The organism is Filifactor villosus (assembly GCF_042652965.1).
Lineage (GTDB): Bacteria > Bacillota > Clostridia > Peptostreptococcales > Filifactoraceae > Filifactor > Filifactor villosus.
Map to the genome: position 1 here is coordinate 57,672 of NZ_JBHSHL010000051.1, position 55,776 is coordinate 113,447.

Sequence of the window (55,776 nt, forward strand, 5' to 3'; positions counted from 1 at the left end):
CCGTAACAGAGTCGGTAAGGCGGCAAAAGTAAAAGAAAAATCTATGAGATAGGTTTTTTTTAAAGGGACTGTATGGAGGTACAGTCCCTTTTGTGTTATTCAAAAGGAAAACCTTTACTTGGATGAAAGGGCGGTTTTTTCGACCGAGGCTGTGAGCCTTTGTGAAACACAAGGCGTATTTTCGCCCGTCTCGAGGGAAAGACATCGAGCATTTCGTAGTTGCAGATGTCCCGAGGATGAAAAGACGGTCTTTCAGATATAGCATTTATAAAATATATTTAAAGTAGGAGGCGATTTATTTGAACGGAATTTTAAAGATGTGGAATTCTCTGAGTTTGGTTAAGAGAATATTGGTAGGTCTGGTAATAGGAACCATCTTGGCGTTGACAGCTCCTGAACAGTTGAAGGGGATCTCTATTTTCGGAGACCTTTTTGTAGGCGCCTTGAGAGCGGTAGCACCTGTTTTGGTCTTTGTCCTTGTCATGTCCGCAATTTCGCAACACAAGGAAGGGCATCAAACCAATATGAAGTCCATCATTATACTATACTTATTCGGGACCTTGATGGCGGCGGTTGTTGCGGTGGTAGCCAGCTTTGTGTTTCCCATCGAGTTGGAGTTGGTAACGGGTAATACCGAGATCGCACCTCCCTCGGGAGTTACCGAAGTACTGAAAAACCTGTTGATGAACATTGTCGATAACCCAGTCAAAGCTCTGTTCAATGCAAATTATATCGGTATTTTGACCTGGGCGGTTCTTCTCGGTTTTGCACTCAGAAAGGCTGCAGACAGCACTAAGACGATGATCAACAACTTTTCGGATGCGGTTTCTCAGGTGGTTCGTTGGGTCATTGCTTTTGCACCTCTTGGAATTATGGGTCTGGTATTTTCGGCGGTATCCACGAGCGGTGTGGAGATTTTTACGACTTACGGCAAGCTTGTTCTTCTATTGGTGGGTTGTATGTTCTTCGTTGCCTTCGTAATGAACCCCATCATCGTATTTGCAAAGATCAAGCAAAATCCCTATCCTCTTGTATTCAAGTGCGTAAGAGAGAGTGGAGTAACGGCCTTCTTTACGAGAAGTTCGGCGGCGAACATTCCGGTAAATATGACCTTGTGTGAGAATTTGGGTTTGGATAAGGATACCTACTCCGTATCGATTCCTTTGGGGGCGACGATCAACATGGCAGGAGCGGCAATTACCATTTCCGTTTTGGCCTTGGCTGCCGCACATACGGTCGATGCATCCGTAGATATCGGAACGGCCTTCATCCTCAGTGTACTCTCCGCCGTTTGTGCCTGTGGAGCATCGGGAGTTGCGGGAGGCTCTCTGTTGCTGATCCCTCTGGCTTGCAGCTTGTTCGGGATCCCCAATGAAGTTGCGATGCAGGTCGTTGCGGTAGGTTTTATCATCGGAGTGATCCAAGACTCCTGCGAGACGGCGTTGAACTCTTCTACAGACGCACTTTTTACTGCGACAGCGGAGTTTGCGGAGTGGAAGAAGCAGGGAAAACCCATCGTGATAAAAAAATAAGCGGAATCTTTGATGTCGATAAAGATAAACAAAACAAATTACTACTTGCAGGATACTCTCATTGGGGGTATCCTGTATTTTGTATAGGAAGAAATTTGAAAGAGGCGAAGGTATTATATTCTTTTGAAGAGTTGTTTTTGAAACATCTTTTTTTATCGATGTGTTCGGACAGAAAGATAATAGGACAAAGTTTCTGTATTATATTAAATTAAAATAAACGTTTGTAACATTTGGGAGGAGGAAATAGGCATGAAGAAAACTGCGATTTTTATTTATGAACAGTTTTGTAATTTTGAGATTGCACCTTTGTTGGAAGTTTTAAAAATCAAAAATAAGCCGTTTACCGTGTTTTCAAAGGATCTGTCTCCTGTAACAAGTGAGGAGGGTTTGATCGTCCTTCCTCAGAAAAGTATAGAGGATTTCGATGTCGATGAATATGACAGTCTGGTTTTGCCGGGGGCCATGGATATCAGAGGGGTCGTAGACGATGAGGATAGCATCAATTTCATAAAGAAGTTTTCAAATCTGAAAATAGCGGCCATATCCATCGCTCCTATACTACTGCTAAAAAGTTCTATGTTATATTCAAAGAGATTTATGGCGGGGGTCAATAAGGAAGAGTTGATGGAAGAGGGATTTTCTAAGGAAGATCTCCATCTTATGAGGGATTGGGAGGAAAATGCGAAAGAACCGCTTAAAGATGGATATATTATAGACGGAAATATCATTACATCGGTATCTTATGAATTCTTAAGATGGACTTTGGGCTTTGCAAGTATGTTGGAACTTGAAGTTTCTCCTGAGATGTTCGGTATAAGAGAGCAGTTGTAAAACAAAAATCGATAGTTTGATTGGATAATAGCGTGAAAATGGAGGAAGATATTATGGAAAACTTACACATAAACTGGTATCCCGGTCATATGAAAAAGACACGGGAGCTGATCCGAAAAAATATGTCCATTGTGGATGTGATTGTCGAAGTTATCGACAGCCGAATCCCAAAGAGTAGCAAAAATCCTGATATCGCCGAACTTTCGGGGCACAAACCTACCATCCTCCTGCTCAACAAGGAAGATCTCTCCGATAAGGAGGAGACGAAGAAGTGGATCGAATACTATAAAAATGGGGGGATGACGGTTCTTCCTTTTAACGGAACGACCGGAGAAGGGATGAAGGAGTTGGTGAAGGCGGTGGAAGAGGCCTTTCGTCCGAAGTTGGAGAGGTTGCAGGAAAGGGGTCTGAAAAACCGCTCTATCCGTCTGATGATAGCAGGCATACCCAACTCGGGCAAATCCACCCTGATCAATCGACTGGCGGGCAGAAAGAGCACTCAGACGGGAGACCGTCCCGGAGTGACCAAGGGTAAACAGTGGGTAAAGCTCAAGGGAGATCTCGAGATGCTCGATACTCCCGGTATTCTTTGGCCAAGGTTTGACGATCAGGAGGTCGCTCTGATGCTTGCCTTTACGGGTGCGATTAAAGATGAGGTCCTCGATGTGGAGGAGATTGCCTTTGCACTCTTGGACAGATTGAAAAAGAGGTATCCGATCAATCTTCAGGAGCGTTACGGCGTTGAGGTCGATCCCGATATGGAAACGATTGTACTTATGGAGGAGATTGCGGAAAAGAGGGGTTTCATCCTCAAGGGAAGGGAGATTGACTATAAGAGGACGGCGGATGCAATTCTCAATGACTTCCGCGAGGGAAAGACGGGCAGAATCACCTTGGAAGAGTGCAGGTGTGAAGAGGAGTAGAAGGGACATAACGATGTGTACGGACACGGACAATGTCTTTGAACAATGAGAAGAACAGGCGCTCATACTGTTATATAGGGCGTTGCGTTCTTGTATGATTTGGATTGGTTTATCATTCGATTTTTTCGGCGATGCTACCCTGATGTTTCCCGATGAATCACGTTGTACAAGGAAAGGAGAGAGCTATGTTCAGCGGACAGAGCATAGATGGAATAAAAAAGAAATTGAAACTTCTGACTCAGGATGAACTTAGAGTCGCAGAAGATATACTGAAGTCGGATGTGAGGATTGGAGTGCGTAAACTTGGTTCTTCGCTTGAAAGACAGCGCTTGAAGAGGGAGGAGGCGGAAGAAAGGATCTTACGCATGAAGCGAAAGGAAGAAGGACTCAAGGCTCAAGGTCATCTTTTTGTCGCCGGTATCGATGAGGCGGGAAGAGGTCCTCTTGCAGGTCCTGTTGTTGCGGCCTGTGTTGTGATGAAGGAAGGTTCCCTTATCGTCGAGGTCGACGATTCCAAAAAAATCAAAGAGGAGCTCAGAGAGAAACTCTTTGATAGGGTGATCGCAGACAGTATCTCCTTCGGGATAGGAGTAGCTACCAATGAAGAGATTGACAGGATCAATATTTTGCAAGCGACCTTTCTGGCGATGAGAAGGGCAATGCAATACCTCAATCCTTCCGCGGATTACATCCTGATTGACGGAAATCAACTTTTGCCTGAAACACAAAAACAACAGGAAGCAGTGATCCGAGGGGATTCCTCCTGTTACTGTATTGCTTGTGCAAGTATATTGGCAAAGGTCTACCGTGACAGATTGATGAGGGAGTACGACAAGATCTATCCCGAGTTTCAGTTTTCAAAGAACAAGGGTTACGGTACGGCGGAGCATTATGAGGCACTCAAGAGGTGGGGAATTACTCCCGTTCACCGGCGCAGTTTCCTCTGAGGTTGATGAGGAGGAATGAGTTTGATATCCATGCTGTCAGTCATTGTATTATTGACAGTGTCGCTTTATCCTCCATAGGAGATGAAGAGGACTTTTGCATTCAAGGAACAGATAGGACAAACTTTCTGTTGCAGAATAGGATGACATCTCCCATCATAGCAAAGAGCCTTCTTTTCCACAAAAATAACGTGAAAAAAAAGAAGTTTTAAGGGTATGTTTATACTAACGCTTACTGTTAAGTGATAAGAGCCTTCCGGGGCCGAGATCAAGAGGAAGAACGACGATGGTACAGGCATCGACGGAAAGAATGAAGGAGATAAAGATGATGAAGCATATACTTGTAGTAGATGATGAAAAAAGAATACGAGACCTTATTGTGATGTATCTAAAGAAGGAAGGTTACGAAGTGACCGACTTCGATAATGCGGACAAGGCCTATGAATTTCTCTCGGACAACAGTGTCGATCTGATTGTGCTGGATATTATGATGAGAGGGACCAATGGATTGGATTTGTGCAAGAAGATTAGGACCAACAGCGATGTACCCATCATCTTCGTATCTGCGCGAAGTGAGGAATTGGATAGAATCTTGGGGCTTGAACTCGGTGCGGATGACTATCTGGCCAAGCCGTTCAGCGTAAGAGAACTGATCGTGCGTATTCGCAACATCCTTAAGCGTACGACCAACTATGCACAGAAGAAGGAAGACAATGTCGTATCGGTGGAAGATCTCAAGATCTTTGTAGAGCAACGAAGCGTAAAGGCGGGAGACGAGGATGTGCCTCTTACGACAAAGGAGTACGAGGTTTTGAAGTTTCTTGTCGAGAATAAAGGCTATCCCTTATCGAGGGATAAGATTATCCAAAGCATCTGGGGATATGAGTACGATGGGTATGACAGAAACGTGGACGATACGATCAAACGTCTCAGAAAAAAACTCCGGGATGCAAACTCTCAGGTCAAAATCCAGACGGTTTGGGGCTATGGATACAAAATCCAGGAAGATGAGTAAACCATGAGTAAAATAGGAAAAAAAATTGTAGTTAGTTATTTGATTATCGTCTTGTTTACCGTCGGGATCTCGATGGGTATTACCAAGATGAACTTTTCCAACAAACTCAACGCCAAGATCATCCAAGACCTAAATATGGCTGCCAACGACATGAAGACTGAAATCGAAAATGAACTTCTCAATGTATCCTTGGCTTTGAATAAGGAAGCGACACTGTATGATGTCTTTCCCAATAACAGGTTGTTTTTTTCGTCCTATCAGTTTTCCACGACTAACTTTGTGATTCAGGATAAGGAGAAGAAGACGATCTTTGAATCTTGGAAGATCAAGGAAGGAGAAGAGTTCTATAACACCAGTGATAAGACGAAGAAGTTTTTTGAGATGGAACGGACAATAAAGACGCCCAATAAAAAGGCGGTAGCGGGATATCTGCTTGTAATCGGAGAGAAGGAGGAACTTGGGGTCATCAATTCCCTGATCAATGCGGCTTCCTTTATTGGGCTGGCGATCTCACTGTTCTGTGCGGTGCTTTTGGCGCTCTTCTTTGAGAGGACGTTTATCCGCCCAATCAATAAACTTAAGAGAAACATCCAGGCATTTTCGCTTGAAGGCAACAACACGTGGGAAGAGATTCGTACTCAAGATGAGATCAGTGATCTGAATGACGAATTTAAGAAGATGGCGGAAAATATGATCCATTACGATCAAAATCAAAAAGTTTTTTTCCAGAATACATCTCATGAGCTGAAGACGCCGCTGATGTCCATTCAAGGGTATGCGGAGGCGATCCGTGATAACGTTATACCTCAGGAGGATGTGCAGGAATCGTTGGACATCATCATTGATGAGACCAACAAGCTTACCCATACCGTCGACACCATCGTCTATATGACGAAGTTGGAGAATCCTACGGAGAAGGTGGACAAAAACAGGGTGCAGAGTTTGGATATGAGGGACTTTGTCAATGAGGTTCTCTACAAGTTCAAGTTTTCCGCAGATGAAAAATCCGTTGTCTTGCACAACAATGTGGAAGATAATATCTTCCATCGTGTCGATGAAGAGTATATGTTTCGCATCATCAACAATCTGATCTCCAACTCGCTTCGTTATGCAAAGTCCTTAATCAGTATAGAGGGTTACCATCAAGGCAATGAGTTGGTTCTCAAGGTTGTCGATGACGGACAGGGGTTTGACAAGGCGGAGATAGATAGGGTCTTTGATCGTTTCTTCAAAGGAGAAGGAGGAAATACGGGATTGGGTCTGTCGATTGTCAAATCTACGGTCAAGCAACTGAAGGGAAGTGTGCGGGCATACAATCCGGAATCCGGAGGTGCCTGTGTGGAAGTACGTCTGCCAAGACAGCCACACCGGAGGGCGGTAGTAAAAAAGAATGATTTGTATAAGGAAGCGGTAAAACATGTTTCCGCTCAGGAAAGCAGATGGAGTTTCGGACGTAAGGATGAGGGAGTTAGTGTGCAGAAAGATAAGACTTTGAAAAGGAAGGGTAAAAAACATGAGTGAGTTTAAGGATCTTAACAAGGTAGTAGGGTTTTCAACCAAGGCGATCCACGACGGTTTTGTCGCAGAGAATCCGTGGAAGGCGTTAAACCCTCCGATTTTTATGACATCATCCTTCGAGTTCTCCTCAATCGAAGAGGCGGATGCCGTCTTCAGAGGAGAGAGTGAAGGCTTCGTCTATACAAGAGGGCGAAACCCCACAACCGAGATATTGGAGAAGAAGATTGCTTCCCTTGAAGGGGGGGTCGACTCAGTTGCCTTTGCTTCGGGAATGGGGGCGATTGCAGCAACCATCCTCTCGTTTGTGGAGGCGGGGGATCATATCGTTGCAGGGAAGTCTCTCTACGGTTCCGCCTACGGTTTTTTGAACAAGTTTGTCAAACGTTATGGAGTACAAGTGTCCTTTGTTGATACCGGAGATCTCAAACAGGTCGAGGAGGCACTTTGCGACAAGACAAAACTGATCTATCTGGAGACACCGTCCAACCCCGTCCTCAAGATCACCGATATCAAGGCGGTCTGTACCTTGGCTAAGGAGAGGGGGATCGATGTGGTCGTTGACAATACCTTTGCGACTCCCTATTGGCAGAAACCTCTTCTGCTTGGAGCAACGGCGGTCGTCCATTCCGCGACAAAGTTTTTCAGCGGTCATGGAGATGTGATAGCGGGAGTGACGACTTCGAAAAGTCAGGACTATATCGATCGATTGAGGTACGGCTTTATGTGCGAATTGGGTAGTCCGATCTCTCCGTTTAACGCATGGCTTCTGATTCGGGGTCTGAAAACCTTGGAGATGAGAATGGAGCGTCATGGCGAAAACGCTATGCTCTTGGCGGAGTATCTGCAGGATCACGACAAGGTCGAGAAGGTATGGTACCCCGGATTAAAGTCGGATGAAGGGTACGATGTTGCCCGTTCTCAGATGATGGGCTACGGAGCTGTGGTCAGTTTTACTCTCAAAGGCGGCCCGGAGAAGGCGAAGGAACTTCTGACAAAGTTCAAAATGTGCAAGCTCGCTGTGAGTTTGGGAGATGCGGAAACCTTGGTGGAATCGCCCGCCTTTATGACGCATAGGGACTACGATGCGGCAAGCCTTGAAGAGTTCGGTCTTTCATCTTCGATGATTCGGGTTGCAGTCGGTCTGGAGAACAGCAAGGACATCATCATCGACTTCTATGAGGCCTTGAACGAGATTTAGGAATAAAGGTTGTGTTAAAAAGACACGGCAATATCGCATAATTTGGAAGAACGGTATTATCGAAGGATGAAATTTTTGAAAGTATGGATATGAAAAACTTTCGTGTTTTATAAACTCATACTGTTATTCAGTTATGGATATAAACGATCTGTGACCCATAGAAGATAAAATGATTTTTGGCGGTCGCAAAATAAATATATCCATACTTCCATTGTAAAATAGGATCAGAGGGAGATCGGGAGTTTGTACTTTTGTGACATTTCATAAACTTTTACCTTGTATAGTACGAGGCTTTATTTGAAGCATTGCAATCCGTCTTACAGATTATAAAAAATCGTCCCATCGCTTATGAACACAGAATATATAGGGATGGCTTGAACGGGCGATGGAATAACGGAGAAATAGAAGGGACTGAATATCAATTATTTAGTCTCTTTTTCTTGTTTTGAGAGATATAGAGGGCAGATTAACGACAGACGGAGTTTGAAGATCGGGTCAAAGGACTCGATGTGAAAGAAGAAATACCGATTATGCCGTTGCAGTACAAGTTCGATTGTCGAATCATATCCATACTAATACTACTATTCTTTTGAATAGTGGATATAAACAATCTGTGACCCATAGAAGACAACATAGTTTTTCGTCATCGAAAAATAGATATATCCACACTTCTATTGAAAAATAGTATGACCAATTAATACTATTCTTCCTTTGAGTTGTGGATATAAACAATCTGTGACCATAGAAGATAAACCGATTTTTCGTAAGTTGAAAAAAGGATATATCCATGCTTCTATTGGGGAATAGTATAAAATGTCAGGTGTATGGGAGGTATAGAGATAAATCGGAATTGATAGCAAATGAAAATAAAAAACGAAATGAATACTACTGTAGCGGCACGTCGAAATTCACGGTAATTCCAACTTTGATATGAATTCTTTCGGTTTATAACCGAGATAAGAAATAAAGCCAAATATCAATATGTCAATAGACCGGGCAATTTAAACAGGCAATAGTATCAAATAAGAACAGGGCGGTTTTCTTCCCGGATAAAAATTTTTGTAACAAGAGTTGACAAACGAAGGGAAAAAATGTAATATAGAAACAGAGTTAGCACTCGATAAAGATGAGTGCTAATAAAACGATAAAAGATCGTAAATAAGGATGAAAGGTGCAGGTGGGTTATGAGGAATGATTTGACGGAGAGAAAACTCCGAATCTTGGAGTTTATTATCCGGGAATATATTCAAACCGCGGAACCGGTCGGCTCGAGAACGGTTTCCAAAAATAAGAGCCTCAATGTCAGCGCCGCTACAATCCGAAACGATATGTCCGATCTCGAAGAGCTGGGCCTCTTGTTACAGCCCCATACTTCGGCAGGACGTATCCCATCCGAAAAAGCATATGAGATCTATGTGGAGAGCATGATGAATCAGGGAGAACTTCGGGAGGCGGATCGGGAGTTTATTCGAGCACAGTTGTCCCAAAACATCGATAAGATTGGAAATCTTCTGCAACGATCCCTCGATCTGATCAGCAGCTTGACCGACTATATCTCAGTGGGGGTGCTTCAGGAAGTCTGCAAAAAAAGACTGATCAAGAACATCTCCCTCGTTCCGATAGATAACCGAAGAGTCGTCGTTGTAACCGTACTTGACAGTGGAGAAGTTCTCTCGGAGAACCTTCTTCTGCCTCAGAATCTCGATAACAACACGCTTCACCTGATTTCTCAGACCATCAACGAAACGATGTCGGGACGTTGTTACGAAGAAGTCGGGGAAGATCTTCTGCGCTATATCAAGGCAAAGATAAGCGAGTACTCGACTTCGCTGGAGGGGATCTTCGATTTTTTGGAGCAGCAGCTCCTGCAGGAACAGCCCTTCCATCTGCTCTTTAACGGGATGACGAATATTTTCAATCATCCGGAGTTCTATGACATCGATAAGGCGAAGTCGTTTTTGACCATGATCGATGAGGAGACGCCGATTCGTAACCTGATGAATGAGAAAGGTATTCGAAAAGGCGATATCAATATCATCATAGGAGATGAATCCATGGGCAGTATTATGAAGGACTGTTCAATCATCACCGCAGATTATATCAAAGACGGCCTGACGATAGGAAAGGTCGGAATCATAGGGCCTAAGCGGATGGATTATCAAAGAGCCTACAATATTATGAGCTATCTTCAGAGCGAGATCAACAGGTTGTTGAACGACTCGTAAGAAGTTCATTATGTATAGAAGAAACATCTTTAACATAGAGAAGGGAGCTGACGAGTTGGCAAAAAACAGAAAAGAAGAGGACAAGGATGTGAAGGAGACCTTAGAGGTTCAGGAGGAGCAGGAGGTCGAAACTCCTGAGATATCTGAAGAACAGGAAGGAGATCTCAAGAGGTTCGAGAACAAGATCCTCGCCGACAAGGAGAAGGAGATCGAAGAACTGACGGATCGCTTAAAGAGGACTCAAGCGGAGTTTTTGAACTTTAAACGCAGGACCGAAAAGGAAAAGTTGGAACTTGCGACCTTTGCAAATGAGAAGATCATGTTGGAACTGCTTGCGGTCATCGACAACTTCGAAAGGGGACTTGAGGCGGTGGAAGACAAAGACAGCAGTTTGTTCCAAGGAATGGAACTCATCTGCAAGCAGCTGTATGCGACCATGGAGAAGAACGGAATATCTCTGATCGACACGAGCATAGACTTTGATCCGAATTTTCATCATGCGGTCATGCAGGAGGAAGGAGAAGAAAAGGGTAAGATTTTGGAAGTGTTCCAGAAGGGATACTTGTTGAAGGATAGAGTGATCAGACCTGCTATGGTCAAGGTTTCAAACTAAAAAAATTCAGGAGGAGAACATTATGTCAAAAACAATAGGAATAGATTTGGGAACAACAAATTCATGTGTATCGGTACTCGAGGGCGGCGAGCCTGTGGTTATCTCGAATAGAGAAGGGATGAGGACCACACCTTCGGTTGTTGCTTTTTCGAAAGAGGGAGAGAGGATTGTAGGAGAACCTGCAAAGCGTCAGGCAGTCACTAACCCGGAGAGGACCATCAGTTCGATTAAGAGAGAGATGGGAAGCAACTATCGGGTAAACATTGACGGTAAGGACTATACCCCTCAGGACATCTCCGCCATCATCCTACAAAAGCTCAAGTCCGATGCGGAGAGCTATTTGGGCGAGAAGGTAACAAGTGCCGTCATTACTGTACCTGCATATTTTACCGATGCACAGAGACAGGCTACCAAGGATGCAGGTAAAATTGCAGGCTTGGATGTGAAGCGTATCATCAATGAGCCGACAGCGGCATCGATCGCTTACGGGTTTGAGAAGGACAATATCGATGAGAAAATTCTCGTCTTCGACCTCGGCGGGGGAACCTTTGACGTATCCGTGCTTGAAATTGCGGACGGAACTTTTGAAGTTCTTGCTACCAGCGGAAACAACCATTTGGGAGGAGATGACTTCGACAACGTATTGGTAGACTATATCGCCAAAGACTTTTTGGCAATAGAAGGGGTAGACCTCAAGGCGGACAAGATGAGCCTTCAACGTTTGAAAGATGCTGCTGAGAAGGCGAAGCAGGAGTTGTCCTCCACCCTTACGACTAATATCAACCTTCCCTTCATTACAGCGACAGCATCCGGACCGAAGCACTTGAATATGGATCTGACGAGAGCGAAGTTCGACGAACTCACCAGACACTTGGTCGATAAGACCATAGAGCCGACCAAGAAGGCAATGGCGGATGCAAAACTTTCTCCAAGTGATATTGATAAGGTTATTTTGGTAGGAGGTTCGACTCGTATTCCTGCTGTACAGGAAGAGATTAAAAAGTTTATCGGCAAGGAGCCTCACAAGGGAATCAACCCCGATGAGTGCGTTGCTCTCGGAGCAGCGGTTCAAGGAGGAGTTCTAAGTGGCGAGGTACACGACATCCTTCTGTTGGATGTGACCCCTCTTTCCTTGGGAATTGAAACTTTAGGTGGAGTATTTACCAAGATCATCGAAAGAAACACGACCATTCCCGCGAAGAAATCTCAGGTGTTCTCAACGGCGGCGGACAACCAACCCGCAGTAGACATCCATGTGCTTCAGGGAGAGAGATCTATGGTTGCCGACAATGTTACCTTGGGACGCTTCCAGTTGGGAGACATTCCTCCGGCACCGCGAGGAGTTCCTCAAATCGAAGTGACCTTCGATATCGATGCCAACGGTATCGTAAACGTAAGAGCGAAGGATTTGGGAACAGGTAAGGAGCAACAGATTACGATTACTGCATCTTCCAACCTTTCCAGCGACGAGATCGAAAGGAAGGTCAAAGAAGCGGAATTGCACGCGGAAGAAGATAAGAAGAAGAAAGATAAGATGGAGGCGTTGAATCAGGCGGAAACCACGATCTACCAGACCGAAAAAACCTTGGATGAGGTCGGAGATAAGGTGAGCGAGCAGGAGAAAAACGATGTTAGAGCAGCGTTGGAAGAGTTGAAAAAAGTAAAAGACAACGAATCGTCCACCGGAGAAGAGATTCGAAAGGCCATTGATGAGGTGATGAATAAGTTCCACTCCATCTCTCAAAAAATGTATGAAGAGGCTGCGAAGGCTCAACAGGCTCAACAGGAGCAGGGGCAACCGCAGGAAGAAAGCGCTCAGGACGATAATGTAGTCGATGCGGACTACACCGAGGTTGACGAAAACAAATAATATCGTTACAATATAACGGCGATCAGGTAGCTTGTGCATAAGGCTACCTGTTGTCTGTTATAGTTCAGGAGGAGAATGGATGGAAAAACGAGATTATTATGAGGTCTTAGGCGTTGAGCGGGGCGCAACCGAGCAGGAGATCAAAAAAGCTTATCGAAAACAGGCGATGAAGTACCATCCCGACAAAAACCAAGGAGATAAAGAGGCGGAAGAAAAATTTAAGGAAATCAATGAGGCCTATGAAGTGCTTTCCGATGCTCAGAAAAGAAAAACCTATGACCAGTTCGGGCATGCAGGCCTCGGAGGCAATGGCGGTTTCGGAGGAGCAGGAGGTTTTCAGGGTGCGGACTTCGGAGATTTCGGCGATATCTTCGGCAGTATGTTCGGGGACATCTTCGGGGGCGGAGGTATGCGTCAGAGGAGAAACGGCCCGAGAAAGGGTGCCGACCTGCGTTATTCAATGGATCTTACCTTTGAAGAGGCGGCGTTCGGGACGGAGAAGGACATTACCTTCAACCGTCAGGAAGAGTGCGATGCTTGTCATGGAACGGGGGCAAAGCAGGGAACAAAGCCCAAGCAGTGTCCGACCTGTCATGGAGTCGGTCAAGTCAATCAGCAGGTGAGAACCCCCTTTGGAACCATGGTGCAGTCAACCACCTGCCCTACCTGTCACGGAGAGGGTGAGATTATAGAACAGAAGTGTCCCAAGTGTGGAGGCAGAAAGACCGTGCCGGGCAAGAAGACGGTTTCCGTCAAGGTGCCGGAAGGGATTGAAGATTCCATGATGCTTCGTATGAGTGGTCAGGGACAACCGGGAGAAAAGGGCGGACCTAGGGGAGACCTTCTGATCCATATTCGAATCAAGCCTCACGAAATCTTTGTCAGAGACGGAAATACCGTATGGATGGATATGCCCATCTCCTTTGCACAGGCGGCGTTAGGAGATGAGATCCAAGTGCCGACCTTGGATGGAACAGTCAAGTATAAGATTCCCGAAGGAACGCAGACCGGAACGATATTCAGACTTAAGGACAAGGGTATTCCCTATCGCAACGGAAGAGGACGCGGAGATCAGAGGATTCGCGTCAAGGTAGAGGTGCCTAAGAAGTTGACCGACAAACAAAGAGAGCTTCTCAGAGCCTTTGCCGTTGAGATGGGACAGACCCCGACAGGAGAGAGCAAGGGCTTTTGGAGTAAGCTCAAGGATGAGATCAAAGAAGCTCTCGATTAAAAAAAATCTTCAAGTACACTGTAATAACAGTTGCTTGAAGATTTTTTTATCGGGAGATAATACTATCCTTTGATATTTCGGATATACAGAATATAACTACCGAAAAACAATTTGGATGATGACTCACTTCAAGACCTTCAACCGGTCAAGGAATAGTATAAGAAGTGGCAAAGACAGCCTATACTATTTTTCGATAGAAGAGTAGTTATATTTGTGCTCTAACCATGAACAGCGTTGCATCCTGTATAAAGTACAGACTGCGAACAGTAAAGATAATGAGTATAACTAAATATCCAATATGGAAATACGCCTTGGAAACACGGATCTCTCTTAATACCTTGCAAAAGCGTCAGCAAAGAAAAGAATTTCAAATCTTCCTTGAAGTTACGCTTCGATTCATGATTTCTTAGTTTCCATCTGTATGACAGTATTACAAATATCAGTTTGAAGGATGTGGAAAAGAGGTTTCTGAAACTTCTACGAGAACTCTACCTTTGGGATTCCCATCCGAGGTTTGAAAATCAAGGGAATATCTTCCTTTTTTTGCATTGTTTTGCACATATTCTTCGACTTTCTTTGGAGGAACGATGATGCGAGTGTCCTCTCTTCCGGGTTCACTGACAGTAACGATCATCTCGATTTCTCGGTCATTTTGAAGGTGAAGCTTATAGGCTTTTTCCGATTTTTTTTGTATCCACTCTCTTCCGCCCGTATCTGCAGGAGAACTGTTTAAAACTAAGGTGTTTCCACTCGTTGTTTCAGGGAGTTGGAAGGGCTGGCGTCCGATTTGGATTGAAAAAGTGCCTCTCGGATCTCCTTCGTCATTTTGAAAGTCAAGTTCATATCTTCCTGATTTTACACGGTTATCAAGATATTCTTGAGTTGAATTTGCAGGAACTGTAATACGGATGTCTTTTTGATCCGGGGTCATAATCGTAACTGTCATATCGAGAGGTTTCTCATTATGAAAGGTAAGCCTATGAGCGATGTGAGTGTCGGGTTGGTTCCAAAATCTTCCGCCGGTATCAATGAAGGCATCTTTTATAGCAAAATAGTTGTCATCGGAATATTCAGAAACAAAGACATCTTCTTGAGCAAGTTGATAACGGAACACCAAAAAAGCAAGAAGAGGTAGGGTAAAGAGTATAAAGGCAAAGAAATACCTTCTGATTTTGAGGGATTTTGGGTTTTTCATAAGTAACGTCCTCCTTTAAAAGTTTGAGTTTTGATGTAGAGTCTGATCTGTTCGTTGTGTGAAGAATATTTCATATTATTTTTCAATAGAAGTATGGATATATCTATTTTTCAAACCATGAAACATTGTTTTGTCTTCTATGGATCACAAGATTGGTTATATCCATCATTCAAAGGAATAGTAATATCAGCTTTTCAATTTCAAGCACCGGATGTTTTTATTATAGGAGAAAAGAAACGTTTAAATAATATAAAAAATGTAAAAATAAACAGAAGATGAAGATAAAGATACGAAGTATCAATATCTTTGAAAAAATAAAAAACAAGTATTGCTCAAATTGTTACTTCTTTGTAAAGCAAAAAAACTTAAAAAACTATTTACATTTGAAGAGAAAGGATATATAATATCATTAAAGGTCAAAGAAAGTCAAAGACAAATAAAAAGGAGAGGGCTTATGTGGCACGATTAACAGATGTAATAGAACGGTTTATCAAGGAAATGTTGGATGAACAGACGGAAGTGGAATTGAAACGAAACGAATTGGCGACTTTTTTTGACTGTGCTCCCTCTCAGATCAACTATGTATTGACCTCGCGTTTTACTTTCGAGAATGGTTATCTCACACAGAGCAAGCGTGGGGGTGGCGGCTACATTCGCATAGTGAGGTTGCAGGATGACAAAAACTATGAGTTTTTGCTTTACCTCGCGGAAGAAAAACTTGCGGAGCCGGTATCTGAGAAGTATGCGCTAAAGATAGTGGAATCCCTTGTCCAACGAGGTCTTGTATCGGAGCATGAGTCAGCCTTGTTATCGCTGCTCTTGCAGGACGACACCCTCGGCATCCCTTCGGAGGAAGTGAGGGACTTGTTGAGGCAGAGGATGTTGAAGAAGATCATCACACAATTGTTAAATATCAAGTAAGAGGAGGGATGTTTTATGTTATGTCAACATTGCCATGAGAGAGAGGCTACAATCCATATGACTCAAAATATAAACGGAAAGGTCACGGAGCTTGCGATCTGTTCCCAATGTGCAAAGGAGAAGAAGATCCAACTTCCCTTTATGGACGATTTCGGATTTTCGGGACTGTTCTCCAACTTCTTCACGGGAGGAAGAGAGATAAACGGAGTACAAACCATTTTGTGTCCTACCTGCAACAGCAGTTTGGAGAGATTCCGTCAGATGGGTCTTCTCGGTTGTGAAGACTGCTATGACACCTTCTCCAAGGAGATCGAGCCCCTCATCATCGAGGTTCAGGGAACGGATACCAATGAGGGAAAGACTCCGCTTCAGGAAGTGGGGGAAACCGATGAGGAGCCCGCTCTCAAAGCTCTCAAACAGCAACTCGAGGAAGCGGTCCGCAGTGAGAATTATGAGCTTGCAGCAAAGCTTAGAGATGAGATCAGAGAGAAGGAAGGGCGAGGGGAGAAATGAATCCGGAAACCTATGTATTGAGTTCAAGGGTGAGACTGGCTAGAAATATCAAGGGGATCGTTTTTCCCAACCATATGACGCACCGGGATGCCGACAAGGTCATTGACGAGGTAGTTCGAGCAGTGTCACAGGGCAACAAAGGTATGAAAGATCAGTTTGAACTTAGAAGGATGTCGCAGACGGATGAGTTTGAGAAGAGAAGACTTTTGGAACAACACTTGATCAGTAAGGAGCTCCTGCGTTCTCCGTTGGGGGCTCTTTACAGTCAAAAAAACGGACCCGTTTCCATTATGATAAACGAAGAGGATCATCTGCGGATCCAAGGCATCCGAAGAGGATATCACTTGGACGAGGCCTATGAGGACTGTAGTTTGATAGATGCTCTACTGGAAGAGAAGATAAGATTTTCCTTCTCGAAAAAATACGGTTATTTGACGGCCTGCCCCACAAATCTCGGAACGGGGATGAGGTGTTCTCTCCTGCTTCATTTGCCCGCACTTTCGGAGCTCTCCTACATGCCCAAACTGATTGAGGCTTTGTCCAAGCAGGGTTTCACCGTGAGAGGACTGTATGGAGAAGGAAGTCATGCTCAGGGGAACCTGTTCCAGCTGTCGAACCAGGTGACCATGGGTCATTCGGAGAAGGAATTGATAAGGAGGCTCAAGCTCATAGTGCGGGATGTGCTGGAGAAGGAGGAGAACGTAGAGCAGTATCTGAAACATACGGGAGGATCTTCCTTCATTGATCGCATAGGTAGGAGCTCAGGAGCCTTGAAGTATTCCTACACGATGAGCCAAAAAGAAGCGATGGGTCTGCTCTCGGACATAAAGCTGGGATATAACCTCGGTTGGTTTCAAGGAGTATCGGGGGAGGATATCAAAACGGCCCTGTTGGAGGTCGGTGACAGCTCTTTGATGAGAAAGGATGGAAGGATTACGATAGATGAGATGAGGAGCAGGTACTTGAGAGACTTGTTCAAAAACATGGAATTGGAAGTAAGGGAGATGAAAAAATGATGAAGAATTTTACGGAAAAAGCAAATAGAGCCCTGGAACTTGCTTCCCAAAAGGCGGCGGAGATGGGACACAATTTCTTGGGGAGCGAGCACCTCCTGTACGGTCTGTTGGCAGAGAACACAGGTATAGCCTCCAAGGTCCTGAAGGAGTTCAATGTGTCTAAGGAGGCCCTGTCCAAGATGATTGAGCTGATGGACGGTCGCAACGACGAAAAGATTACGAGGGTGGAGGTGACTGCCAGGGTCAAAAATATCTTTGAATTGAGCAATGCCATCTCCAATCAGCTCGGTACAAACTATGTAGGAACCGAACACCTCCTGTTGTCCCTGATACATCAGAAGGATAATCTTGCGAATCGGATTCTTAGAGATATGGGTGTCAATACGAGCTATTTGAGAGAAGAAACGATGAGACAGATGCAGGGCATGGCTCCCTTAGGAACTTCGGAGCGACAAGAGGATGTTTCTCGTTCCAAGGACGAAACTCCCGTCATCGACGAGTACGGAGACGATCTGACCAAAAAGGCTTCGGAAAACCGTCTCGATCCTGTCATCGGAAGGGATAACGAGGTGGAGAGGATTATTCAGATCCTATCGAGAAGGACCAAGAATAATCCGGTCCTGATTGGAGATCCGGGGGTTGGAAAAACTGCAATTATAGAAGGGTTGGCGCAGAGAGTCATCAACAAGGAAGTTCCAGAGACCCTTCTCGGAAAGAGGATCGTGACTTTGGAGATGGGATCCCTTGTCGCCGGTTCAAAGTACAGGGGAGAATTTGAGGAGAGGATCCAAAAGGTGGTGGAGGAGCTTAAAGAAAGCAACAATGTCATCCTCTTTATTGACGAGATCCATACCTTGGTAGGAGCAGGAGCGACAGAGGGTTCTCTCGATGCAGCCAATATTATGAAGCCGGCATTGGCTAGAGGTGAGGTTCAGGTAATCGGAGCGACAACAATTGATGAGTATCGCAAAAATATTGAGAAGGACAGTGCCTTGGAGAGACGTTTTCAAACAGTTATGGTCGAGGAGCCTACGGTCGAAGATACGCTGGCGATCCTTAAGGGTCTCAGAGACAAGTACGAGGCCCATCATAAGGTCAAGATTACGGACGAAGCACTTGCGGCAGCTGTAAAGCTCTCCTCCAGGTATATTACGGACAGATTTTTGCCCGACAAGGCGATCGATCTGATCGATGAAGCGGCTTCCAAAGTGCGGTTGAGAAAAAGCACCCACCCCGATGATGTGCGTGATAAAGAGAAGGAGTTGGAAAAACTCAAGAACGAAAAAGAAGAGGCGGTGGCCAACCAGGAGTTTGAGAAGGCTGCAAGATTGAGAGATACAGAAAAGCAGATCTACGAAGAACTTCAAGCTGAAAAAAGAGAATGGGAAAACAAGACGAAGATCAAAGAGGGCTTCGTTGTCGAAAATGACATTGCTTCCATCGTTTCCGCCTGGACAAAGATCCCTGTGGACAAAATGCAGGAAACCGAGAGTGAGCGGCTCTTGAAACTTGAGAGCATCCTACACGAGAGGGTCATTGGGCAGGATGAAGCGGTAGTTGCCGTATCCAAGGCGATTCGACGTGCGAGAACGGGCATCAAGGATGCGAAAAAACCGATAGGTTCCTTTATCTTCCTGGGACCGACGGGAGTCGGAAAGACGGAACTCTCAAAGGCGTTGGCAGAGGCGATGTTCTCCAGTGAAGACGATATCATCCGTCTGGACATGAGCGAGTATATGGAAAAACACAGCGTTTCCAAACTGATAGGTTCTCCTCCGGGGTATGTGGGCTATGAAGAAGGAGGACAATTGACCGAAAAAATCAGAAGAAAGCCGTATTCGGTCATTCTCCTGGATGAGATCGAAAAAGCTCACCCCGATGTATTTAATATGCTGCTTCAGATTCTTGATGATGGAAGGTTGACCGACTCTCAGGGCAGGACCGTAGACTTTAAGAACACCGTCATTATTATGACTTCAAACCTTGGAGCTTCGGTCTCTACAAATACAAGGACCATGGGCTTCGATACGGGAGCAGCGGAGGAAGAGAAGGAGAAGAGCGAGTTCCAAAAAATGAAGGAAAAGGTGATGAAGGAGGTCAAACGTCACTTTAGACCCGAATTCATCAATCGTGTGGACGATATCATCGTCTTCCATGCACTGAGAGAAAAGGATATGGAGGCCATTGTCGGATTGCTGGTCAAAGATCTTCAATCCAGGCTCAGCGACAGAGACATCAAGATCAAAATTACTGCTCCTGCAATGAAACTCATTCAAGAAGAAGGCTTTGACAGGGAATACGGAGCAAGACCTTTGAAAAGGGCTTTGCAAAAACTGGTGGAAGATGAAATCTCCGACAGGATTTTAAGAGGGGAGATCACGGATCACAACACCGTAGACATTGTTAAAAAAGACGGAGGTCTTGACTTTAAGGTAATCTGTGATAAAGAACCGAGGGAGGAAAGAGAAGGAACTGAAAAATAGAGTTGACTTTTTCGACAACCTTTTCTATAATGAAAAGAACAGTTCGTGGAAAAGAGTAAGTATTTTTGTCCGGAGGTAGTTCAGAGAGGAAGCGGTCGGTGGGAGCTTTCACCGAGGGCAAGGAGAAGCTGTCTTGGAGAACTTCTCGTAATGGAGAACGCGTGGAATGCGTTACACTTCCCCAAAGATATCTGCTTTTGATATAAAGTAAGGTGGTACCGCGATCAATATCGCCCTTATAACATTTTGTTATAGGGGCGTTTTTTATACGCATATCCTTCGGTCCGCCTTGTTTTTATCTTGGAACGAAAAAATGATTGATAAAGAAAGGATGGAATACAAATGGTAGAATTGAAGTTCAAAACGGTAAATGAAATTCGAAAGAGTTACTTGGATTTTTTTGAGAGCAAACAACACTATATTCATCCGAGCTTTCCGCTCGTACCGATCAACGACAACAGTCTATTGCTTATCAATGCGGGCATGGCACCGCTCAAAAACTATTTTATGGGAGTGGAGAAGCCTCCCAAAAACAGAATGTCCACCTGTCAAAAGTGTATTCGTACCGGAGACATTGAAAATGTAGGGATGACGGCAAGACATGCAACCTTCTTTGAGATGCTCGGGAACTTCTCCTTCGGAGATTACTTTAAGAACGAGGCCATCGAGTGGGCTTGGGAGTACGTGACCAAGGTCTTGGAGATTTCTCCCGAACATCTCTGGGTCACGATCTATGAAGAGGACGACGAGGCATTTGACATCTGGAAGGATAAGATTGGAGTAAGTCCCGAAAGGATTGTACGTCTGGGCAAGGCGGACAATTTCTGGGAGATAGGAAACGGAACCGGTCCCTGCGGACCCTGTTCGGAGATTTATATTGACCGTGGTCCGGAGTTCGGCTGTGATTGTGAAGACTGTAAGCCGGGCTGTGATTGTGACCGTTTTTTGGAGTTTTGGAATCTTGTATTCACACAGTTCAATCGTGAGCAGGACGGCAGCTTGACGCCTCTTCCAAAACCCAACATTGATACAGGAATGGGTTTGGAACGGGTTGCTTGTATGTTGCAAGGGGTCGACAGTATCTTTGAGATCGATACCATGCAGGACATCATCCATAGGATTGAAGGGATTTTGGGAGTAAAGTACAATGAAGACGAAAAGAATGATATAAGCATCCGTATCATCTGCGATCACATTCGTGCGGTAACTTTTTTGATTGCGGACGGGGTCATTCCTTCCAATGAAGGAAGAGGTTATGTGCTTCGAAGACTTCTTCGAAGGGGAGCAAGGCACGGGAAGCTCCTGGGTTATAAAAATCCCTTCTTATTTGAACTGATGAGCACCGTTGTCGACATCAACAGGGATTCCTATCCCGACTTGGAGGAGAAGAAAGACTATATCCGCAAGGTGATCAAGATCGAAGAAGAAAAGTTTGAAGAGACTATCTACCAAGGTCTGGAACTGTTAAAGACCGATATGGAAGAGATGAAGGAGAAAGGTCTTACGGTGATGGAGCCTCACAAAGCCTTCCGTCTATATGATACCTTCGGTTTCCCCTTCGATCTTACAAAGGAGATTCTTGCAGAAGAAGGATATACGGTTGAAGAAGAAGGTTTCTTCAAGGAAATGCAGGAACAGAGAGAACGTGCGAGGAGTGCTCGTAAGGAGAGCGACAACGAAGGATGGAAGAGCGACGAGATCAATCTGGACATCAAGGAGACGGAGTTTGACGGCTATGCCAGCTACAATGTCGAAGCACAGATCCTGAGCATCCTCAAGGACGATACGGTTGTAAAGACGGCGAGCAACGGAGACGAGGTCATTTTCATCTTGAACAGAACTCCTTTCTATGCGGAGAGCGGAGGTCAGGTAGGAGACGAGGGGGAACTTAAGGGAAACCACGGAAAGGTTCTTGTCACCCAGACGAAAAAAGGGCATAACGGTCTTATCATGCACTTTGGAAAAGTGGTGGAGGGCAGTGTGAGCGAAGGCGAGAGCCTTGTCGCTGAGATTAATGTTTCAAGACGTGAAGAGACCATGAGAAACCACTCGGCGACCCATCTTTTGCACAAAGCGCTCCGAACCGTTCTCGGCAATCACGTTACACAGGCGGGCTCTCTGGTAACTCCGGACAGGCTGAGATTCGACTTTACCCATTTTGAGGCGATGACGCCACAGGAGCTGGAACAGACCGAGAAGATGGTTAACAAGGCGATCTACTCTTACCTGGATGTAACCTGTAGAGAAATGAGCATTGACGAAGCGAAACAAAAAGGAGCTATGGCTTTGTTCGGAGAGAAGTACGGAGATTGGGTTCGTGTCGTATCCATGGGAGATTTTTCCATAGAACTCTGTGGAGGAACACATGTCCAGAACACCTCGGAGATCGGTATCTTCAAAATCGTTTCGGAATCGGGGGTTGCATCCGGAGTAAGAAGGATCGAGGCGATCACGGGTCTTAAAGTCTATGAGCTTCTGAAGACGAAGGAAGCTCTGATTGCTCAGGTATCCTCTCAGCTGAAGACGAAGGAAGAAAATCTTGCCGAAAGACTGGAAAGTCAGTTGAATGAGTTTAAGGAAGCCAAGAGAGAGATCAACCAACTCAAGTCCAAGATTATGAAAGACAATATGGGAGAGATCCTCTCAAACAAAGAGGCGGTGGGAGAACTTCAATTGTTGACCTATGCGTTTGAAGATATGGAGTCTGAGGATATGCGAAACATAGCGGAGTCCCTGACCGATAAGGAGGCTGATCTGGTCGCGGTCTTTGCGGCACCCAAAGATGATAAGGTGAACTTTGTTGCGATGGCAGGCAAGAAGGCGGTGGAGACGGGAGCTCACTGCGGAAACCTTCTTCGTGAAGTCGCCAAGATAGCAAAAGGCGGCGGAGGCGGAAAGGCCAATATGGCTCAAGCCGGAGGAAAGGACGTATCCAAGGTTCAAGAGGCACTTGCGGTTGCAAAAGAAACCTTGCTGAAACAGTTGTAGACGATAGAAGAGAGCAAATAAGGGGAGGGCGATCAGCCTTCCTCTTTTTTGTGGAATATCGAGAGGGATACAGACTATCGGTATTGTGATTTGAAGTAGGTGTCAATATCCCTTATTCTAAAAGCGATGAAACAAACTTTTATACTATTCTTGTTTTGAATTGTGGATATAACTAATCTTGTGATCCATAGAAGATAGAACGATGTTTCGTGGTTTGAAAAATAGATATATCCATACTTCTATTGAAAAATAGTATTATACGAAGGATGAAACTTTTGGAAATATTGATATGACAGACTTTTGTATTTTATAAAACCGGAGGAAAATCAGAAACCTGCCTTGGTACGATGTTTCCTTAGCTGAAAAATAGATATAACCACACTTTGATCGGGCATAGTATAAGCAAAAAAATACCCTGTCCGCCATTTTGCGAACAAGGCTATAATAAGAGTTCCAGAAATACTTGATTGCTGATCTCGATCCCCTTTTGGGTCAGAGCGATGATCTCCCGATCGTTTCGGATGATGAGATTTCTCTTTTCCAGAGAATCTAAAGTTGAGTAGAAGCTGTCCGTAATAAATTCGTGGAACTTCTCTCTCAAAAAATCGAGGGAAAGGCCTTCATTCAACCTCATACCCAAAAAGATCGTCTCTTCAAAGACTTCTTCCTTGGAGAGAGGCTCAATCTTGTGCAGGGCTTCGGGCGTCCAACGAAGAGAGGTCAAAAATTCGTCGAGAACATCGGTGCTTGTATATCTCCTGTTCTCCAAAAAGGAGGCGGAGGAGATCCCCAGACCGAGGTATTCGCTCCTGTCCCAGTACCTTTTATTGTGAATACACTCGTAACCGGGTTTGGAGAAGTTTGAGATCTCGTACTGGACAAAACCGTTTCTCTTCAAATAATGGATGGTCCTGCGGTACATATCGACATACTCATCTTCCGAGGGAAGAACGAGTTTCTTCTCGTCGATCCACCTCTTCATCAAGGTGTTCTCCTCTACGATCAGGCTGTAGAGAGAGAGGTGGGAGGGAGAGAGAGCGACGACCTTCTCCAGGGAGGATAGGTGGTGCTCGATGGATTGTTTTGGCAGAGCAAACATCAGATCGACGTTGATATTCGAGAATCCCGCCTTCCCTGCGGCCTCATAGGAACGTAGGAAGGTTTCGTAATCGTGTGTGCGTCGAAGTAAGGTGAGTTCTTCCTCACGGGTACTTTGAAGGCCGAAGCTGATCCGATTTACGCCGTAAGATCTCATAATATTCAGTTTTTCAATATCGGTAGAGTCGGGATTACATTCGACGGAAAATTCAAGCTCATCGGAGAGCCTTAATTTCGAGATCCGTTCGAGCAGGCGTTTCAGATCCTGTGTTTCCAAAATGCTCGGAGTTCCCCCTCCGATGAAGACCGTCGATACACCCTTGTCGGAGATATACTCATCCCAAAGGTCGATCTCTTTTATAAGGGAATCGATGTAAGCCCTCTGCACCTCGACCGGTTTTGCAAACGATGTGAAGTCGCAGTAGGAACATTTCCTCCTGCAAAAGGGGATGTGTATATACAAAGAAATCGGTTTATTCATATCAAACCCTCTGTCATCATCTAAACAGTGTGTCCATCCACCTTGCCCTGATACTTCAGGGTTCTTTGTCAAACAAATGTGGAAAAAGATAAAAAATACTTTTATACTTTAGCTTTTTTGATACAAAAAATCAAGGTATTTCTTTCAAAAAATTTACAAAAAAGAAGAAGGGTATGTTTTAACAGCTTTGAAAAACTCTAAACGTGCATATTTTGAGCTTCTTGAAGAAAGTCCCTTCAAATGTTAAGATTTTATTACAGGGCAAAAGCTTCCTCAGCCGGCTGCAATCAAGCTCAAAAATCATTCTAAAATCACTGTATGTGAATACTGAATTTCTCGAAAGCATTGATCTGAAAAGACATTATTTCTTGTAACTTCATAGGAAAATCAAGATTTCATATGTACAGGGTATCGTCTTATACTACTATTCTTTTGAATAGTGGATATAAACAATCTGTGAGCCATAGAAGACAACATAGTTTTTCGTCATCGAAAAATAGATATATCCACATTTCTATTGAAAAATAGTATTACAGGTAAGAAAATGACAGGTTCGTAATATGGCCTCCGGAGGACTCACGAAGATCGTCGATCAAAGCCCTGTGTCCAGTATGGTTTATAGAAGAGATACCCTGTGTAAACAATGTAATACAGGGTATAGGATACATAGATAAGAAATTTTACAAGGAGGTAAAGCGGATGTTTTTGTTTGGCAAAAAATTTTCTATGAAGGACTTGCAACAGATTATGGAAGAAAAAAAGGTAAAGGTCATAGACGTTAGAACGAAGCAGGAGTATGAGGAAGGACATATCGAAGGGGCGGTTAATATTCCTATGGATAAGATCGAGGATACTTTTGAAGAACTCTTTCCCAAAAAGGAGGAGGACTACTACTTCTATTGTCATTCGGGGGCGAGAAGCGCGATGGTATCAAATTACTTGAAGAGCATGGGGTATAGCAATTGTCACAACGTGGGCAGCTTTCTTCGATGGAAGGGAAGGATCGAAAAATAAAAGGAGCTCGATCAAGTTCTTTGAGATCCAAAAAGAGAAAGGAATACCGGAATGTGTCTGAAAAGGAAGCACACCCATCCTTTGCCTTTGACTTTGACTATGTTTAATACTACTACCCGTTTAAATTTGAACAATTCGAAATTCAGTAAAGGAGGAGGCATCGTTGTATCTGAAAGCGTTAAGGATCGCGTACAGGGCCCACAGGGGTCAAAAAGATAAGGCGGGCAAACCCTATATTTTTCATCCTATCCGAGTTTCTCTGGGAGTAAAGAATAGAGAAGCCAAGATCGTTGCACTGTTGCACGATGTGATTGAAGACAGCGAGATTACAATGGAGGAACTCTATTTTTTGAACGATAGGCAGAAACAGGCCCTTCTACTTTTGACACATAAAGAGGAAGAAGACTATTTTGACTATATTCAGAGAATAAAGAACGATGAAATCGCAAGGCAGGTTAAGGTAAGTGACTTGAGACACAATGCCGACTTGACCAGATTGCATACTGTCACGGAAAGAGACAGAAAAAGAAGGCGGAAGTATCTTAAAGCGCTATCAATGCTGGAGCAATAAGAAAGTGCTTTTCAATATGTGAATATGGAATGAGACCCGCAATCAAGCCGTCATTTCAATGTTAAGATCAAAGTCGGTTGCCGGAGCTCATAAATTTTTCCCACAGAAACGTTGTTTTAGTTGAAATGTGTTTGGATATCAATATAGTAGGCGTAAGGCGGGAGCGTGAAACAAAGAGAAGTCCTTTTTCGTTAAGAAGGGGACTTACACGCGGGAAGAAACCATATCCTCTATGTTGAAGGGAGAGCTTATCCGGCTGATGCCGACAGTCCTAGGTGTAACATTATGTTTTGCAATGAAGGGAGAGACGGGAGAATGAAAGGACTTTTTTCAAGAGTGGTTATTTATGCGATTATCTTGTTTATTATTTCGGAACTTATGTCCGGAGTCGAGGTTGGAGGAATCGGATCGGCCTTGTTCGGAGGATTGATTTTAGCTGTTTTGAACACTTTGGTGAAACCGTTACTGCAAATTATTTCGCTACCGATAACGGTTTTGACCCTGGGGTTATTTTCTTTGGTTGTGAATGGGATTGTGTTTGCACTTGCGGCTGTATTGACACCGAATTTCACAGTGGCAGGTTTAGGTTCGGCAATTTTGGCATCCATTTTGTTTACGATTTTAAACGTTATGTTCAGTACAACCATGATGGACAGATAGGTTGTTGCTACAAAGCAAGAGCGGAGAGGATCATCGGAAAAAGAGAAAGCCTCCAACAGGGATATAAATACAAACCGATCTTGTGAGGACGTTTTGGCAGAGGATGAACTGCACTCCTATAGGATTCTCCAATAGAAATGTAGTTATATCCGTTTTGCAACCGCAAAGATTCGTTTGATCTTTGACGGCATACGAATCCGAGGTATCCATACTTCAAAGGATAAAGAGTATTAAGCGAGGTTTGTACGAAGGGGAATGTTTGTTTTTTGTAGGTACTCATAAAATATGGAGGTTCGTCGGTTGTTAGATGGGAGAAGTATGTATTTGCCTTCCATCTTTTTGTTTTGAAAAATAGAAGATGTTTTTCAAAAAACACAGTAGCGGTTCCATGTTTTCCTTTTATTATATCAAAAAAAACAGGTTCACAAAGATACATCTATTTTTTTATTAATTCCGGTAGTATACTGTGATCTATTAAAATGACAAATACAGACAGGCAAGTACGTTGAAGCATATCATTTTCCAACCTGTCTTTCGGTCAAGGATATATCTTGTATATTCGGACTTCCGAATGAACAGCCGTACCATACTACTACCTATCTGAAAAGTCGATATCGATGTGTTTGACTTTTTCAGAACTAAAAAATGTTGTTTTGATAACCAAGCGGATAGAATCATCCTTTTAATTGAAGAAGAGTATAAAAACGCTTATAGAGGCAATCGGCAAGTTCAAATATAAAGAAACGGATATGCTCTCTATTGAAAGGTGTTTTTTTGGAAGAAACTCATGAGCAAAACGAACAGGAGGGGCAGGTGAAAGGAACGCTGAACACCGTAAGTTCGATAGAGTTTCGATATTGATAAGACAGAAATATGTAGTGAAATGTTAAGAAAGGATTGGCGTATGAATGAGAACCTGATATATTCAATTGTAGTAATTTTGTTGGGGAGCTACTTATGTATAGTACCCTTTAAGTTTCCGCGCTTTTTTGAGTATGGAAGACGGATGAACGAGCACACAAAGACTTTCGGTGTAAAGGGTGTTAAGAAGATTACCTTCTGTTTGGGAGTGATTCTTTTGATTTCGGGGGTGTATTGTCTGTTGACGAGTTGTTCCTAAGGATAACACCGTGTAATTTGAACAATCAGCATAAAATCCATCCGATATCGAGGATAAAAGCCTTGAATATCTTGATCAGGCAACCTTTTGAGAGCTTTGAATACAAGGGAAAATCAACGGCTTGCTCGGGTGCGGGATTTCCTAAGAGATAGGAAGTTGTTCAAAGGGGAGAGAGTTGGATATTTTTGTGAAAATATGGCATAATTGCATTGCAAAAGGTATAATAGAGGAGAACGAAAAGGAGAAGAAGGGGGTTTCGCCTTGCAGATAGAAGCAGCAAAACAGTATATATGGAACCGTCCGAAAATAAGCAGAACCGTAGGTCTTCATCGAATGGAGTATCTGATGAGTTTGTTTGACGATGTCCATAAGGAACTCAAGGGGATTCATGTTGCAGGAACCAATGGAAAGGGCTCCGTTTGTACCTATATAAACTACATCCTTCGCAGCGGAGACTATAAAGTGGGCCTATATACATCTCCTCATCTGATCCGAGTCAACGAACGTTTTAAGGTCAATGACAGGATGATGGAAGATGAGGAATTGGCTTATTTTACCTCCATGGTGGCGGAGAAAGAACCTCTCGTCATTGAAAAAACGGGAGAAGGTCTTTCCGAATTCGAGGTTTTGACAGCGATCGCCTTTTTGTATTTCCACCGTCAGGAATGTGACTTTGTAATTTTGGAGGTGGGTTTGGGAGGAAGGTTCGATGCGACGAATATCTGTAATCCGATTGTTTCGGTCATCACTTCCATCGGCTTGGATCATGAGTTCATTCTTGGAGACACGGTCACGAAGATCGCTTTCGAAAAAAGCGGAATCATCAAGGATGAGGTTCCTGTTATCGTTGCACCGCAGAGAACGTCGGATATCGAAGAGGTGATATTTGAAAGTGCATTTAATCATCGAGCTACAGCCTATATGATAACAGTGGATTCGATTAACATTACAGGTCTCGAACTTGGCAAACTCACAATGGACTTTAAATCGCCGTTTCGCAGACAGTATTACGGAATCGAAACAAAGATGTTCGGTATCTATCAGGCCGAAAATGTGGCGACCGCCATCAGTGTGGTCAACTGTTTGGAGGATAAGGCCTATGTTAAGATATCGGAGTCAACTATGATGTCGGCGATCGCAGAAGCACGAATTTTTGCCAGGATGGAAATTGTCGGACAAGATCCTCTTGCCATCATTGACGGAGCGCATAACAGCGTAGGTCTGGAACTTCTCTACGACACCCTGTATTATTTCAAACAAAGTGCTAAAATCAAGGGTTTTATCCTGGTCTTTGCTATGATGAAAGACAAAACGGCACAGGAGATACTCGATCGGCTTGTAGATCTGTCAGAGTACACCATATTCACTCATCTCGATTCACAAAGAGCGATGGAGCTTGGAGAGTTTGAGAACAGATATCGTCATAGAGTAGAGAAGGTGGAATTTGTGGAAGGGCTTGATCTTGTCATTGAGAGGGCACAAGAGATTGCGGAATCGGAGAAGCTTTGTATCCTGTATACAGGCTCTCTCTACCTTGCAGGAGAGATCAAAGAAAGGTATCAAGGCCGTATCTCACAAAAGTAAGACGATTTTTTATGCTGTCATCCGACCGAATTGTCGATCGGGGAGCGTAAGATACTGAAGGGTAGTCCAACTGATTCGAAAATTATAAAAAGCTGCTTTATCTTATGTGGAATACAGATTGTCGATATCGATCACTGAGTAACGATATGCAAAGAAATACGGTCATACAATATAAAAATTGAAGATATAAGTTAAAAATATTTAAAAGTAAACGAGTATAAGGAGGAAATCACTATGTCAAACCCTGTAGTAACAATGAAAATAAAAGATAGGGGAGCAATAAAAATCGAGCTTTATCCCCAGATCGCTCCCAACACGGTCAACAATTTTATCAGTTTGGTCAACAAAGGGTTCTACAATGGACTTATCTTCCATAGGATTATTCAAGGGTTTATGATCCAGGGAGGAGATCCGGACGGAAGAGGAACGGGAGGACCGGGCTATCAGATTAAGGGAGAGTTTTCCGCCAACGGTTTTGCCAATGACCTGAAGCACACACCGGGAGTTATTTCTATGGCACGTTCGGCAAGCCCCGACTCCGCGGGATCACAATTTTTTCTGATGACTTCGGTCAGTCCTCACTTGGACGGACAGTATGCAGCCTTCGGACAGATCATTGAGGGTTTGGAGTTGGCGATGGACTTGGAGAAGGTCAAGACGAATTTTTCCGATAAGCCTTTGGAAGATGTCGTAATGGAAGAAGTCAGTGTAGAGACCTTCGGAGAGGAATACCCGGAACCCGAGAAAAACTAAGCTAATACCGTATAATTTGAAAAAATAACATGCATCAATGCTATATGAAGGATAAAGCTCTTGAAGTTATTGATATGACAAATTTTCTAATCTTATAGTCAGGGGTTTAGCTTCGTGCGGTGTTAGCCTGAGGCGAGAGAATATAATTTGAGAGGTATTCCAAGGTCGCTTGTTCTTGGACAAACATATTTTTAGAGATTCCGGATTGACAAGGTCTCTATATGCACTGACACAACAGAAAAAGAACTTTGGATTCGTGCATGGCTTTTTAGAGTATGGGAAGTGGGAGAAAACAGCATTGAAAGATAAAAAATAATGCTATAGATATGCAGAGCGGAGGCTATCTCTGCTCTGTTTTTCATAGTAAGAGCAGTTGTGAAAAGAGGGATGGTTATGAAGTGGATAGAGTTGAAGATACAGACGCATCGCATGGCGGTAGATGCGATATCCGAGATGTTGTATCCTATCGGCGCCAAGGGATTTTCGATCGAAGATCCCTTGGATTTGGAGCATTTTAAGGAAGAGTTTCCTTATTGGGATTACATCGATGAAGGAATAGAAAACAGAGAGATTGATATCGTGGTCATCAAAGCGTATTTTCCTCAAGAAGATACGAAGATCGAAGAGGTGATCCCCCGGCTGAGAAGGAAGATTGGAGAGTTGAAAAACTTCGGTTTGGAGATAGGAGAACTTGCCATCTCCAAATCCGAGATGGAGCAGGAGGATTGGGAGGATGGATGGAAGCAGTACTTTAAGACCTTCCATGCGACCGATAGGATCGTGATCCAACCGATATGGGAAGAGTATGGGCCAAAGGAAGATGAGATCATCGTCAAGATGGATCCGGGAATGGCCTTCGGCACAGGGGAGCATGAGACGACGGCAATGTGTCTTTCCTTGATTGAGAAATATTTAAAAGAAGGAGACGATGTCTTGGACGTTGGCTGTGGAAGCGCCATCCTGTCGATCGCTGCAAAAAAACTGGGAGCGGACAAGGTGGCTGCGATCGACCTGGATCCCGTGGCGGTCCGAGTTGCGAAGGAAAATATCTCATACAATGAACTTGAGGGGCAGATCAAAGTCATGGAAGGAAATTTGGTGGATGAGGTTGATGAACGCTACGACATTGTCGTTGCCAACATTATGGCCGATGTTATCATCCTTCTGACCTCATCGGTCAAAGACTTCCTCAAAGAGGGAGGATTATTCATCGCTTCGGGGATCATCAACGAAAAAAGAGAGGAAGTTATCCGAGCCTTGGAAGAGAACGGTTTTGTTTTATCGGATTCTCTGCAACGAGGGGAATGGAATGCTTTGGTAGCGAGGCAAGGAGAATAGATATGAACAGATTTTATGTGGATGCGAACTTTGAATTTTGTCCGGTACTGAGGGACAGGGATGAGATCGATCATATCAGAAAGGTTCTTCGATATCGGAAGGGGGATAAGGTTGAGATCTTCGATGCAAAGAAAAAGGAGTACCTTGCTGTCATCAAAGAGATAAACAGGGATGAGATCCTCTTTGAGATTGAGACGGTGAAGCAAAAAAGGAAGGAGAATTCTTTGCGAAGCACGCTGTATCAGGGGATCGCCAAGGGGACGAGGATGGAGTTTGTAATGCAGAAGTCTACCGAACTGGGAATGGATGAGATTGTTCCGGTCCGATTTGAACGCTGTGTTGCAAAACTGGATGCCAACGATAAGAAGATAGATCGGTGGAACAAGATCTGTCTGGAAGCGGCAAAACAATCCAAGAGAAATAGCCTCTGCATCGTTCGAGAAGCAATAGATTTTGTGGAGATGGTGGAGGAACTCAAGAAATACAGTCTGGTACTCTTTCTCTATGAAGAAGAGACGACCTTGAGCTTAAAGAAGTTTCTTCAGGAGTGGAGAGCAAGAGAAGAAAAAAGTGTTCAAAGACCTCTTGACATTGCCCTGATCGTAGGTCCTGAAGGGGGGATCGGTGAAGATGAGGCGAGGATCTTGAGCCGGGAAGGTTTTCGATCCGTTACGTTGGGAGATAACATCCTTCGGACGGAGACTGTAGGAGCTACAGCGATGGCGATGCTTCAATATGAGTTTTCACTCTAGTGTACTGACATATTGTTCTTTACCCTTGTTTGATATCCTCGTTGTAATACGGACGGGTTCATAGCACGGTTGGAATCGATATGAATATTAACACTATTCTCTGCTTGAAATACCGGGTGTAAAACATATATCATTACTGAAAAATAATCCGGATGATGCGCTTCAAAGCGTTCTACCTGTCAATTTTAGATAGATATAATATGTCGGAACACCTCCGGCGTGCTGCGACTATCCATATGAACTGTGCTCTTGAGTCATGTGTATATTCGATAAGAGGATGCCTCACGGTTTGAAAAATCATTACAAGATCAACATAATACGAAGGGTGAAGTTTCTGAGAACATCGATATGAGAAATTTTCGAATTTTATAAACTCGAATAAAAATCAGAAGTTTATCTTTATGAGTTATTTTTTGAGATATAACTTGAAATCACTTATGTTCAGATAAATGTTGACTGGCAAGAACGAACGTTTTATACCACTTTAGGAGTATATAAATATAAACTTTAGCAGTATATCAAGTTCACTTTAGAGAAGGGTTCAGTGGGTCAAATAGAGAAAAATAGGGGACCAAAAAAGAAGAAAAAATAAGACTTAAGAGGGTTTTGAAATATTGGGATAAAAGCTATACTTTATTCATAGCAAAACAGGGTCCTTAAAAAGAACCCGATTTATTTAATATCTATCAAGGAGGAAAAACCATGAAAAGAATGGGTGGAAAATCATTAGTAGGAAGTATCTTGGCACTATCTTTGGTGCTTGCAGGAACAGGTTATGCATATTGGACAGATACGTTGAGCATCAGCACAAAGGCTACAACAGGAGATTTCGGAGTAACCTTTGCGGATCTCGGACTCTATGCACAATATGACAACGAAACCTTGCAAAACGGCTGGAGTATCGTAGACGGAATTAAGCACGGGGATAACGACGGATTTGTAGCAGACGAGTTCTTTATGAGAGGAAATACCGACTACAACATCATCGCAAGAGAAGGAAGCATCGGCGAATACTACGAAGAAGCAAAAGGATACAACAACGTAACATTCGATGCAAAACTGAAGAATGCTGAGACCATTAAAAAAGGACCTCAAACTTATGTACACGCAAAAGGAAGCGACGAGATCGAAATGTCGATTAAGAAAATGTATCCGGGATATGCACAAGCATTCCGTACGGATATCGTCAACGTAGGAGATATCGCTGCAAAATTGAGCAACCTGAAGTTTGAACTCAAAGGAGACAACATTGGAAACCTGAAGAACATGATCGGGGTAGCACTTTTGATTGAAACAGAGCAGTATAGACCGGAGTACAAACCTAGTCAGAACATATTCAAGCTTGCAGAAGCGATTGGCGACAACACTAAAGTCTTTACAGTAGGCGGAGTTCAGTTTGTAAGATTGTCGGCATTGGAAAATGCGGATTTTGTAGAAAAACTGAAAGATAAGGAAGCAATGCTTTGCACTCCTACCGACCACAGAATGGACCTGTTCTTGGGAGTAGCTATGGATCCTGATGCAGCAGGTAAGTACACATCGGGAAGTACTACTGTAGAAAATCCGGAAGGAAGAGATATAGACTCTGAAAACAAAGAAGTAAAAATTGGAATCAAATTCCTATGGGATCAATTCAATGTAGGAAAAGATGCAGCGAGCCCGAACATCCTTAAAAACCAAAACAACAACTAATCGAGAAGTATTCAGGAAGCTATAAGCACAGAAGAATATTCTGAAGAGGTAAGAAAAATAAAGACTATCGGAGGTAATACTCCGATAGTCTTTATTTTTAAATATGGACTTTGAAAGCCTTTATGGAAGTGAATTTTCGGATGAGAAATTGACTATGATCAACTGTGTGGGGTATAATAAAAACAAATCGAGCAAATACCGCTGTAAAGATGAAATGATATATCTTTTTTCATTTATAATATCATCGATCAAACAACTGTGGTACTATTCTTCCTTTGAATTTTTGATATTCAAGAATTGTATCTCACGGAAAATGGATTTTTATGGTTATATTACTCGGTTGAATTGTGCCGGATTATACAGAGCTGGATCTGTTAAACCTATATGTATTTTTTAGAACTTATATCATAAGGAGGCCGTTTTATTGGATAACGCTATTATAAAAAATCGATATAACAACAGTTCTACCGGATAACAGTATAGAGTGATATTGACAGATAAGAGATCTTCAACATCAAAGAATGTTTTGTTTCAAACAATTTTTATATGGATTGTTTGCTTTATGTTTAAATTTTGAAGTGACAGTACTTTCTCTTTGATTAAGTGATCAGAGTTATAATATATAATTGCGAGAACGCTTTGAGTGATCATAAGCTTGAAACTTGTGCACTTACCGGTCGGCTTAAGCAGATACCGGTATCGATATAGCTTACACTGAGATGACGAGATAGCTTTTAAGATGGAAAAATTTTACCACAGGATGGGATGGAATATGAGTACGCAAAATAAAAATGAGAAAAAACTGAATAGAAACACGGGCCTATACACTTCCATTTTTACTTTTGTTTTTGTCGTTTGTTGTTTTGTTTTTATTTTTACTTCGGAGAGTGAACAAAATCTGGCAAGCCTTTATCCCGGAAAAGAAATTCATTTGACACATAATTTTTCGCTCGAAGCTATGCAAGATCTTGAGCGAAACAATTCGTGGGCAACGGTAAAGAAGGTTTTGGACAAGGAACAAATGGATGAACTCTGGAAAAAGGGTGTTGTTGCTGTCAATGCTACACAGGTGGAAGCGGAAAAGTTGTTGGAATTGGATCCGGATCTGTATTGGTATCCTATGTATAGAAGCGGACCTGTCATCGTTGCACATGAGAGTGTTGCACAGGGAATTGTTTCGTTTTCGGACTTGAAGAAATCGAAGTTTAAGGTGGTTATTCCCAAGTTTCATATGGAAAAGATTGTTGTAGCCTTAGATTGTTTGTTCAGCCGGGGAAATCTCGATTCACACAAGGGATTTCAACTTCTAAAAGAGAAACGCCATGACAAAAAGTTGGTGTTTAGCGAAGTAGGTTTCTATGAGGATACAAATACGATTGCGATTATGCTTTTCGATTATGCTTGGGATACGAAACCTGAAGACTGGAAGATTATTCTTCCGGATGAAAAAGGTTTTTTTTACACGGAAGGGATCCTCTCGAAGGTGCCTTTGAACGTTTCAAGGAGTTTTTTTTCGGAAGAAGGTTTGTCGGAAAAAGGGTTTTTCAGCAGAGAGGTAAAGGAGTTTTTGAAGGAAAAGACTCTGGAAATCAAAAATCCGCAGCTCTATATCAAAAGTTATATTCTGAGCGCTCCCAGGGTAAGAAGACAAATTTTACATGAGAGGCTCTTCAGTCCCTCTTATCCGATGGAGTATATGCTTTCTTACCTCGTTGTTCTGTTGTTTCTTTTGTTTTGGGGCTATACCCTCTATATGAGGATCATCGATTACAAAAAGAAGAAAAACTTTCTTATTATTTTGAGTATGATGGCTTTATGGATTTTTATTCGTATGGTAAAGTATATGGCTCCTATTGAGAGTACTGTATACCGCTACTCCATGTATGCTTATTATATTCCGCAGCTTATTATCCCTTACTTTACATTCAAGATTGCCTTTGAAGACATGTCAAAGTATAGGTTTATGCAAAAAGCGATAAAAATCAATGCAGCCGTACTTGTCACTCTCTTAACCTTTGTGATGACCAACGATGTTTTTCGGCTTCTTTATTCAGAAATTCAAATTGCTGAGAAGGTAAGGAATAAGTATGGTCCGCTATACTATGTGGCAATGCTCTATATTGTAATTAATATCGTCGCTTCGTTTATTAAGATGCAGAATTCATCCAGTCACGTTCCGGGGAGGTTTCGTTTTTTATTTCCTTTTATCCCCATGCTGTTTTATGCCTCCTATGGATACGGCTATTACAAGCGTATTGATTTTTTCTATACTTCAGATACTGCCTTTGTTGCATCGTTTTTCTATCTGTTGTTTTTTGAATCTTGCTTTTTTGCAGGTTTCTTTACGGGAACGTTTCGTTATGAACATCTCTTCAAGATGTCCAGGATGAAGATGGTTCTGTTGGATAGAAATCTTGTCCCGAGGATGGAGACAAGGGTAAAACTTGATACGGATATGATGAAAATAGCCGTTGAGGAACTTTCCGAGAAAGACAGTTTTTACAACCTTTGCCAAAATGACACCAAGGTTCTTCGGGGGGAGAAAATCTCGGGCGGTTATGTTGTCTGGTGGAAGGATATTTCAAAGGTTAAAGAACTTGAGAGTAAATTGCATAAGATTTCGGAGAGCTTGGAAAAAGATATCGCCTTTCTCAAGGAGAGAGGAAAGGTGGAATCCCGTCTTCATGCAACCAGATGGAAGAGTGAAGTGTATGCAGAGATTGAAGAGGAGATCCAACAGGGCTTCTGTGAAATAGAGGAGTTTGTTGATGCGTATTATAAAGGTGTCAAAGATGAGAAGGAAATGTATGAGTTCTTATGTAGCGTGAGTTATGCGGTACGTGTGGTTAAGCGCAAGGTAAACCTGATGTTGATCGGCAAGGCGACCGATACCATCAAAGAAGCAGAGCTGATGCTGTCGATTGTAGACAGTGCAAGTGCTTTAAGTATGAAGCCCGATGCGATGAGCATAGGGGAAGAAGAGAGAACCTTCCATCTTTGGGTTGCGCTCTTGATTTATGATGTGGCAACGGAATTAATGAGAGGATCTTTCTCGCATGGTTCTGCCCTTGTGGGTATGAATATTCGTACAGAGACATTTAAGTATAGGGCCGTATTTTACTTTGATAAGGTTATTGATGTCAAGTTGAGTGAGGATCTGTCTAAGAAAATAGAGAATATGAACGGGACCTTTATTCGAAATGTCGAAGATGTTTCGGATGAAACGACCTATATGCTGATTCTCAGTGATTTGATTTAAGGGGGGTGACGGGGGTTGAGATTGCCGATATTGGCTTCGAGCAAAACGGATTATATTATTTTAGTGCTTTTCTTTCTGATTGTGTTGCAAGCCATGGTTATCTTGTTTTCTTTTATCATAAGAAAAAGGAAGCTTCGTATCCTTTCGGAAGTAGTTTTTACTTTTTTTCTATTTATCCTATATTATTTTTATGCAAGTTTGAAGACCGGATGGTCGATCGGAGGAATAAATTCTTCCATATGGAGGTTGGAACGCTCCGAGGATTATATGTTTCTGATGACTTTGTTGTTTTTCTGTGTTATAAGAGCGATATTTTTGATCTATAGGTATTTTCGATGTACCAAAGAAAAGATATCCGTATTCAGTCTTAAAGAGGCGGTTGACAACTTGAGTGAAGGAATTATTTTTTCCAAACCGAACGGCTTTGTTATACTCTCAAATCTGACAGCGGAAGATTTAAGTTTAAAACTGACGGGTGCTCCGCTTAAGAACGCAAATATATTTCTCGATACCGTTATGGGGGACAGGACGGAGATGAAGAAAGATGTGGGGGAGAGTACGTGGATTTTTGAAAGTAGGTTTTTATCCGAAGGACAGAAGGTGTTGTGTCAAACGACCTGCAGAGATATCACAATGCCGGAACAGTTGATTCGAGAATTGGAAAAAAAGATCAAAGAGCAGGAGAAAATGCATAAGGAACAAATTGATCTCTTGGATGCGCTCACGGAGGTTCAAAAACAGGAAGCTTTGTTACAACTGAGGTTGGAGACGCATGCCAAACTCGGACTGAAGGTGTCTGTGATGGACTATATCCTAAACAGTGAGATGACACTTCAAAAAAAAGTAGAGATGATACAGGAAAATTTTTCGGAAGGGGTGAAGCTCAGGGAGAAGAGTTTGAGTGTTAGAGTCAGTAACTTGATTCGTTCGTTCAAGGAACTCGGCTTGAATATAGAAATCGAAGGGATGACTCCCATAGATACGGTATATGAAGAACTTTGGTTAGGGCTGATTAAAGAAGCGGCCATCAATGCTATCAATCACGGCAAGTCTGCAAATATGAGAATAAAAGTGACAGACAAAGAAGATGTAAGGGAGATTACTATCGAAAACGACGGAGAGATCGCTAATAAGAACATCAAGATAGGAGGCGGATTGACCAGCATAAATCGTAATGCCGAGATAATGGGTGGAACCATGAAAATAGAAACGGATGATAAGTTTGTTATAAAAATTTATGTCGATAAAAAACAGATGAGAAGTAGGTGGATGTTGTGAGAGAAGAAACGGAAGACAAAGAAGAAAATAAGAAGATCATGTTGGTCGAAGACCAGTCCATACTCTTGGACGCATTTGCTATGGCATTGGAGACGGAAAAAGATTTTGAAGTCATTGCGAAGATATTGGATCCGGATCTTTCCCTCTTGGCTTGTGCCAAATATCATCCGGATGTCGTGTTGATGGATATCTGTGCTAATGATGATACATCGGGGTTCTTGGCAGCCAAGAGGATCAAAGAACATTATCCGAACATAAAAGTGATTATGATTACGGGTATGCCTGAGATCACATTCATCCATTACGCGAAAGAGATCGGTGCGGACGGTTTCTTATACAAGTCGATGAAATTCTCCGAAATCGTTTCCTATATTCGCGACGTATTGGCAGGCAAAGATAAGTTTGAACCTGAAAAAGTTGAAACGCAGCTATTTTTACTGAACAAGGAGATTGATTGGGATAAGTTTACCAAACGTGAGATAGGAATTCTTCGTCTCCTGTGTGACGGCTATGTGCGCTCCGAGATAGCTAAGATACTTGACATCTCGGAGAATACCGTCAAAGTTCACCAGACCAGGATTTTGGGTAAGTCCGGATTTACCAAAATGTCCAAGCTGGTATGTCATGTAACCCAGAAAGGATTGTTACATCCGAAGATGAAACAAAGTAAAAGGGATATTATGGGGACGGATATCGACGAGGAAGAGCGGTAGGATACATACCTGTTTCTTATGGTACAAAAATCCGGTTTAAAGATGAGTTGTACGAGTATATTGAGATGTTGATATTTCGTTAGTTGCCATCCTTATTATAATGCAGAAGGATTATTCGTGGTATTGTGAAAGCAATATGAATATCAACGTATTAGAACACCGGTATTTTTATAGATATCATTGAGTTGTATTCTATAGAGGATGCAACAACTGTTCGTATTCACAGAAGAAATATAATCATATGTTAAACGGAGAACCACGTATGAATACGGTTCTCCGTTTAACATATCCCTGATAATAGAGTATAGATTCAGCAAAAGATAACTTGGAGGAGCATATCCTTATACTACTATTCTTTTGAATAGTGGATATAAACAATCTGTGACCCATAGAAGAATATAGTTTTTCGTCATCGAAAAATAGATATATCCATATTTCTATTGAAAAATAGTATTATACTATTATCGATTAGAATTGACAGGTTGAATGTTTTGAAACATACCGTCATCCAAATTGTTTTTTGGTAATAATATATTCTGTATACCCGGCATTTCAAACGGGAAATAGTATCAATCGGAATAAGAGATACGATATTTTTTGTACAAAAAAACGAGGGTAGAACAAAATGCTCTCAAGTATAATAAAAGAAAGTCGGGGAGTGAGAAGATGTATTTTATAAAGGCATTTAACGAAACAATGGATTATATTGATGCTTCGCTGGAAGAAAAGATGGACGGATCAGTGATATATCAGATATCGGGATATTCCTACGCTATGTTCAGCAGGCTGTTTTCGGTTCTTACAGAGACTTCACTATCTGAGTACATTCGCCTTAGAAAGCTGTCCGAAGCGGCTATCAAATTGAGGGAAACCGAAGATAGAGTCATAGATATCGCCTTGGCCTACGGTTATGAATCCCCGGATTCCTTTACGGCGGCATTTAAAGCCTTTCATCAATGCACTCCTACCGATGTAAGAAAGGGGAGGGATTTTAAAGTCTTTCCGAAGATGAAATTGTTTTTAAATGTACAAGGAGGAAGGAGTATGGAAATCAAAATTCAAACCAAACCGAAATTTAAGGTTGCAGGAGTTTCTATGAGTGCAATCGACTCTTCCAAATGCCATTTGGCTTGGGAACAACTTTTTCAAAAGGCAAGTGTTTCGGACTTGGAGAAGATGGGGAATGGAAAAAGTTTTGGGATGTGCTTTGATGTTGCAGACAAACATAGCTTCAACTACATGGCCTGCTATGATATAGAAGATGAAGGGATCGCAAAAGAGTTAGGTCTTGAACTGAAGGAGGTTGAAAGTGCGGAATATGCGGTCGTAAAGCTGAAAGGAGCTATTCCCGATTGTATTCATCAGGGATGGAAGTACCTCATGCAATCTTTTTTTCCGGAGGAAGGTTATATCCATTCGGGCAAACCGGACTTTGAAGTTTATACCGAGGGGGATATGTATCACGAAGACTATGAGATGGAATTGTGGGTCCCTGTCATAAAAGAGGTATAATGTATGCACTTTGAATCCTCCGGGCATAGAGTGTGAGGTTCTGCGATGTGAATCTTCCCTGTACTTCAAAGAACTTGATGAAAACAGTTTTTTGCTAAACCCGCCTTTGGAAACGATTACCTTCAAGTTTTTTTGACTGTTTAAAAGATAGGACGAGGTTTTTGTACTTTTGCAAGGCGTTTTCTTAGGACAACGCCTTGGAGTTTTACTGCTATTGTCTTGTTACCTGTATGAGTTTTTTTACTTTCGTTTACTACAAATTATGATCTATATTTATACATCCTACAAACATCATATTTTGTTAGGTTTCGGCATTACATCTTCAATATTCCCGTTATTTTAAACAAAGAACGGTGTTATAATGATAGAATCTATAAAACCGACGTTTCAATGAGACTTTGGTACAAACAATAATGCAAGGCTATCAGTTCGGAAAATTATGGATATCAATGCTCGGTCTTCTAAACGAAATTTCTGAAATATCGACAATGTCATGGAAAGAAAACGAGAAATAAATTTTTTTAAGAAAGTACTTTTCATTTTGGAAGATATAGGATATAATAAAAAACGAATTAAGTTATTTGAAGGTGTAGCTCAGCTGGTTAGAGTACCTGCTTGACATGCAGGGGGTCGTTGGTTCAAGTCCAATCATCTTCACCAATAAAATTGCATCCTGTATTAAAATTGCATCCTGTATACAGGATGCAATTTTATTTTGAAACACTTCGATAGATGGACATCAAAGTGGTATAATTAATAGGTTCTGTATACTTGTCACGGTAAGTCTTGAATGTAGAATCATACAGGGTGGGCATCTTTTTCAACTTGTCAACGGCAGCTATCAAGGAGTCCGCAGAATCTTTTTGAAACTTGTAGCCCGACACTCCCTCAACAACCACATTTCCTGCATTTCCGATATCCGAGGAAATGACCGGTGTGCCTACCGAAAAGGCCTCTACAATGCTCATGGGAAAGCCCTCATAACATTGTGTGGGAAATATCAATGCCTTGCTGTAAGCAATTAGATTCCTGACTTCTATATTGGAGACGAAACCTAACATTCGGGCGGGAATATTATTTTCTTCGATAAAATCCCTGCACCATTCTTCCATAGGTCCTACTCCGCAGATCAACAATTCGGGAGCGGAGCGGTCCATTTTTTTCCATGCTTTTAAAAGCAAATCCACTCCCTTTAATTTATCCAACCTTCCGGCAAATATCAAATACTCTGCTCTTTCCTCTTTAGGAACAAACTCTCTAATACTTTTTACAAAATTCGGCTTTACAAAAATCCTATCCTTTTTGATTTGTTTGAGGTTCAATAATTTTTGTCTATTAAATTCCGTTAGACAAATGTAGTCGATTTTCGCGTACGTTTTGAGGATTCTGTGGATCTTCATAGTGAGGACATATGCCAACGTTTGCAACTTGTTGCCTCTGTAACAATTATGTTTGACTGCACACACCAATCCCTTGGAAATACAATCTTCACAAACGTGTTCGTCTCTATAAAAGAGTGCGTTCGGACAAAGTAAACGGAAATTGTGAACCGTCTGTACGACGGGTACTCCCATGGAAAGGGCTGCGTAATACACGGAAGGGCTGATTAAATTCAATGTATTGTGAACATGAACGAGGTCTATTTTTTTCTCTCGGATAAGGGTTTTGATTTCCCGGTAGGTACGTAGATTGTATATGGTTGTAAAAGGCAACAATAGTTTTTGTTTTTTACCGAATTCTTTAAGTTCCAAGTTGTTTCGTGTATAAAGAATCACTGTATGACCGTAACGTTCAAGCATTTCCTTCTCGTTGGCAACTACAGTATCTTCTCCTCCGGGGATTTGATAATAATTATGAACAATAAGAACTGTCGACGTTTGTTCCACTCCTATTTCTCCCTTCGATGACATTATTGCTTTGAATCCTATAACAGTATTTGTTTGGCGGTCCCCCCATAGTTCAAAAAAACAGAAGGGACTTGGTTTTTATCGATGAATATCTTTTCAAAACATTCGGGTAACACTTCAAAAGTCATATTGTACTCCTGCTATCGTTTCACAAAGTGAAAAAGGCTTTAGAATAAATACTCCCAAGAGAATCAGTTGTCCTTATGAAGTCGAATCTGTACCCCGTATTTTCGAATGATGCGGTATGGACTTTCCTTAACGAAGTTGCCGTAGTTTATGAAATGGCAGAAAAAAGGTTCCATCCCTATGTAGGGCTCCTGTGCTCATAAGGATCTTCTTTGTGATTGGTTACACAGGGCAATATCCGGTTGTATGAATGCAGTTACATACGAAAAACAGAACAAGCACACACATATCGTCGCTCGTAATAAAAATAAGGGAACCTGTTCATATGTCTTATGTTCATCTTATCACAAACAAATGGGATTGAATATAGAATTATTGTAAAAAATTATTGAAATAATTTAAAAAGTCAAAAATTAGAACAATGTTTCTCGAATCTATGTATATTTTAGAGGTCGCGTCGTTTCTTCAAGTGAAGTTCCTGATGAGAAACAATATAATATTTTGAACGATCAAAATTGATAGGTTGCATACTTTGAAGTGTAGCCTCTTCCAACTTGTTTTTTTATGAAGGATCTATTCTGTATACCGATATTTTGACACATTGATATTACTTATAATTTTAACGGTACTAAGAATCTTTCTACATAATAACGGGGATACCAAATAAGAGCAAATATCAATATGCGATAAACAGCCATTCCAAACGGATAGCGGTATAAAATGCTCTTTTGTCCATCAAGGGTCGGATATGACAAAAAATTAAGGATGTTCCTTTTCTTCAAGTGTGGTAAAATAGGAAGAAGACTTGAGAAAATGAGAAGCACTCGAAATGAGGGACGAAGATATGTCCGAATGTTTAAACCGCTTCCATCGGGTATTTGGTCATAGGGACAAGAACAATTTTGGAGATAGGATCATCTACAATCTTGCCTTGGTCTGTCTTTTCAAAAAACAGGCTGCAAAAAGAACACACGAAGTTCAAGTGATTTTGTTTCATGCGAAACATCAAACCGTACGATATAAGGTGGACAGAGAATAATTTCGGTGCCGGCGAATGCCGTCTTAGGGCAGAATAATGAACCGGTAATATGGATTACAAACAGAGGATGGAGGAAGAAAGATGGATTTTAAGAATAAGGCGGTCGTTCTGGGAGCCAATTACTATATCGGGTTAAGTACGATCCGTTGTTTGGGAAGGAAGGGAGTACATGTGACGGCGGTAGACTATGACAGAAAGACCGCTTTTGCACTGGACTCTAAATATGTCAAGGAGATCGGGATCGCTCCTCACTACAGAAATGAGGAAGAGAGGTTCCTCAAGTTTTTGATTGACTACGCACTTATGCAGGAAGACAAACCGGTCTTGATCCCTACGGCAGATCCTTATGTCGAATTTATGGAAGCTCACTTTGATGAGCTTAAAAAATACTATCTCTTTCCTCAACAGGAGAAGGGAATCTATACCAAGATGCTCGATAAGGACAAGTTTTACGATTTTTGTAAGGAGGTACAAGCACCGATTCCGGAGACGGTTTCTCTCAAAGAAGACAACTATTTGCAGAAGGCGGAAGAGACTATAGGTTACCCCTGTATGATAAAGCCGACGGACTCCCCGTCGTTTGTCCGTGTTTTCAGGCAAAAGATGTTTAGAGCGACAAATAGGGGGGAATTGGTGGAAGCGATTGCAAAAGCGCAGGGTAAAAATCTGGAAGTGTTCATCCAGAGGATCGTTCCCGGCTTTGATGATCATATGTATACCTTTGATGCCTATATCAATAAAGAGGGTGAGATCACACATTGGACGACCTGTCAAAAGTATAGGCAGTATCCGATCAACTTCGGAGCTTCTGTTTACACAGGTCAGAAGTTTGTGAAGGAACTGTATGATATCGGAGCACCCTTCCTCAAAAAAACTGGGTTTCGAGGCTTTGCCGAGATTGAGTTTAAGAAGGATGCACAAACAGGAGAATACTATATTATTGAAGTCAATGCAAGAATTACGAATTTCAACGCGATGCTTGAAAAATGCGGTTTGAACATGCCCTACATTACTTATCGGGAGATGGTGGGTCATCCCCTGGAAGAAAAGTCGATCCAAGAAGATACGGGAATCATCTTTTGGGCGGAATATGAAGATGTTTATGCAATTCGAGACTATGTGAGAAGCGGTCAGCTTTCCAAAGCGGAGATCCTTAAGTCTTTCAGAAACACGAAGGCTCCTGCGATTTGGGATCCGGCGGACCCCAAGCCGTTTTGGAAGTTTTACAGGCAGTTTTTTGTGAAGATGGGCAAGAGGGTATGGAAGAAGGCGTTAACAAGGAGGGGATAGAAGATGAGATTGTCGGAATTATTGATCGGACAGGACTATAGCTGTTCGACACAAATCGATATGGATATGGAGATCGATTCCGTCGCTTATCATTCAGGCAAGGTAGGAAAGAACAGCTTGTTTGTATGTATCAAGGGTTACAAGACGGATGGTCACAAATACCTCAAGGCAGCCTATGAAGTCGGAGCGAAAGTAGCGGTTGTCCAAGAAGTTCAAGAAGAAGTGCCGATCGAGCAGATTGTCGTAAAAGACAGCAGAAGAGCCTTGGCCGTCTTGAGTTGCAATTTTTATTCAAGGCCGTCTGAAAAAATGACGATGATAGGAATTACGGCAACAAACGGAAAGACAACAACATCCTTTATGCTGTATGAGATTTTGAAGGCGAAGGGTTATAAGACGGGGCTTATCGGAACAGTGATGATCGCTATGGGAGAGGAGAGAATCCCTTCAGAGCTTACTACACCGGAATCTTTGGAATTGCAGTTTTACCTCTCCGAGATGTACAAACGAGGAGTTACCCATGTCGTGATGGAGGTCTCCTCTTCGGCCCTGGAACTTTCGAGAGTATACGGGGTAGATTTTGACTACGTGTGCTTTAATAATATCAGCAGGGAACACATTGATCTGCATGGAGACTTCGAGTCTTATTTTTGTATCAAATCATCCCTTGTTCGAAATCTCAAATCGAGCGGTTATGCAATACTAAACTGCGATGAGAGCAAGATTTCGCAACTTAAGGATGCCGTATCTTGTCGGGTTCTTACCTACAGTGTGAAGGATGAAGCCGGAGACCTTTTTTGCAGGGATCTCGACCTTTCTACGGGAAGAGCGAAGTGGACAGTCTGCGTATCCGGAGGAATGGAGAACAGTTTCAATACTTCACTTTCGGTTCCGGGCTATCACAGCGTTTACAATGCCATGTCGGCGATCGCCATCGCTTTGAAGATGGGGATCAATGTAGAGTTGATACAAAGAGGACTGCTTGCATTCAAGGGTGTGGAGAGAAGGTTTCAGTTCATATATGAGAAGGACTTTACGGTAATCGACGATCACTACGCCAATGCAGGAAACATCGATGTGACTCTCTCGACATTGACGAAGATGAAGTACAATAGGCTCCATCTGGTTTACGGAATAAGAGGTTCAAGAGGTGTTATTGTCAACTCCGAGAATGCTTATACTACGCTCAAATGGTTGGACAAACTCAATTTGGACACCTTCGTTGCGACCAAGAGCAACTCCCATGTCACGGAAAAAGATGTGGTAACTCAAGAAGAAGAGCAAGCCTTCCTCAAAGTTATGAGGGAAGGAAAAAGAGAGCCGGTTTTAATCGAAGAGCTTCCGGATGCTTTGGAACTGGTCTTGTCGAAGGTGGGAAAAGGAGATATCATTCTCTTGGCGGGCTGTCAGGTTATGGATAGCGCCGGCAGATTGATTCTTGAGAAAATTGCGGACAGTGCTCCTGAAGACGAGAGAGAGGCAATTATGGAAGCGGTGAAAGATAGGGTCTGCGGAATATAAGGCTGTGAACCGGATCTTGATGGAAGAGAGTCTGTTTGCCCGTTTTTCGATGCCGGGCATCTCATCATCCGCTCCATTCTTATCTATATGACTTTTTGTATTCGCCTGTTCAGATTGTTTTGGGTAGGGATATATGTTGCAATGATGGTTGAAGCGACTTGTAGTATCGTCGCAGAAAAAACCGTACAATAAAACTTCAACGGCAATGAAAACTTCGGAAGATATCTTCCTTGAAGAGGCGTTGCCGATTGGAGTTTTTTCTTTGAGGGATACTGAAAAATACTGTTCTTTTCAGGGAGAATATATTTTGCTTTTCCCCCAAATCCTATTGACAATTAAAGTAGAGTTCTTTACAATTAATAATTGAAGTTGAACTATGGGAAACTTTGGGTTTACTTTTTTATAGACTCGGAGAACGTCGTAGGGGAAACGATCTTATCGATTTTGTTCATAGAAGGTGGGGAGAGTATGGAAAAAAATATTGTAGAACTGATAAATATCAACAAGATTTTTGAAGATGACGGAAAGCAGGTGCTTTACGATATCAATCTTTCGATTAAAGAGAAGGAATTCGTCACGTTTTTGGGACCTTCGGGGTGCGGGAAGACAACGACTCTTCGAATCATCGGAGGGTTTGCGGAGCAAACGTCGGGTCAACTTCTCATTGACGGAAAAGATATGAGCGATGTTCCGGTATATAAACGTCAGATCAATACGGTTTTCCAAAAATATGCACTTTTTCCTCACATGAATGTGTATGATAATATTGCCTTCGGCTTGAAGATCAAGAAGTTGCCCAAGGACGTTATAGACAAAAAGGTTAAGAAGATGTTGAAACTCGTCAATTTGGAGGGTTTCGAGAAGAGGGATATCCGTTCTCTTTCCGGAGGCCAGCAACAGAGGATCGCAATTGCAAGAGCTTTGGTAAATGAGCCTAAGGTGCTTTTGCTTGATGAACCCTTGGGAGCCTTGGACTTGAAGTTGCGTAAAGACATGCAGTACGAGCTGATTACCATGCAACAGGAGCTTGGAATCACCTTCATCTATGTAACACACGATCAGGAAGAGGCTCTTACGATGTCGAACCGCATTGTCGTCATGAACAACGGAGTGATCCAGCAAATCGGGACACCGGAAGATATATACAATGAGCCCGTCAACCGCTTTGTTGCCGATTTTATCGGAGAGAGCAACATTGTTGACGGAATTATGATTCGAGACTATCTGGTTTCGATTCAAGGGAAGGAGTTTGAGTGTGTAGATAAGGGATTTGAAGAAAATCTCCCCGTCGATGTTGTCATCCGTCCGGAAGATATTGAAATTACTCATGAGTCTAAAGGGTTGATCAACGGAGAAGTGACCGATGTTGTATTTAAGGGAGTACATTATGAAATCATCGTTGTGGAAGAAAAAACAAACAGGGAATGGGTGATCCAGACCATTCATAATGCCGAAGTGGGTGCAAAGGTCGGTTTGGCTTTTATTCCCGAGGCGATCCATATTATGCGAAAGGAAGTGCAGTCCCTTGAAGAGCCATAAAACAATGTTTGCATTCCCCTATCTCTTGTGGATCATTGTCTTTACGATCCTTCCCCTGTGTATCATTTTGATTTTTTCTTTTACAGAGAAGACAACACCCGGAAACCTCTCCATGGTGTTTACCGTCGAAAACTATCGAAAGTTTTTTGATCCCTTATACCTCAATGTACTGAAGCGTTCTTTGATCCTTGCGACAACCAGCAGTATTGCCTGTTTGATCGTAGGTTATCCCATGGCCTATATTATGTCCAGGGCACCCAAGGCAAAGCGGAACTTTATGGCATTGCTTTTTATTTTACCGCTTTGGACTAATTTTTTGCTCAGGACGTATGCATGGATGGGACTTTTGCGAGAGCAGGGACTCGTCAATGAATTTTTGCTTGCACTGGGACTGATTGAACAACCTCTGAAACTTCTTTACAACAACGGTGCGGTAGTTATGGGGATGGTCTACAACTTTCTTCCGTTTATGGTACTTCCGATTTATTCGGTACTGGTCAAACTTGATGACAGTCTTTTGGAGGCGGCGCAGGATCTTGGGGCCAACACCTTTGCGGTTTTTCGCAAGGTCATCTTCCCCCTGAGTTTTCCGGGGGTCGCTACGGGGTTTTATATGGTGTTTATGCCGGCGGTATCGACCTTTGTGATCTCGGACCTTTTGGGAGGCTCTCATACAATATTGCTCGGAAACTTGATAGAAAATCAGTTTAGGATGGCGAGAAACTGGCAGTTCGGTTCGGCAATCTCGGTTATTATGCTGATGCTCATTGTCGTTACAATGGGATACTTTGCGAAAAACGGATCCAGAGAAGGGGGGAACGGACTATGGTAAGAAGACGCGGGAAGAAGTGGCTGTCCAAAATTTATACGCTCTTAATGTACCTGTTTTTGTACCTGCCTATCCTCGTGATGATCGTATTCTCCTTCAATGATTCCAAATATAAGGGGCACTGGGAAGGGTTTACCCTTCGCTGGTATGAAGAGCTGTTCCGAGATAGGGAGATTTTGAGCGCGGTCTATACCACCTTTATCGTGGCAATCCTCGCAGCGATCATATCTACGGTTTTTGGAACGGCAACTGCCGTTGCGCTCTCGAAGTTGAAGCCGAAATACAAAAACTTTCTTTTGAATTTGAGCTATATTCCTATGGTCAATCCCGATATCGTAATAGGGATATCACTCCTATCCCTTTTCGTATTCCTGAAGATGGAGTTGGGGTATGTCACACTGATCCTTGCACATATTACCTTTAATATTCCTTATGTGATCTTTGCAGTGTTGCCCAAGATCGGTCAGTTGGATAAGAATTTGGAGGAAGCGGCACTCGATTTGGGTGCGACACCTATACAGGCCTTTTTTAAGGTGATTTTTCCCGAACTCTTACCCGGGATTATGACTGGATTTATGCTCTCGTTTACGATGTCTCTGGATGATTTTATTGTCAGTTTCTTTACAACGGGTTCAGGAGTTGCGACTCTGTCGATTAAGATATTTTCGATGACGAAACGGGGAGTCAGCCCCAAAATCAATGCTCTGTCCTCGATTCTCTTCGTTTTGACCGTACTGATTGTAGGGTTTTCGCAGTGGAAGAACCGCAAGGATGAGAAGACGAGGGCAAAACTTGTTTTGAAGTAGTATGGAAAACAACGGTTTTTTATATAAAACTCGTGCTTATTTGAACAAACCAAATGAAAGGGGTAGAAAAATAAGATGAAAAAAATAGTGGCTTTACTGCTATCTTCGGTGATGTTGTTTGCTTTTTCCGCCTGTGGAAAATCCTCTGAAGGAGAAGGAGACAAGACGGTTTTAAATGTCTATAACTGGGGAGATTATATCGAACCGGAATTGCTTGACGAGTTTACCGAGCAGACAGGGATTAAAGTGAACTATGAAGAATATGCGACAAATGAGGAGATGCTTGCCAAGGTCCAGTCGGGAACGACAGCCTATGACATCATCTTTCCGTCGGAGTATATGGTGGAATATATGATGGCAAATGATTTGCTCGAAGAAATTAACTATGATAATATCCCAAACTTTGCAAACATCGATGACAGATTTAAGAATTTGAGTTATGATCCGGGAAGCAAGTATTCCGTTCCTTATCTTTGGGGAACGCTGGGCATTCTCTATAACAAGGAAAGAGTGGATACTACCATTGACAGTTGGGAGGATCTTTGGGATGAGAAGTACGCCGACAGTATTGTAATGCTTGACTCTTCTCGTGATACCATAGCGGCGGCCCTCCTGAAACTGGGTTATTCGATTAATACACAAAACCTCGATGAGTTGGAGAAGGCGAAGCAGGAGTTGATCAAGCAAAAGCCCATCGTTCGTTCTTACGAAGTGGACAATTACAAAAACTCCATGGTATCGGGAGAACTTTCGATGGTTCTTACCTGGTCGGGAGATGCTATGAGTCTGATGGCGGAAAACGAAGATCTTCAGTATGTCATCCCCAAAGAGGGAACCAACCTTTGGTTTGATGCGATTTGTATTCCCAAGACATCGAAGAATAAGGAGGCGGCGGAGAAGTTTATCAACTTCCTCTGTGACGCTGAAGTTGCAGCAAAAAATGCCGATTATATCAAGTACTCCACTCCAAATAAGGAAGCTCTTGCCTTTCTTGCTGAAGAAGAAGTGAACAATCCTTATATGTATCCTACACAATCCTTGGAAGAACTCGGAGAAGTGTTTTTGGATCTGGGAGAGTTTACCGGAGAGTACGACAGAGTTTGGACAGAGATCAAATCTTACTAAAACATCAGCACTACCCTGTTGCAGGGTAGTGCTTTTTTGAGGACAAAACTACAATTAACCTACACAAAGAAGAGCAAAATTTGGTACAATAAAAAATAATGGTTACAATGACGGAGGAAGAGATGGAAAAAATACTTGTGGTTTTGGCGGTACTTCAATTTATTTTGATTTTGATTCTGTTGTGGAGAACGGGAACTCGTACAAACGCGGACTTGTATATCAAAGAACTGGAAGCGATGGTAAAAGAAACCATGTATCAGTTTGAGCGAAATCAGAATTCGAACTTCAATGAGATGCAGTCCAGAGTATCTCAAATGCTTTCGCAGGTTTCGGAAAAAGAGCAAAATCAGCTAAACCGCCTGTTTATGAGAAATGATGAAGCAACATTTAAGATGATGGACAATATAGATAGCAAGATGGATACCTTGAGGTCGAGCCTTGAGGAAAAGATGACATCCTTTCAGAGTACCAATGAAGTTCAGCTTGAAAAAATCAGAACAACGGTTGATGAGAAATTACACAAAACGCTTGAAGAACGTTTGGGTGAATCGTTCAAACTCGTAAGTGAACGATTGGAACTGGTTCATAAAGGTCTTGGAGAGATGAATGTGCTTGTTGAGGGTGTGGGAGATTTGAAAAAGGTTCTATCCAACGTCAAACTCAGAGGTGTGATGGGAGAAGTGCAGCTTGAGCAACTCCTTTCGCAACTTCTCTCTCCGGACCAGTATGTCAAGAACATAAAGCTCAATCCCAACACTCAAGACATTGTGGAGTTTGCGATCAAACTCCCCGGAAAACAAAAAGGTGAAGAAGTGTATATTCCGGTGGATGCAAAGTTTCCGATAGAATCTTATTTTAGATTGACGGAGGCATATGAAAATCAGGACAAGGAGGGCTTTGAGAAGGCTCAAAAAGAGCTGGATCATGCATTTCAAAAAAATGCCCGTGATATTTACAAGAAATACATCTATCCGCCGGTCACTACCGATTTTGCCATCATGTTTTTGCCAATCGAAGGTTTGTATGCGGAATTGACTCGAAGAAGCGGTCTTCTCGAACTTTTGCAGAGGGAGTACAGGATCATCGTTGCCGGACCTACGAATTTTGCAGCTCTTCTAAACAGTTTGCAGATAGGGTTTCGCACCCTTGCCATTGAGCAGAGAACATCGGAAGTATGGCAACTTCTGGCCACAGTAAAAACAGAGTTTCATAAGTTCGGAACAGTGCTTGAGAAGACACAGAAAAAGTTGAGTGATGCGGGAAGCGAGTTGGATCAGCTTATCGGAGTCAGAAGCAGGAAGTTGATCAAAGAGTTGGATAAGGTTACACAGATGGAAGAAGTCCAAGAGGAGATGGGGGAGAAGAACCATGGATTACCGGGATAAAGACGGCAAGGATAAAAAGGACAATATTGTTTCTCTTAGCGAAATGCGTCAGAAGAAGGAACAGGAGGAGTTGGAACGTAAGGAAGTAGAAAACAGCAACGAAGTTTTGGATAAAATGGTGGATGTACTGTTCTCCAATATGGATGAGAGCCTCAAAGATCAGCTCAAGGGTATGCTTTCATCCTATGGGATGAAACTCGATGAGAAGGAAAAACTTGAGGTCGAAGCGATGCTTAACTCCGATCAGCTCAAAAAGATGGCAAAGGAATTTCTTCCCGATGACCTGACGGATTTGGGAGGAGATGCAAAACGAGAGAAAATGAAGGAATTAAACAGGCAAAGCGAGATCTACCGTGATATCTTGCAGTGGAGAAGAGCATACAAACCCTATACCTTGGATAAGTTTCTGCTGCATAAGGATATGCAGAATCTGTGTGAAGAAGTAGGCTTGAAAAGCGATCAACGTTTAACGATGCAGGAAATGATCTCAGCGTTGAAACCCCGTCTTCAAATATTTTTGGACAGTCAAATGAGGTATTATGACGATTCCAGAATGAACTGTATCTCCATTTTGGTACAGCATAACGGAGTGTATCACTTAGAGCACAGTTTGAGTGACGATGAGGAGTGGAAGGTGGATTATTTTGAGAGTAAGTTTATGCTGTTTCGAGTCTTGGATCATGGTGTCAAGACCTTGGTAATGCCCAAAGAACTTTTGGAAACCGTATATCAGATGAATTTTACCGAATACAACAATCTTACACAGATTAATACAACGATCGTCAAGTTTATCATAGGACTTGCAAATACCTATGGAGTCTATTCGTTGGAAAGAGCGATTGAAGAACTGTTTCCCTTTATTCAAAACAAATATTCTCAGAAACCGACTTCTTTTGAAGAGTTTGAAGACCATGTACGAAAACTGGTAAAGCACTCCTTCGGAAATCTTTTCTTGCTGAAGAGTTATTATCCGGGAGTCAATGTTTCTTCCTCCTACATCTATCACGGAACAGTGGGGTTTGCTGAGCAGTTTTTGGAAATGCAGGAGCAATATCCATTCGAATACAAACGTTTTGAAGTGGAAGATATTCTGGAGAGAGGAAGCCTGCACTATTATGAAGAGAGTATTCAACTGAATATGATCATAGAGATTTTGAAAAAACATAATGAATTTACACAAAAGAGCGAAAAACAGCTCAAAAATATCATTTATGTCTTTTCAAAGTTTGAGTTTAAGCCGAATACTGCGGTCGTGTTTTTAGAATCCATGTACCGTCTGCCCGAAGGGGAAGAGCTTGACAAACTCCTATCCCTTCTCTCGAAACTCAATGAAGCAACACCCAAGTGGTTGCTCAAGGGGCATTATATGGGAGAACAGGAAGATTATGAGGCGGACACTTCAAAGATCATCAACATTGATTTTCACAGTCGGGGAGCAAGAGATGATGAATAGGGCGTTCTTTTGGTATTTGCTGGGAATCAACTGCTTAAGTTTTTTTCTGTGCGGAAAAGACAAGGAATATGCGAAGAGGAAGCAGAGGAGGGTCGCGGAGAAGACTTTCTTCCTCCTCTCTTTCTATGGCGGGAGCATAGGGATGCTTGCGGGAATGTATCTTTTTCGCCACAAAACAAAACATAAGAGTTTTACGATCGGAATACCCCTTCTTCTGCTCTTGGAGTTGGGGTTGCTGTTCTTTATAAAATTTCGGTAAGAGTGTCAAATGGGAGGAGTTATGAAGATAGGAATGATAGGGGCTATGCCCGAGGAGATCCTTCCCTTAATAGAACGTTTGGGGCTAAAGCCGTATGAGAAGATATCGATGGTCCAATTGTACAGAGGTAAGGTAGGAAAAATAGAGATATTTGCCTGTACGAGCGGTATTTGTAAAACAAATATGGCGATATCGACTCAGGTTCTGATAAGGGAGAGCGGTTGTGAACAGATTATCCTGATTGGAGTGTCGGGAGCACTTAATCCGAGGCTGGATATAGGGGATATCGTGGTAGCCGAGGCACTTGTTCATCACGATGTGTCCGATGAGATCTTGACGAAGTTTCATCCTTATATGAAAGAAAGCTGGATATATGCGGATCGGAGGATAACGGAAGATGTTATAGAAAGCATACAAGAGGAAGTTAAGACCTATGGAGTGCTGAGAGGAAGAGTGGCAACCGGGGAATTTTTCGTGCACGATGAACGACGTGAGGAGATCGTACAAAACTTCAATGCCGATTGCGTCGATATGGAAAGTGCCGCATTTGCACAGGTGTGCTATCTCAATGAGATCCCTTTTGCTGTGATCAGATCGATGTCGGATAAGGCGAATGAAGACAGTCATCGCAGTTTTAAAGAGAATTACAGGATGGCTGCGCTCAACAGCATGGATCTGATAGAGACGTATATTTTCAAGTGTTTGACAGATGAAGAACCCATTGGGATGTAAGAGCGGAAAACGAGGACTTCGAATCTGTTGTTTCGGTGCTGTATTGTTTGGAATGATAGTGTTCTGTTGTAGAACTATATGATTTGAATACCGAGCAGTATTCCTGCAAAAACAAAATTTTTTGGAGTTTTTCTTTACGTAAGAGAGTTTTGTTCTGAGAAATGACGATAGTACTATTCTCCGTTTGATACTACTATTCTTTTGAATAGTGGATATAAACAATCTGTGGCCCACAGAAGACAACACAGTTTTTCGTCATCGAAAAATAGATATATCCACACTTCTATTGAAAAACAGTATGAAATACCGGGTATGAAACATATCCCCTTACCGAAAAATCCTTTGGAAGAGGATGCGTTTCCAAGTAGTCCATCTGTCAATCCTAACAGATAATAGTATAAAATTACGGTGTATTCCTGACAAGGTATTCCTCTAAAGCGAGCTGCGATCTATATGCAGGATTTTGAAGAAATGTTTTTGGAGGCTTTCTTAAAAATTCCTGATGAAAACATCTTGCAAAATAAGGAGATCTTTGATAAAATAATCAAGTATTTCACAGGAAAACTGTGGAGTTGGAGACGTACCCAAGCGGCTGAAGGGTCCGGATTCGAAATCCGGTAGGTCGGTTCTTCCGGCGCGTGGGTTCAAATCCCACCGTCTCCGCCAATAGAAAAAATAAAGGGATCACAAGAATGGAAAGTGATTCCTTTATTTTTTTGAAAAATGCTACAATCACAGCGAGGATTTAAGGATGGTTATTTTGAAAAACTCGAATCCGAATATTCAGTCGATTTACTAAAGAGAAGTGTTTTCAAGTAAAGTATCATCTTTGATCGGAATGTGAGAAAAATTTTAAAAACAAAAACAAAAAAGCTATTGACAAAAAAAGGGGAAGGTGATATATTAATACTCACCATCGCGGGG

The 55,776-nt window shown here is 42.5% G+C and carries 44 protein-coding genes, 2 tRNA genes and 1 other annotated feature (1 of these 47 cut by a window edge); of the genes, 43 read left to right on the plus strand and 3 right to left on the minus strand.

Annotated features, from left to right (window positions below; genetic code table 11):
- The 13 genes from rplS to dnaJ all read left to right on the plus strand — a co-directional run.
- Positions 1–52, plus strand: the 3' end of a protein-coding gene (gene rplS, locus ACFO4R_RS10505; protein WP_379789068.1) for a 50S ribosomal protein L19. Its footprint begins 296 nt before the window's first position; only the last 52 of its 348 coding nucleotides appear in the window; the start codon falls outside the window, past its left edge; its stop codon occupies positions 50–52.
- Between the two features lie 247 nt (positions 53–299).
- Entirely contained in the window at positions 300–1,532 is a 1,233-nt protein-coding gene (gene sstT / locus ACFO4R_RS10510) for a serine/threonine transporter SstT (protein WP_379789069.1), read from the plus strand.
- Positions 1,493–1,744 carry a hypothetical protein gene (locus ACFO4R_RS10515; protein WP_379789070.1) on the plus strand — a complete coding sequence of 84 codons (252 nt, stop codon included), beginning with the start codon at positions 1,493–1,495 and terminating at the stop codon, positions 1,742–1,744. The genes sstT and ACFO4R_RS10515 overlap by 40 nt, the downstream gene beginning before the upstream one ends.
- 37 nt (positions 1,745–1,781) lie before the next feature.
- Positions 1,782–2,363, plus strand: a complete 582-nt coding sequence (locus ACFO4R_RS10520; RefSeq protein WP_379789071.1) for a DJ-1/PfpI family protein — start codon at positions 1,782–1,784, stop codon at positions 2,361–2,363.
- Between the two features lie 53 nt (positions 2,364–2,416).
- Complete coding sequence (ylqF, locus tag ACFO4R_RS10525) at positions 2,417–3,286, plus strand: ribosome biogenesis GTPase YlqF (RefSeq protein WP_379789072.1); 870 nt, start codon at positions 2,417–2,419, stop codon at positions 3,284–3,286.
- Positions 3,287–3,471: 185 nt separating this feature from the next.
- Positions 3,472–4,233 carry a ribonuclease HII gene (locus ACFO4R_RS10530; protein ID WP_379789073.1) on the plus strand — a complete coding sequence of 254 codons (762 nt, stop codon included), beginning with the start codon at positions 3,472–3,474 and terminating at the stop codon, positions 4,231–4,233.
- A gap of 283 nt (positions 4,234–4,516) precedes the next feature.
- On the plus strand, positions 4,517–5,245 hold the full coding sequence (locus ACFO4R_RS10535; RefSeq protein WP_379789074.1) for a response regulator transcription factor: 729 nt from the start codon (positions 4,517–4,519) through the stop codon (positions 5,243–5,245).
- A gap of 3 nt (positions 5,246–5,248) precedes the next feature.
- A complete protein-coding gene (locus ACFO4R_RS10540; protein WP_379789075.1) occupies positions 5,249–6,766 on the plus strand; it encodes an ATP-binding protein in 1,518 nt (505 codons plus the stop codon).
- Positions 6,759–7,961 carry a trans-sulfuration enzyme family protein gene (locus ACFO4R_RS10545; protein ID WP_379789076.1) on the plus strand — a complete coding sequence of 401 codons (1,203 nt, stop codon included), beginning with the start codon at positions 6,759–6,761 and terminating at the stop codon, positions 7,959–7,961. The genes ACFO4R_RS10540 and ACFO4R_RS10545 overlap by 8 nt, the downstream gene beginning before the upstream one ends.
- A gap of 1,184 nt (positions 7,962–9,145) precedes the next feature.
- Entirely contained in the window at positions 9,146–10,186 is a 1,041-nt protein-coding gene (gene hrcA, locus ACFO4R_RS10550; RefSeq protein WP_379789077.1) for a heat-inducible transcriptional repressor HrcA, read from the plus strand.
- A gap of 10 nt (positions 10,187–10,196) precedes the next feature.
- Positions 10,197–10,799, plus strand: coding sequence for a nucleotide exchange factor GrpE (gene grpE / locus ACFO4R_RS10555; RefSeq protein WP_379789078.1), 603 nt, complete (start codon positions 10,197–10,199; stop codon positions 10,797–10,799).
- A 22-nt stretch (positions 10,800–10,821) separates the two neighbouring features.
- Positions 10,822–12,669, plus strand: coding sequence for a molecular chaperone DnaK (gene dnaK, locus ACFO4R_RS10560; protein WP_379789079.1), 1,848 nt, complete (start codon positions 10,822–10,824; stop codon positions 12,667–12,669).
- A 79-nt stretch (positions 12,670–12,748) separates the two neighbouring features.
- On the plus strand, positions 12,749–13,900 hold the full coding sequence (gene dnaJ / locus ACFO4R_RS10565; protein WP_379789080.1) for a molecular chaperone DnaJ: 1,152 nt from the start codon (positions 12,749–12,751) through the stop codon (positions 13,898–13,900).
- Between the two features lie 439 nt (positions 13,901–14,339).
- Here dnaJ and ACFO4R_RS10570 read toward each other — a convergent pair whose 3' ends face one another.
- Positions 14,340–15,095, minus strand: coding sequence for a hypothetical protein (locus ACFO4R_RS10570; RefSeq protein ID WP_379789081.1), 756 nt, complete (start codon positions 15,093–15,095; stop codon positions 14,340–14,342).
- Positions 15,096–15,551: 456 nt separating this feature from the next.
- Between ACFO4R_RS10570 and ACFO4R_RS10575 the strand changes: the two genes are divergently transcribed.
- From ACFO4R_RS10575 to alaS, 5 genes are all read left to right on the plus strand, one after another.
- Positions 15,552–16,016, plus strand: a complete 465-nt coding sequence (locus tag ACFO4R_RS10575) for a CtsR family transcriptional regulator (protein WP_379789083.1) — start codon at positions 15,552–15,554, stop codon at positions 16,014–16,016.
- Between the two features lie 15 nt (positions 16,017–16,031).
- Positions 16,032–16,529, plus strand: a complete 498-nt coding sequence (locus ACFO4R_RS10580; protein ID WP_379789084.1) for a UvrB/UvrC motif-containing protein — start codon at positions 16,032–16,034, stop codon at positions 16,527–16,529.
- Positions 16,526–17,545, plus strand: coding sequence for an ATP--guanido phosphotransferase (locus tag ACFO4R_RS10585; protein ID WP_379789086.1), 1,020 nt, complete (start codon positions 16,526–16,528; stop codon positions 17,543–17,545). Before ACFO4R_RS10580 ends, ACFO4R_RS10585 begins: the two co-directional genes overlap by 4 nt.
- Complete coding sequence (locus ACFO4R_RS10590; RefSeq protein ID WP_379789087.1) at positions 17,542–20,028, plus strand: ATP-dependent Clp protease ATP-binding subunit; 2,487 nt, start codon at positions 17,542–17,544, stop codon at positions 20,026–20,028. The genes ACFO4R_RS10585 and ACFO4R_RS10590 overlap by 4 nt, the downstream gene beginning before the upstream one ends.
- A gap of 37 nt (positions 20,029–20,065) precedes the next feature.
- Positions 20,066–20,269 (plus strand) — a binding site (T-box leader).
- Positions 20,270–20,379: 110 nt separating this feature from the next.
- Positions 20,380–23,016: an alanine--tRNA ligase gene (gene alaS, locus ACFO4R_RS10595; protein ID WP_379789113.1), complete on the plus strand. Its 2,637-nt coding sequence runs from the start codon at positions 20,380–20,382 to the stop codon at positions 23,014–23,016.
- A 439-nt stretch (positions 23,017–23,455) separates the two neighbouring features.
- Here alaS and hemW read toward each other — a convergent pair whose 3' ends face one another.
- Positions 23,456–24,595, minus strand: coding sequence for a radical SAM family heme chaperone HemW (gene hemW, locus ACFO4R_RS10600; RefSeq protein ID WP_379789088.1), 1,140 nt, complete (start codon positions 24,593–24,595; stop codon positions 23,456–23,458).
- A 699-nt stretch (positions 24,596–25,294) separates the two neighbouring features.
- Between hemW and ACFO4R_RS10605 the strand changes: the two genes are divergently transcribed.
- The 13 genes from ACFO4R_RS10605 to ACFO4R_RS10665 all read left to right on the plus strand — a co-directional run bounded on the left by ACFO4R_RS10605 (position 25,295) and on the right by ACFO4R_RS10665 (position 41,501).
- On the plus strand, positions 25,295–25,609 hold the full coding sequence (locus ACFO4R_RS10605; protein WP_379789089.1) for a rhodanese-like domain-containing protein: 315 nt from the start codon (positions 25,295–25,297) through the stop codon (positions 25,607–25,609).
- Positions 25,610–25,772: 163 nt separating this feature from the next.
- The gene (locus tag ACFO4R_RS10610; RefSeq protein ID WP_379789090.1) at positions 25,773–26,180 is read left to right on the plus strand and encodes a GTP pyrophosphokinase; all 408 of its coding nucleotides are present in this window, start codon (positions 25,773–25,775) and stop codon (positions 26,178–26,180) included.
- 315 nt (positions 26,181–26,495) lie between these two features.
- The gene (locus ACFO4R_RS10615) at positions 26,496–26,840 is read left to right on the plus strand and encodes a phage holin family protein (protein WP_379789091.1); all 345 of its coding nucleotides are present in this window, start codon (positions 26,496–26,498) and stop codon (positions 26,838–26,840) included.
- Between the two features lie 1,381 nt (positions 26,841–28,221).
- On the plus strand, positions 28,222–29,544 hold the full coding sequence (locus ACFO4R_RS10620; RefSeq protein WP_379789092.1) for a bifunctional folylpolyglutamate synthase/dihydrofolate synthase: 1,323 nt from the start codon (positions 28,222–28,224) through the stop codon (positions 29,542–29,544).
- A gap of 234 nt (positions 29,545–29,778) precedes the next feature.
- On the plus strand, positions 29,779–30,297 hold the full coding sequence (locus ACFO4R_RS10625) for a peptidylprolyl isomerase (protein WP_379789093.1): 519 nt from the start codon (positions 29,779–29,781) through the stop codon (positions 30,295–30,297).
- A 393-nt stretch (positions 30,298–30,690) separates the two neighbouring features.
- Positions 30,691–31,635 carry a 50S ribosomal protein L11 methyltransferase gene (gene prmA / locus ACFO4R_RS10630; protein ID WP_379789094.1) on the plus strand — a complete coding sequence of 315 codons (945 nt, stop codon included), beginning with the start codon at positions 30,691–30,693 and terminating at the stop codon, positions 31,633–31,635.
- 2 nt (positions 31,636–31,637) lie between these two features.
- Positions 31,638–32,387: an RsmE family RNA methyltransferase gene (locus ACFO4R_RS10635; protein ID WP_379789095.1), complete on the plus strand. Its 750-nt coding sequence runs from the start codon at positions 31,638–31,640 to the stop codon at positions 32,385–32,387.
- 702 nt (positions 32,388–33,089) lie between these two features.
- On the plus strand, positions 33,090–34,079 hold the full coding sequence (locus ACFO4R_RS10640; protein ID WP_379789096.1) for a signal peptide protein: 990 nt from the start codon (positions 33,090–33,092) through the stop codon (positions 34,077–34,079).
- 739 nt (positions 34,080–34,818) lie between these two features.
- Positions 34,819–37,338 carry a hypothetical protein gene (locus ACFO4R_RS10645; protein ID WP_379789097.1) on the plus strand — a complete coding sequence of 840 codons (2,520 nt, stop codon included), beginning with the start codon at positions 34,819–34,821 and terminating at the stop codon, positions 37,336–37,338.
- Between the two features lie 15 nt (positions 37,339–37,353).
- Entirely contained in the window at positions 37,354–38,616 is a 1,263-nt protein-coding gene (locus ACFO4R_RS10650) for a hypothetical protein (RefSeq protein WP_379789098.1), read from the plus strand.
- Positions 38,613–39,329: a response regulator gene (locus tag ACFO4R_RS10655; RefSeq protein WP_379789099.1), complete on the plus strand. Its 717-nt coding sequence runs from the start codon at positions 38,613–38,615 to the stop codon at positions 39,327–39,329. The genes ACFO4R_RS10650 and ACFO4R_RS10655 overlap by 4 nt, the downstream gene beginning before the upstream one ends.
- Positions 39,330–39,995: 666 nt before the next feature.
- Positions 39,996–40,841: an AraC family transcriptional regulator gene (locus ACFO4R_RS10660; RefSeq protein WP_379789100.1), complete on the plus strand. Its 846-nt coding sequence runs from the start codon at positions 39,996–39,998 to the stop codon at positions 40,839–40,841.
- A 583-nt stretch (positions 40,842–41,424) separates the two neighbouring features.
- Positions 41,425–41,501, plus strand: a tRNA-Val gene (locus ACFO4R_RS10665).
- 50 nt (positions 41,502–41,551) lie between these two features.
- Here the strand turns inward: ACFO4R_RS10665 and ACFO4R_RS10670 are convergent.
- Complete coding sequence (locus tag ACFO4R_RS10670; RefSeq protein WP_379789101.1) at positions 41,552–42,727, minus strand: glycosyltransferase family 4 protein; 1,176 nt, start codon at positions 42,725–42,727, stop codon at positions 41,552–41,554.
- Positions 42,728–43,718: 991 nt separating this feature from the next.
- Between ACFO4R_RS10670 and ACFO4R_RS10675 the strand changes: the two genes are divergently transcribed.
- The 12 genes from ACFO4R_RS10675 to ACFO4R_RS10730 all read left to right on the plus strand — a co-directional run bounded on the left by ACFO4R_RS10675 (position 43,719) and on the right by ACFO4R_RS10730 (position 55,518).
- Positions 43,719–43,913, plus strand: a complete 195-nt coding sequence (locus ACFO4R_RS10675; RefSeq protein ID WP_379789102.1) for a hypothetical protein — start codon at positions 43,719–43,721, stop codon at positions 43,911–43,913.
- Between the two features lie 81 nt (positions 43,914–43,994).
- Positions 43,995–45,203: a carboxylate--amine ligase gene (locus ACFO4R_RS10680; protein ID WP_379789103.1), complete on the plus strand. Its 1,209-nt coding sequence runs from the start codon at positions 43,995–43,997 to the stop codon at positions 45,201–45,203.
- Between the two features lie 3 nt (positions 45,204–45,206).
- A complete protein-coding gene (locus ACFO4R_RS10685; protein ID WP_379789104.1) occupies positions 45,207–46,724 on the plus strand; it encodes a Mur ligase family protein in 1,518 nt (505 codons plus the stop codon).
- Positions 46,725–47,192: 468 nt separating this feature from the next.
- Complete coding sequence (potA, locus tag ACFO4R_RS10690) at positions 47,193–48,263, plus strand: spermidine/putrescine ABC transporter ATP-binding protein (protein ID WP_379789105.1); 1,071 nt, start codon at positions 47,193–47,195, stop codon at positions 48,261–48,263.
- Between the two features lie 4 nt (positions 48,264–48,267).
- A complete protein-coding gene (locus ACFO4R_RS10695) occupies positions 48,268–49,095 on the plus strand; it encodes an ABC transporter permease (protein ID WP_379789114.1) in 828 nt (275 codons plus the stop codon).
- The gene (locus ACFO4R_RS10700) at positions 49,089–49,898 is read left to right on the plus strand and encodes an ABC transporter permease (protein ID WP_379789106.1); all 810 of its coding nucleotides are present in this window, start codon (positions 49,089–49,091) and stop codon (positions 49,896–49,898) included. Before ACFO4R_RS10695 ends, ACFO4R_RS10700 begins: the two co-directional genes overlap by 7 nt.
- Positions 49,899–49,973: 75 nt before the next feature.
- The gene (locus ACFO4R_RS10705) at positions 49,974–51,023 is read left to right on the plus strand and encodes an ABC transporter substrate-binding protein (RefSeq protein WP_379789107.1); all 1,050 of its coding nucleotides are present in this window, start codon (positions 49,974–49,976) and stop codon (positions 51,021–51,023) included.
- 122 nt (positions 51,024–51,145) lie between these two features.
- Positions 51,146–52,408, plus strand: a complete 1,263-nt coding sequence (locus ACFO4R_RS10710; protein ID WP_379789108.1) for a DNA recombination protein RmuC — start codon at positions 51,146–51,148, stop codon at positions 52,406–52,408.
- Positions 52,392–53,861, plus strand: coding sequence for a hypothetical protein (locus tag ACFO4R_RS10715; protein ID WP_379789109.1), 1,470 nt, complete (start codon positions 52,392–52,394; stop codon positions 53,859–53,861). Before ACFO4R_RS10710 ends, ACFO4R_RS10715 begins: the two co-directional genes overlap by 17 nt.
- Complete coding sequence (locus ACFO4R_RS10720) at positions 53,851–54,120, plus strand: DUF1294 domain-containing protein (RefSeq protein ID WP_379789110.1); 270 nt, start codon at positions 53,851–53,853, stop codon at positions 54,118–54,120. Before ACFO4R_RS10715 ends, ACFO4R_RS10720 begins: the two co-directional genes overlap by 11 nt.
- Before the next feature lie 21 nt (positions 54,121–54,141).
- Positions 54,142–54,852: a 5'-methylthioadenosine/adenosylhomocysteine nucleosidase gene (locus tag ACFO4R_RS10725; RefSeq protein WP_379789111.1), complete on the plus strand. Its 711-nt coding sequence runs from the start codon at positions 54,142–54,144 to the stop codon at positions 54,850–54,852.
- A gap of 574 nt (positions 54,853–55,426) precedes the next feature.
- Positions 55,427–55,518 (plus strand) — tRNA-Ser (locus tag ACFO4R_RS10730).
- The last annotated feature ends 258 nt before the right edge of the window (positions 55,519–55,776 follow it).

Excerpts from the sequence above, each read along its gene's own strand:
- ACFO4R_RS10725 (WP_379789111.1), top strand. The coding sequence starts at position 54,142 with ATGAAGATAGGAATGATAGGGGCTATGCCCGAGGAGATCCTTCCCTTA.
- ACFO4R_RS10585 (WP_379789086.1), top strand. The coding sequence starts at position 16,526 with ATGAATCCGGAAACCTATGTATTGAGTTCAAGGGTGAGACTGGCTAGA.
- grpE (WP_379789078.1), top strand. The coding sequence starts at position 10,197 with ATGTATAGAAGAAACATCTTTAACATAGAGAAGGGAGCTGACGAGTTG.
- ACFO4R_RS10680 (WP_379789103.1), top strand. The coding sequence starts at position 43,995 with ATGGATTTTAAGAATAAGGCGGTCGTTCTGGGAGCCAATTACTATATC.
- ACFO4R_RS10710 (WP_379789108.1), top strand. The coding sequence starts at position 51,146 with ATGGAAAAAATACTTGTGGTTTTGGCGGTACTTCAATTTATTTTGATT.
- ACFO4R_RS10615 (WP_379789091.1), top strand. The coding sequence starts at position 26,496 with ATGAAAGGACTTTTTTCAAGAGTGGTTATTTATGCGATTATCTTGTTT.
- ACFO4R_RS10535 (WP_379789074.1), top strand. The coding sequence starts at position 4,517 with ATGGTACAGGCATCGACGGAAAGAATGAAGGAGATAAAGATGATGAAG.
- dnaJ (WP_379789080.1), top strand. The coding sequence starts at position 12,749 with ATGGAAAAACGAGATTATTATGAGGTCTTAGGCGTTGAGCGGGGCGCA.
- ACFO4R_RS10675 (WP_379789102.1), top strand. The coding sequence starts at position 43,719 with ATGTCCGAATGTTTAAACCGCTTCCATCGGGTATTTGGTCATAGGGAC.
- potA (WP_379789105.1), top strand. The coding sequence starts at position 47,193 with ATGGAAAAAAATATTGTAGAACTGATAAATATCAACAAGATTTTTGAA.
- ACFO4R_RS10580 (WP_379789084.1), top strand. The coding sequence starts at position 16,032 with ATGTTATGTCAACATTGCCATGAGAGAGAGGCTACAATCCATATGACT.
- ACFO4R_RS10695 (WP_379789114.1), top strand. The coding sequence starts at position 48,268 with ATGTTTGCATTCCCCTATCTCTTGTGGATCATTGTCTTTACGATCCTT.
- ACFO4R_RS10685 (WP_379789104.1), top strand. The coding sequence starts at position 45,207 with ATGAGATTGTCGGAATTATTGATCGGACAGGACTATAGCTGTTCGACA.
- ACFO4R_RS10545 (WP_379789076.1), top strand. The coding sequence starts at position 6,759 with ATGAGTGAGTTTAAGGATCTTAACAAGGTAGTAGGGTTTTCAACCAAG.
- ACFO4R_RS10570 (WP_379789081.1), bottom strand. The coding sequence starts at position 15,095 with ATGAAAAACCCAAAATCCCTCAAAATCAGAAGGTATTTCTTTGCCTTT.
- dnaK (WP_379789079.1), top strand. The coding sequence starts at position 10,822 with ATGTCAAAAACAATAGGAATAGATTTGGGAACAACAAATTCATGTGTA.
- hemW (WP_379789088.1), bottom strand. The coding sequence starts at position 24,595 with ATGAATAAACCGATTTCTTTGTATATACACATCCCCTTTTGCAGGAGG.
- ACFO4R_RS10700 (WP_379789106.1), top strand. The coding sequence starts at position 49,089 with ATGGTAAGAAGACGCGGGAAGAAGTGGCTGTCCAAAATTTATACGCTC.
- prmA (WP_379789094.1), top strand. The coding sequence starts at position 30,691 with ATGAAGTGGATAGAGTTGAAGATACAGACGCATCGCATGGCGGTAGAT.
- ACFO4R_RS10640 (WP_379789096.1), top strand. The coding sequence starts at position 33,090 with ATGAAAAGAATGGGTGGAAAATCATTAGTAGGAAGTATCTTGGCACTA.
- ACFO4R_RS10530 (WP_379789073.1), top strand. The coding sequence starts at position 3,472 with ATGTTCAGCGGACAGAGCATAGATGGAATAAAAAAGAAATTGAAACTT.
- ACFO4R_RS10635 (WP_379789095.1), top strand. The coding sequence starts at position 31,638 with ATGAACAGATTTTATGTGGATGCGAACTTTGAATTTTGTCCGGTACTG.
- ACFO4R_RS10720 (WP_379789110.1), top strand. The coding sequence starts at position 53,851 with ATGATGAATAGGGCGTTCTTTTGGTATTTGCTGGGAATCAACTGCTTA.
- ACFO4R_RS10645 (WP_379789097.1), top strand. The coding sequence starts at position 34,819 with ATGGAAAAATTTTACCACAGGATGGGATGGAATATGAGTACGCAAAAT.
- hrcA (WP_379789077.1), top strand. The coding sequence starts at position 9,146 with ATGAGGAATGATTTGACGGAGAGAAAACTCCGAATCTTGGAGTTTATT.
- ACFO4R_RS10715 (WP_379789109.1), top strand. The coding sequence starts at position 52,392 with ATGGATTACCGGGATAAAGACGGCAAGGATAAAAAGGACAATATTGTT.
- ACFO4R_RS10520 (WP_379789071.1), top strand. The coding sequence starts at position 1,782 with ATGAAGAAAACTGCGATTTTTATTTATGAACAGTTTTGTAATTTTGAG.
- ACFO4R_RS10660 (WP_379789100.1), top strand. The coding sequence starts at position 39,996 with ATGTATTTTATAAAGGCATTTAACGAAACAATGGATTATATTGATGCT.
- ACFO4R_RS10590 (WP_379789087.1), top strand. The coding sequence starts at position 17,542 with ATGATGAAGAATTTTACGGAAAAAGCAAATAGAGCCCTGGAACTTGCT.
- ACFO4R_RS10540 (WP_379789075.1), top strand. The coding sequence starts at position 5,249 with ATGAGTAAAATAGGAAAAAAAATTGTAGTTAGTTATTTGATTATCGTC.
- ACFO4R_RS10605 (WP_379789089.1), top strand. The coding sequence starts at position 25,295 with ATGTTTTTGTTTGGCAAAAAATTTTCTATGAAGGACTTGCAACAGATT.
- ylqF (WP_379789072.1), top strand. The coding sequence starts at position 2,417 with ATGGAAAACTTACACATAAACTGGTATCCCGGTCATATGAAAAAGACA.
- ACFO4R_RS10705 (WP_379789107.1), top strand. The coding sequence starts at position 49,974 with ATGAAAAAAATAGTGGCTTTACTGCTATCTTCGGTGATGTTGTTTGCT.
- ACFO4R_RS10625 (WP_379789093.1), top strand. The coding sequence starts at position 29,779 with ATGTCAAACCCTGTAGTAACAATGAAAATAAAAGATAGGGGAGCAATA.